The organism is Streptomyces sp. NPDC101166, from assembly GCF_044768125.1.
Taxonomy (GTDB): domain Bacteria; phylum Actinomycetota; class Actinomycetes; order Streptomycetales; family Streptomycetaceae; genus Streptomyces.
The window spans coordinates 1-55694 of the sequence record NZ_JBIWPF010000027.1; the positions used below are offsets into that span (position 1 = coordinate 1).

The window sequence follows — 55694 nt, forward strand, 5'->3', positions numbered from 1 at the left end:
CCCACGCTCGAACCGAACTCGCGCGGGAGGTGCCCCCATCGCCGCCGCGAGCCCCGCCCTCCGGGCGGACGACGCTACTTTCGAAACACGCCCTAACCCCTGAGAGCCCAGGTCGGCCGAGGCGAGGGCGGTGTCACTGCCCTGGGCCGACCTCGATGACAGGACTCTGCCGTCTGATGCGGCTCTCATGGTCGTCCGGCTCGGCGGGCAGGGTGGGCCGGGGGCCTTCGTCGGGCACAACCACCAGGCGTACAGCCATCTGCCGTGAGTCGGGTGGGTGGTCACCGGGCTCCGGCAGGTATTTACGCAGCAGCGCCTGGTACTCCTCGACGAACGTGGCGACCTGCTCCTTCGTCATCCGCAATCCGGCGCGGTGGATCTGGTTCCAGCCTGCGGAGGAGTCGTACCCGGCGTATGCGCTCACGACCAGGCTCAGGTCATGGGTCATCTTGAGCGCGCCGATCTTCACCGCGGCCTCGCGTTCATCGGCCGTCAACTCCAGGCCCGGTGGCGTGAAGATGTCCGTCATGAGCGACTTCCACCAGCGTTCCCGGCCTGCGGACCGCTCCTCGATCTCGGCGATCAACTTGAGGTCGGCGAGCTTGCGCAGGTGGTAGCTGGTGGTGCCGGTGCTTTCGCCGAGCGCTTTGGCGACGCTGGTGGAGTTCGCTTCACCGTGCTCTCCGAGGTAGCTCAGGATGTCGCGGCGCACCGGGTTGGACAGGGCCTTGTAGAAGGCTTTGAGGTCCGGGCCGGTGAGCACTCTCTTCTCAGTGCGCTCGACCATGCCGACCAGCGTACTGCAGAGACTCTCTGCAGTCATTGCAGAGGTTGTTTGCAGAACATCTCTGTAATCGCTACCTTGGTTCGGGAGGGTGCCAGCAGGTGCCCAGGCTGGGGGTTGGGATGCGAATAGACCTGTTCGGGAGGGTGTTACTGGCTGCGGGGGTGGCGTTGGTGCCGTGGCTCGCGGTGCTGTGGACGACGCTGCCGGACGCCTACCCGGCGCAGCACTGGCGGGTCGCCTGGGTCGGCTTCGATGCGTTGCAGATCGCCGGTCTGCTGACGTCGGCGGTGCTGGTGCGGCGCAGTGACCACCGGGCGCCGCTGGCGTCGATCGCGACGGCCGTGTTGTTACTGGTCGACGCATGGTTCGACGTCGTGACGGCCGGGCGAGACGTGGTCTTCTCATTGGCGCTGGCCTGCACGCTGGAGCTGCCCCTGGCGATATTGTGCGCTGTCGCCGCGCTGCGGCTGCCAGGGGTGGCTTCCGTTCAGCCAGCCGTGGTGCAACAGGCGGCCGTCCATGTCTGACTCGCTGGATGCCCGGATGCGGGACGAGATCGACGACCAGGTCGCGGAAGCCTTCGATGCCTACCTGGCCGACCGGCTGACTGAGCCGGGGCCGCTGCGCGCGTCAGTGGCGTCGGGACGCAGCGCCGGGGTGGTGCTGGGCACCGTCGGGTTGGGTGCCCTCGCCACGGCGCTGACGCCGACCGGAGGCGCCGTCGTGTGCTGGATCTGGGGGGCGATCGCAGTGATCGATCTCGTCTGGTTGCTGAGCGCGCGCCGTCGTTGAGGTTCCGTGGACCAAGCTCTCGCCGACGTGACCCTGCCCCGCCAACAGAACAGACCGAGCAGGCCGCCGACGCTGCCATCGACACCGTAGCGCGCTGCGTCACGTCACCGAGCGGCACCAGGACGCGGCCGTGCCGTACGCGGCCCGTGTACTGCGAGCAGACCGCCTCTACCGCTGACACCGCTCAGCATCCCGCCTAACCGCTCGTCGCACGGTCATCAGCAGCTCGGTGAGGAAGCCGCGGTAGGTCATCTGGTCCTTGGCAGCCGCTGTCGCGATGTCGGGGAACTCGGCCCGGATCGTCGGCAGCCGCACGAGACGCCATAGCGGCCGCACCGGTGGCATAGCGGCTACGGCCTGGGTCCAGGCTTCGTGCAGGCGCGCTGCGCGCTCAGCGGCCTGGATTCGGCGCGCCTGCCGGTCGAGAAGACCGACGGGGCCACCCGCATTGCGGGTTGGGGCACCCCGCTGGCGCGTATGAGTGGGGGAGGGGCGCGTCGGCCGCGCTTCGAAGCGGAAAGTGCTCGGCGTAGCGGTTCTCGGTGGTGGCAATCAGCACTCGTTCCCAGCCGCCGGGAAGATCCCAGAGGACGTCCTCGGCCTGGTCGACTAGGCAGTTTCGTTTGGATCACCGGGCGGACGAGAGGAAGACGCCCGCGATGTGGAGTCCGGCCAGGTAGATGGTGGCGGTCTTCTCGTAGCGGGTGGCGATACCTCGCCACTGCTTCAGGCGGTTGATGCACCGCTCGACGGTGTCGCGCTGCTTGTAGGTCTCGCGGTCGAAGGCTGGTGGCCTGCCACCGCGGCTGCCCCGACGGAGCCGGTGGCTGCGCTGGTCAGCGGGAACGGGGATGACTGCGCGGATGCCGCGCTTGCGCAGGTGCTCGCGGATCGCTCGGGAGGATTACGCCTTGTCGGCCAGGACCAGGTCCGGCCTGGTGCCCCCAGTGGGGACGTTCGAGCCGCCAGCCGACCTCGACCGTCGGCAGTACCTCCGGCAGGAAGTCGGGCACCGAAAGGCCGGTGAACCCGGCCAGCTCGCCAGTGGACCGGACCTCTCCAGCGAACAGGCCGAATTCCGGGGACTCCCACTCGCTCTCCCATACCTGGGTCCCGCTGCGAGTCTGCTGTTCGTCACGGACGCTGCCGTCACGGATCCACCGCATGACCTCGGGTCGGCGTTGATGGCAGCCATGGGCGCAACGTCTTCCTCGCGCCGGCGGCGCAGGATCAAACGGGGAGCCTCGAGCGTGACCATCCGATCACCCGAGCCGGGCCCCGATCGCGGGAGTCTTGCGTGTGCATCGGCTGGCCACGATCAGGTGGACCTGGGCACTTCCTGACCGCAACGACCCGGCCCGCGGCAACTCTAGGAGACGGCCAGTTCGGCCCAGATGGTCTTCCCGGAGGCGGTGTACCGCGTGCCCCAGCGCTGGGACACCTGGGCGACGAGGAACAGGCCGCGGCCCCCTTCGTCGTCCCGGCGCGCTCGGCGCAGGTGGGGTGCCGTGTGTGCCTTGTCGGAGACCTCGCACAGCAGGCAGCGATCCCTGATCAGCCGCAGCGTGACGGGGCCGCTGGCGTATCGCAGGCCGTTGGTGACCAGCTCGCTCACCACGAGTGAGGCGGTGAACGAGAGCTCGGACAGGTCCCAGGCCGCCAGCTGCCGCTCGGTGTGCGCGCGGGCCTGAGCCACCATCGCCGGATCGGGCGGCAGCTCCAGATCCGCCACGTCGTCCTCGTCGAGACGCCGGGTGCGGACGAGCAGCAGTGTGGCATCGTCCGCCTGAGGGCCGGGCGGCAGGGTCGCCAGAGCCCGGTCGCACAGCTCCTCCACCGGGCATCGCTGCCAGGTCAGCACCTGGGCCAGGCGGTCGACCCCGCTGTCGATGTCGGTGCGCCGGTCCTCCACGACACCGTCGGTGAAGAACGCCACCACGCTGTCGCCGGACAGGTTCAGTTCGACGTTCTCGTAGGGCAGGCCGCACAGCCCCAGGGGTGGCCCCGGCGGCAGCGCGGACCAGGCCACCGACCCGCTCGCGTCCGCCACGATCGGCGGGGGGTGGCCCGCGCTCGCCCAGACGCACCGGCCGCCGACCGGGTCGTAGATCGCGTACAGGCAGGTCACCCCGAGAGCCTCGTCGTGGCTCAGCCCATCGTCTTCGGAGGATTCCGAGTCCTGCGCGACCAGGTCGTCGAGCCGGGTGAGCAGCTCCGCCGGATCCAGGTCCAGCAGGGCCAGAGTCCGCACGGTGGCGCGCAACCGGCCCATGGTCGCGGCAGCGTGCACGCCGTGCCCGACGACGTCGCCGACGGTCAGGCCCACCCTTGCGCCGGACAGCGGGATCACGTCGAACCAGTCGCCGCCCACGCCCACGCGGCTGTCGGCCGGCAGGTATCGGTACGCCACGTCGACCCCGCTCAGCTCGGGAAGGCGCTGCGGCAGCAGGCTCCGCTGCAGCACCAGAGCCGCCTCGTGCTGGCTGGTGTAACGGCGGGCGTTGTCGATGCCGACAGCGGCTCGCTCGGCCAGTTCCACGGCGAGCGCCTGCTCCTCGGCTCCGAAGGGGTCGGGATTGCTGCTGCGCCGGAAGGTGGCGAGGCCCAGGACCGCGTCGCGCGTGAGCAGCGGCACGAAGAGGCAGGAATGCCAGGTGGCCGCTGCCGCCTCGACCGTCGTCTCGGGCGGGGAGGCGTCGACGACGGGGCGGCTGGTGGTCAGGCTCGTGGCCTGCGGTGACGACGGCGGGTAGGAGACGGGAGTGGTCCGGAACTCCTCCGGGGTCCGACCGTGCATCCGCAGCAGACTGTGCCCCGGCGCCGAGCCCGTCGGCGGCTGCCGCCCCTCGATGACCGCCGGCGGCAGGTCCACCAGCACCTCGTCGGCCAGTTGCGGCACCGCCACGTCGGCGAGCTCCGCGGCCGTACGGCGCACGTCCAGCGAGGCTCCGATGCGCTTGCCTGCCCGCACCAGCAGCGACAGCCGCTCCTGGGCACGGTAGCGCTCGGTGATGTCCAGGGACTCCTCGAACAATCCGAGCGGGTCTCCCCGGGCGTCCAGCAGCCGGTGGTAGGAGCAGGACCAGACGTGCTCGCGCACCGGATCGACGGGGGCCCGCCCGCGGTAGTGCATGCCGAGGATCGGTTCCCCCGTCGACAGCACGTGCTCCATCACCTGCTCTTCGTCCGGAGGATGGTGGCGGGAGACGAACTCGCCCTCGGGAAAAAGGTCCGAGGCCGGTCGTCCGACGTAGTGGGCGACCCCTGCGAGCTCCAGATCGGTGGAGACGTTGCCCCAGACGACGCGCAGGTCGGTGCCGAAGATGGTCAGGCCGACGGGAGACTCGGTCGCCAGTCCCTGGAGCATCGCCAGTTGCGCCTCCCAGGCACGTTGCGTCTCCAGGTCGGCCGCGACCACGACGGTCGCGGCGACGCCGTGGTGCGCGAGCGGGCTGAACGTCACGGCCGCGCGCACGGTGCCTCCGTCGCGGCGGCAGAGCTCCAGGACCGCGCTGCGGGGCTTGTGAGCCTTGCAGAGTCCGGACAGCCGCTGCTCCGGTTTCGCCGCGAGCAGCCTGGCGGCCGGCTGACCCAGCACGTCCTCGGCGGAATGTCCGAGGAGGCGCTGGGCCGAGGGACCCCACCCGGAAACCCGGCCTTCCTCGTCCAGCACAGCGGCAGCGGCCTTGGAGAGGTCCAGGGGACTGTGGAAGTCGACGTCGGCCGCCTTCGGAAAACGATCCATGACCACCGCTTCCCTTCGTGCCCCCTCAGCATCCCGTGCCGCACGTCCGACGACAACCGCACCCGGTCCGGCCACCGCCCGGCCGGAAGACACCTGGCGGTGGGCGTGACCGGATATACAACGACGGGCATGGCGATACGGACCTCATGGATACCCGTCCGCGCGCCGGCGAGCCTGGCTGATATGGCTCCTGGGTGTGATGGACGGAGCCTGGAGGGTACCTGCGGTTGAGTACAACGCACGCGCGATCGTGGGAGGTACCCATGGGCAAGCTGGGAGACATGGCGAACAAGGCCAAGGAGATGGCGAAGGGCCATCCGGACCAGGCCGACAAGGGTGTCGCGGGCGCCGAGCGGCTGGTCGACGAGCGGACGGGCGACAAGTACGACGTCCAGACCGACAAGGGCGCCGACGCTGTGCGCCGTACCTACCGCGACAGCGGTACGACAGAGCGCTGACCCTCGAAGTCGGACCCTGGCCCCTCGGCGCAACCCGCCGGGGGGCCAGTGCGTCGAGGTCGCCGTGCCCCGTCTGGAAAGTGATCTCTCATCGCCGGTCGGGGCTTACGGATGTGACAACGCCCGAGGCCATACGCGAGGCTCGCCGGCATGGAGATCAGAACGGGCGTGCGGGGCGACGTGGAGCAGATCGCGGCGCTTCACGCAGAGAGTTGGCGTACGGCCTACGCAGGGATCATGCCGAGTGATTTCTTGGGCGGCCCCCTGTTCGAGGACCGCCTGGCGCTGTGGCTGGGGCGGGTCGACGAGCCGCAGCCGGACGCAGGACTGTTCGTGGCCGTCAGCGGAGGCGAGATCGACGGTTTCGTGTACCTCGTTCCGCGTCCCGACGGCCGCGTCCTTCTGGACAATCTGCATGCCAGACCTGGCCGTACTGGCTCCGGCATCGGGGGCCGACTGCTCCGGCACGCCCTCGCTTGGGCTGCCGCCGCGCATCCGGGGCGGGATGTCTGTCTGGAGGTGTTGCGCGCCAATACGCGCGCCATCGCTTTCTACGAGCGACATGGCGCTCTCCGTACCGACGAGCGGGTCTGCGTGTTCGAGCAGGGCTTTGAGTTGCCCGAGTTCGAGTACACCTGGGCGGCCGAGTCCGTGCCGACGGCTTCGGGCTCGTCGGCACAGTGATCGAGTCCGGGTCGGGACGCCTCCCATATTGCTGAGGGAGCGGCAGGCGGGTACGTCGGAGGTGCCGCGTTCGGCGGTCGGGACTGAATGCGATCACCGGTGCCAAAGGGAGAGACCCGTGGAACTCTGCTATTTCGCCGCCCAGGCGAAAACCGGCTTCTGGCCCACCGGCATGGTGATGATCGTTGTCATCACCGTCATCACGGCGGGAATCGGCTTCTGGCGGAGCCGCAACGCGAAGAAGGGAAGGGGCGGGCCGGGCAAGTAGCGGAAACGAGCGTTATGCAGGCCGCTGTGCCGCGGTTGCTGACAGCTGGTCACCGGGCCCGGCGCCGGATACGGCGCCTGCTTTGGTCGGGACGGCGGGCTGCGCCGAGACGTTCCGTCAGAGGCGCTGCGGGCAGGTGACGCGCCGTCCGCCGTCCGACACGCGGCAGCGGAGAAGTGGTTGATGTGATTCCGTGCAAACCCCCTTCCGCGGGCGATCTTGCGAATGGCACGATCGGGGCGGCGTACGCGCCGTGAACCCATTTCCCGATCGAAAGTGTGACCGTCAGCAGATGCGCATATCCCTCGGCGTGACGCGCCGTACCGCCGGCGCGGCCGTGCTCTCCCTGGTCACCGCCCTGAGCGGACTCGCCTTCCCTGCCACCGCGCAGGCGGCTGTGACCTGCTCGGCCGGCGTGTGGAAGGCCCAGTACTACGCCAACACCACACTCACCGGCACCCCGAAGGCCACCGTCTGCGATGCCGCCATCGCCGAGAACTACGGCCTCGGCGACCCTGCCGGCGTCACCCTGCCGCGGGACAACTTCGGCGTCCGCTGGAGCACCACCCGCGACTTCGGCTCCGGCGGCCCCTTCGACCTCACCGTCGCCGTCCAGGACGGAGCCCGCGTCTACCTCGACGGCTACCGCAAGATCGATCTGTGGCGCAACGTCAACCAGACCCAGAAGAAGACCCTCCGCCTCACCGTCCCGCGCGGGATCCACACCCTGCGCGTGGACTTCGCCGCCTTCACCGGCACCGCCGACATCGCCTTCGCCTACAAGCCCGTCATCGGCGCGGCCTACGACAAGACCGCCCCCCTGGCCCCGTCCGGCCTGAAGGCCGGCTACGCGGCAGCCACCCTGAAGGCGACTCTCGCCTGGTCCCGCAACTCCGAGCTGGACCTGGCCGGCTACAGCGTCTACCGCCGCACGGGCAGCACCGGCGCCTGGAGCCTGCGCAACAGCACCCCGGTCACCGGCGTCGCCTTCACCGACACACCCCCGGCCACCGGCGCCGCCTACGAGTACGCCGTCCGCGCCGTCGACCGCTCCGGGAACCTCTCCCCGCTGTCCGCCCTGGCGCGCGTCGTCAGCGCCGACAAGACGGCCCCGGCCGCCCCCACCGGACTCACCGCCACGCACGACGACTTCGGCGCCCGGCTCTCCTGGTCCGCGGTGAGCGGGGCGAGTTCGTACGAGGTGCAGCGGTCCACCGCGCCCGAGGGTCCGTTCTCCCCCGTCTCCACTCCCACCCCGAGCACCGCCCTGACCGACGTCAGCGCCGCCGGGGGCATGACTTACCACTACCGTGTGCGAGCCCTGGACGCCGCTGGCAACGCCTCCCCGTACTCCGCGCCCGTCCGGCTGGACGCGATCGAGCTCAAGCCCCTGCCGCCGGCAGACGTCTCCGCCAACGGCTGGGTCGACCGCAACACCGTCGGCTGGCGGTACGACGGTGACGCGTCCCACCGGTTCCACGTCTACGCCGCCGAGTCGGCCACCGGCCCGTGGACCCGGCTGACCGAAACGCCCGTCACCGGCCCCGCCTACGACGACTTCACGGCGCCCATCGGCCAGGTGCGCCACTACCAGGTCAGGACGGTCACGACGCACGGCACGGAGTCCGACCCGTCGGCGACGGCCTCGGCCACCCGCACCGGCGACGTCACCCCGCCGCACATGCCGTACGGCCTGAACGCGTGGAACGGCACCGACGGCGTGCACCTCGCCTGGACGGCCAACACCGACGACACGGAGCACTACGTCGTCATGCGCAAGTCGATGTTCGGCGCGTGGGAGCAGATCGCCGTGGTGCGGGACGTCAAGTACCTGGACGCCAGCACCCCGGCCGACGCGCAGTTCGGCTACACCGTCCGCGCCGTCGACGCGGCAGGCAACGTCTCCACCATGCCCGAGCCCGGCTACGGCACCGTCTACGGCAAGCGCCTGCCGGTCTACGAGAAGCCGGTCGCACCCGCCTCGGTGACCGCGACGGCCGAGAACGGCAACGTCACGGTGACATGGACCGCCAGCACGTCGGCCGACGTGGCCGGCTACTACGTCTACCGCACGACCTCTTCGGACCCCGCGTCGGCCTCCTCGGTCTCCCCGCTGATCACCGGGACGACGTTCACGAACGAGAACGTGCCCGCCGGCCGGACGTGGCACTACGTGGTGCGCGCCGTCAGCACGCACAGCATGTGGTCCGACTTCTCACCGATGGCCGAAGTCACCGTGCCCTGCCCTGTGATGACCGGCCCGGCCACGCCCCGGATCACCGGGGGAGGCAGGGGCGCGGACTTCGTCCGGCTCAACTGGGAGGTCGGAGCATGCGATCAGGGTGCCACCGTCTCGTACAACGTCTACCGGTCCACGTCCGGCCAGGACGTCTTCACCCCTGAGCACCGCATCGCCTCGGGCGTGACGGAACCGACCTACACGGACCCCGGCCTGGCTCGGGCGTACTACTACTACGTCGTCACCGCGGTGGCCGCCGACGGCACCGAATCGGCCCCGCAGGCCCGGCCGTTCGAGATTTCGACGCAGGCGCCCTGACGCCCCGTCGACCCCACAGGCCCCCGCCGTCCGGACGCCTTCGCGCCTCCGGACGGCGGGGGCCTGTCTCGGGAGGGCCCCAGCACGATCACCGCACACTGGTCATACGACATCGCCCGGACCTGCTCCAGCCAGGACGCGAACGCCGCAGCCTATGAGAGCCCGTCAGCAGTGTTGCCGATCGGCCTGGCCCCCGGTGGAAACAGGGTTGTCACCACTGGCAGTGCACATGGGTGGAGTGGCCCGCGTCTCCTGGCCCGAGCACCAGCGTCGCTCCGTAGCTCTTGCAGGCCCTCATGAACGCTTTGGCCTTGGTGTAGCCCTGACCGCTGGTGCTCACCCTTGAGCCGTTGACGGTGCCGACGTCGAACGCCCTGCCCTTGTAGTGGGCCGAGCCGGCCGAGTGACTGCCGCCGGCGATCTCGGTGACCTTGAAGGTGAACCGGTTCTTGGTGTTCAGCTTGAGCATCGCGTTCAGCATCGTCTTGTTGAGCGCGACGACCCCGCCGGGGGCGGTGCCGTAGTGGCTGCGCCTGGCCTTGTGACCCGCAGCGGTGTCCTGGACGTTCTTCTTGGCGCCGGCCTTGTCCACGACGCCGCTGTCGTGGGTGGTGGCGAGGGTGATGCCGCGGGAGTGACTGAGGATCGCCTTCGCGACGTCGGCGCTGGTCGCGGCGTGCGCGGACGTCGCCGGGGCCAGCACGACCAGCGAGGAGGCCAGCGCCGTCGAGGCCAGGAACCGTATGCTCTTCATGAGGTGGATGTCCTTCCGGAAGTCGCTGAACACTGTTGTGGGCGCGCTGCGGCGCTCTGCTCGGCGCCGGTACACCAGCGCTGGGGGAGCGGCCCCGCCGCCTGGCGGGTCAGGCGGGACACGCGCTGCGGAGCGCCGCCCAGGTGCGGACGCCGACGATCCCGTCGACCACGACCAGCGGGTTGCACTCGGACTGGTACATGGCCTGGAAGCGGCGCACGGCGGACCGGGTGACCGAGCCGAAGGCCCCGTCCACGTCGCTCCGCTGGAGGTACCCGGAGCTGTACAGGAGGCACTGCACTTCCTTGACCCGGGCCCCGGTGTCGCCGTAACTGGTCGTGGCCGTGCCGGTGTACCAATAGCCCTGGTAGGAGCACCGGTAAGTGGTCGTCACGGACACAGCGTCCGTCGCCCCCGTGGCGCGTGCGGAGGGGGAGCCCTGCGTGGCCTGGGCGGTTGCGGTCATGGAGCCCAGCACGAGCAGGGCTCCCGTCGCCGAAACGGCGACGGCATGGCGAAGTCGCATGTCTTTCTCCCTCGGTTGAAGGCCGTAGATGCTCGGCCACCGGTGATCGCCCGACGACAGACCGCCTACCGGTGGTGCGTTGCTGCCGAGCCTCGGTGGTGAGAAAGAGCCTGCCTTCACCGCATTCCGGTCGCCATGCCTTTCATCCGTGGCCAAAAGGGTCAGACCGGGCCGAGGATCGGACTCATGCTGCGCATCCACTTCACCGAAGCCGACCTGCGCCAGATCACCGTCGCGCCCGTCCCGAACGCGCTGCTGGAAGCCGCACTCAGCGTCCGCTACTTACGCACGGGACCGACCGGAATGGTCCGGTCGCGTCCCGGCCTCACGCAGTGGCGTAGCAAGATCGTCCGGAGCCTGGCTCCCCGAGCCGGGGTCCTGCTGGACCTGGATCCCCGTCAGGGCGGCCTGCTCGACTTCTTCTTCCAACTGTCGACACCCACGCTGCACGACGGCGTCGAACGAGCCGCAGCCACACCGGCCCGGGAACTGGCGGACGAGATCGCCTTCCTCGACAGCCGTGCCCGCGAGAGCGAAAAGCTGCGGGAGCTCGCCGACGGCACGACCAGGGGCCGGCAGATCCTGGCAGGCGACACTCTGCGCTACTTCGACTCAACCCTCGCCCCCTTGTGGCCGCAGATGCAGGCCACCGCCGTCGCCGACCGGGCCCTGCGCGCCGAGACACTGCTGCGCGGCGGAGTCGACGCCATGCTCGCCACCCTCGTCCCCACCTGGCACTGGCAGTCACCGACCTGGCACATCCCCTCACACTGCGACCCCACCGACCTGTACCTGGGCGGCCACGGCCTGATCCTCATCCCCTCCTACTTCGCCCTGGGACCGATGTACGGCCACCGTCCCGGCGAACCCTGGACACTGACCTACCCCCTGCACACCGACGAGCAGCCCACGCATGCCGCCGACACTCTCGGCCCCCTGCTCGGACGCACCCGCGCTGCCGTCCTCGCCAGTCTCCGCCGCCCCGCCACCACCACCGAAACAGCCGACCACGTGGGCATCTCCCTGCCCTCCGCCAGCCAGCACACCACCGTCCTGCGCAAAGCCGGACTCATCACCACCACCCGCACCGGCACCGCGGTCCTCCACACCCTCACCCCCCTCGGTACAGCCCTCCTCCGCAACGACATCGCTCGACCGGGAAGTTGAAAGGGCCCGTGCACCGTTGACAGCAATTCGCTGGTATTCATGCGGACTTCACATCGACTCGGGTACAAAGGGGTCGCGAGATGTCGACCTTGAAAGAGTCGTTGCGGCTGACGGTGGCCGCGTTGACGCAGGTGTCGCGTCGGCGGTCAGGTGCCGTGTCATGGAGTCTGTGCGACATGGATGTCCGGGCCGAGCACGAGCATCATGGCATCGGCTCCCTGGACTTGCCGGCGGGTCCGACCGGCGCCGTTCCGTCCGGTCCGAGACGAAGGGGACGAGCCGGTGAGCGACTTCGACGCGATCGACTCGCTGCTCGACGCCGTCGGCCCGGAGGCGGAACTCCCGCCCTGCCAGGTACGCCGCGAGCTGCGGGAGCGGGCCCGGCTGTCCAAGGCGCGGGCGGCCCGTGCACTCGGGGTGAGCCCCTCCACCCTCAGCGGGTGGGAGGGCGGCCGGGACCCGTCCGGCGAGGTCCGCGCCAAGTACGCGTATCTGCTGGACGGGCTGAACGCCAAACTCGCCTCCGCCTCCGCCACCGAGACCGAGACCGTGGCGGTGCCGGCTGCGGAGCGGTCCGCGCCATCAGGCGCTGCTGCGGCGGCCGTCCCCTCCACGTCTTCGACCGAACCCGGCCACGACGAGGACGAGGTGGAGCTGCTCGCCGTGTCCGAGCCGTGTGTGCTGTGCGGTCGTCCGGCCAACCGGCGAGTGGCGGGTTTCGCTCAGCATCTGGACCCCTCCGGCTGCCAGGCGAACCCTGCGCACACCCCGCCTAGTCCGGCCGGCGGCCAAGGCGCGGCCCCGCGCGGGCGGGCGTTCCAGGAGCCCTCCGGGCCGGCCGACTTGATCCACGAAGCGGTGCACTCCGTGCTCGCCGAGTACCGGGGCGACGTCGAAGCCGCAAGCGCCGTGCTGCTGAAGCGGGCCATCCCGGACGCGATGCGCCTGCTGGACGAGACCCGCAAGGGCGCCCGCTACGACGTGATCGCCCACCCCTGGGTCCCCGACGTCCTCAAGAAGCAGACCTCCAGGGGCGCCGACCGGATCTGGGAGGCCCGCCCCAAATGGACCCGCACCGCGCTTCCGCCCGGCCGCCACGAGGTCACCGCACTCGACATCAACGGCGCCTACCTCTCGGCCCTCAAGACCCACCTCCCGCTCGGCCGGCTGGAACACGCCACGGGCTTCACGCACGACCGGCGCCGCGCCGGAGTCCACCTGATCACCCCGCCCGCCTGGGAGCACGACGCGGTGCTGCCCAACCCGATCGGCCGGCGCGACGAACCAGGACCCCTGTGGGTCACCGAACCGATCCTGCGCCTGCTGCTGCGCCTGTCCGGACCGAAGCACCGCCTGTGCGAGCCGCCCGAGATCCACGAGTCGTACACCTCGGGCGCCACCGAGAACCTCCTGGAGAAATTCCGGATCGCCCTCAAGGACGCCCGAGACACCGCGATCGCCGACGGCGACGGGCTGACGCTGGAGTACGTGAAGGCGATGTACTCCAAGTTCGTGTCCACGATGGGGGAGTCGAACTACAACCGGGCGCTCTACCGCCCGGACTGGATGCACATCATCCGCTCCCAGGCCTTCGCCAACCTCTGGATGAAGGCGCTCAAGGCCCACGACGCGGGACTGACGGTCGTGCGGGCGATGGGCACCGACGAACTCCACGTCATCGGAGACTGGCGCCGTGTCTTCCCCGAAGGCCGCGGTGTCACCGAGGTCAAGGTCAAGGACACGTACACCGCCGGAACCGGCACCGAAGCCGACACGGGGCAGGGGCAGTAGATGCCGGAGAAGAACATCGACTTCGGGAAGTTCGGCGCGAACGGGATCAAGGGCAGCGAAGCCGTCGCCCGCCAGCTCGACCGGCTCGCCGCTCACATCGCCACTCCGGTGACCGCCAGGCGCGGCCTGATGGCACGCCTGCATTACCTGACGACGTCGGACAGGGCCCGGAAGGCGGCCAAGGACGCCGGACTGACCGTCAGCGACCGGACGCTGAAGGCATGGCTGAAGGGCGAACGCCGTCCCTCGAAGGCCAACCTGGAACGCATCGAGGCCGCCTGCAAGGCGGTGCGGCGCCGCAACGTCGCCCGCCACCTCGCCGCCCGACTCAACCGAGAGGGCCGCGGAACTCGCGTGGAGATCCACCCCCTCGACCAGTCCGGCGTGGAGCGACGGTTCCAGCGAGTCGTGCCACACCGGACGATGAATGTACGCCGCTGGGACAGGATCGTCGGAACCTGGGCGGCCGGTGACCACCGGGGCCTGGACGACGCCTGGACCGTCGATGTCCTGCCCGACCTGGGCTCCCAGTGGGGCCAGTACGAGTACGTCGAGAACATCGGCTTCGCCGCGTAAGGGATGTCCCGCATGTGCCTCGTGGGGCTGTCGGCTGAGACAGAGCGTGGGAGAGGATCAAGGGCAACCTGGTCCATCGAGTGTTCAAGAGGCAGCAGCTGTGATCGACGAAGTGCAGGCGGTCGAACTCTTCCGGTTCGCAGACCCGGTCCAGAGCGTCACCGTTGAGGTGAGATGCAGCGATCCTCTGCGAATGGGGGAAGAGCGGTACTACGCCGGCGAAATCGTCGTGGAGAGCGTCTTCGTCAGCGGACGGGTCGGGCTGCAGGTGTCGCTGGAGGACCTGGACGATTGGGAGCGGTGCCTCGGCGCCCTTCAGGCCGAGGAGGGAGTCGAGTCTGCCTGATCACCCACCGCCACGTTCAACGGCTTTGTCAGGGGCTTTTAGGCTCAATGGACCGAAGCACCTGCTTCCAGCAGCTGCTGGCGAGCATCCACGGTCTGGCCGATACGTGGTCACCAGCGACGCGATGCACCCGCAGTACCAACGCGCCACCTACCTCCTGGGGCGGCGTGGCCGATGAAGTACTGGCGGTAGCCGTCGTCGACCCAGACCTTGCTGATGGCGGGACAGGCGGTGCGACCGCCTCGTCGGCCAAATGGGTGCCGGCGACGGAGTCCTGCACGCTTGTGGCCGTGACCAGCACCACCCCGAGCAGCAGGCCGGGGATGTCGGTGACGATGCTCCGGTTGAGCGCCGCGCTGTGCCGAAACCGACCGCACCGCCGCGGTGGTGGAGCAATGCCGGTACCGCGGCCATGGATGCCATCGGGCGCCGTACCGGGACCGGCACGCGTGCCACAAGGTTTCCGCAAGGTCCTGGCGGCACGATGCACGTATGCGCCGCACGACCTCTGAGAGCCCGCGCGGGCATGGCCGTCGTGGTGATCCCAGTAACCAGTGATTCCAGAAAGGGGACTCTCATGTCCGCTTCCTCGTCCGTATCCTCACCCCGCCTGTCACGGCCGAGGCTCGCGGCCGTCTCCGGTCTGGCGTTGACCGTGTCGTTGGTCGGTGCGGCCGTCGCGCCGACAACGGCCTCCGCCGACACCGGCGACCGCACCAGGACCGTCAACTGTGCATCGCTGTACGTCTCGGACAGCGGCGGCACGGTCCACGCCAGGACCAGGAACTGCACGGTCACCTGGGGCAAGAACATCCACGACAACGTCTACTGGCAGACCGTGAAGTTCCAGCTGCTCGACGACGACACCGACGGTGTGTGTGCCAAGGCGAACGCGATCGCATCCGACTCGGGGAAGAGCGCCTCGTTCAGCGAGTGCGACGGTGTCTGGACGACGAAGACCGCCACGCTGAACGGCCGCAGCTCCAACATCTTCATCAGGGTCGCCTACGGGTCGCACTCCCAGCACGGCAAGATCAGCACGAACATCGAGGCGCCTTCCGGGTTCTGACCGGCGGCTCGGGGCGGGGCCGGGGACACTCTGATGGATTCCGAACCAGGGCAGTGACGGCAACGGATGGTCCGATGGGACAAGGCGATCGCGATGTCCTGGTCAGCGGCTGCGCCTGGCGTCAGCTCCGCCCTGTTTCGGCATGTCGAAGTCAACGGCTCACCGCCGCTTCGTGATCTGGTCGAGAGCCGGTTGTCGGGCGGCTTTGAAGTTTTCAGTACCGCACAATTCATTTCAGTAGAGGCTTCAGTAGCGCATGAATGACTTCAGTGCGATCGCTGAAATTTGTCACGTCTGCTGAGCTTCAAAGCGTGGTGTCGGCAGGGGCTGACGGCTCGTGACCCCTGCGGTATGCCGACTGCATGAGGTATGCGCAAGGGGGCGGGCTGACCGACGAGCGGCGGGCCTTCCGCGAGAAGCTGAGGTTGGAGGCGTCCGAGCGGTTCGCCCTGGGCGACGAGAACACGGTCATCGCGCACGACCTGCGGGTCAGCGTCCGATCGGTGCAGCGCTGGCGCAGGGCCTGGGCCCAGGACGGGCCGAGAGCTTTGGTCTCCAAGGGACCGGCGTCCTTGCCGCTGCTCAGTGATGAGCGGTTTGCCGTGCTGGGGGTGCAACTGGCCAAGGGGCCGGTAGCGCACGGTTGGCCGGACCAGACGTGGACCCTGTCATGGATCAAGACCCTCATCGGGCACCGGTTCCACAAGAGCTGCACCGTGCAGGGTGTCGCCGCGCTCCTCAAACGGCACGGCTGGAGCTGCCAGGTGCCGGCCCGCCGGGCGGTGGAGCGCGACGAGGCGGCAGTGGCCGGCTGGGTGGCGGAGACCTGGCCCCAGGTGGAAGGACCGTGGCGGCGCTCGATGCCTGGCTCGTCTTCGAGGACGAGGCCGGCTTCTCGATGACGCCGCCCACCCGCCATACCTGGTCCCGCCGTGGCCGCACTCCCGTCGTGCGCGTGCGGGGCCGCTCCCGCCGCCGCTTGTCCGTCGCCGCCCTGGCCTGCTACAAACCCGGCGAACGCTCACGGCTGATCTACCGGCCCTGCCCGGACGCCCGGCCAGATGGACGCAAGAGCTTCTCCTGGGAGGACTACCGCGACCTGATCCAAACCGCACACCAGCAGCTCGGCGGCCCGATCGTGCTGGTCTGGGACAACTTGAACTCCCACCTAACCGCCGGGATGCGCCGCTACATCGCCGAACGCGACTGGCTCACCGTCTACCAACTCCCGCCCTACGCACCGGACCTCAACCCGGTAGAAGGCATCTGGTCGGTACTGCGACGCACCACCACGGCCAACCGCGCCTTCGCCAACCCTCACGACCTGATCACCGCCGTCCGGCGGGGCCTACGGCAACTCCAATATCGCCACGACGTCCTCGACGGCTGCCTCACCGGAACCGGACTGGTGCCCGCCTCCCCACGATGTGACTGAGCGCCTCGGTCGGCGAGCGGAGCAGTGGTGAAAGCGCTCCGACGAAGGGAAGCGGTCATGAGGCCGAATGCGGAGATGCCCAGCGTCGGACTGAGCTCGAGGTGAGCGGCGCGTCGGTCAGTAGTGGTGAACGTCGTACCGTAGCGCCGGTCGACGCAGGATCTCACCGAGCCAGTCGATGGTGAAGGCCGCCAGGTCCTCGACCGGTCCGGTACGCTCGCACGGCACGATGTCCGGGCGCTCCTGCGTCAATGAAGATTGATGGGTGCCCGAGGGGCCGGTTCGAGGATCAACGAAGTCATCGACGCGACCTGCGCCTGTGGCATGTCTGGATCGTCCTGCCCTTGGCCTTCGCCACTGCGGTACTCGGCCGCCACGGTGTTCTACACCTGATGGGACCTGCTCGAAGCCCGAGGACTCAACGCTGCAGGGCCAGCGCGTCCTCCTCCTGGACTGATCCATGCTTGCCAGGTCTGGCAGCTATCCTCCGCGCATGCGTGCACAGTTCACCGGCTGGCCGGAGCAGGCCATGGATGTGTTGTGGCAGCTCCAGGGTGAACCGAGCCACGCGACTCGGGAGCGCCACCGCGCGGACCGCGAACGCCTGGTCCGGCAGCCGATGATCGCCCTGCTCAACGCGGTCGCGGACACCGACCCCCGATACGAGGACTTCTCCGTCTGGCACTACCGCACCGACTCCTGGTGGTGGCAGCACCAGGGGGCGGTGATCCGGCTCGGCCGCAAGATCGAGATCGGTCTCCGGTTCGACCTGGACGGCCTGCGGATCCAGGGCGCCTGGTGGTACCCCGATCCCGGCCAGGTGGACATGTTCCGCAAAGCCGTGGCCTCCGAGGGGAGCGGCGGCGAACTGTCCGCCATCGTCGAAGACGTGCGGCACAAGGGCTACGACATCTCCGGGGACGTGATGAAACGCCCCCCGCGCGGCTATCCGACGGACCACTCCCGTATGGACCTGCTGCGCCACCGTTCGCTGATCGCCGCCCGCCCCCTCGGCTGCGAGGAGTGGCTGCACACTCCCGAGGCGGTCGAACGGGTCCTCTCGGCCGCCGCCGACCTGGATGCCCTGCTGATGTGGCTGGTCCGCCACGTGAAGCGCGCCGCCTGACATCACCTCGGCCAGAGGGGATGGCGCGGTCTAACGAGCTCGCCCGATGGGTGTAGCCAGCGCTGCGCGTGCGGTCGTTGTTCACCCAGGGCAGTGTTGCCGCTCCGTGCAGGTCCACCTTCAACACCAGCAGCGCCCCATTGCGCGGCCCGCCTCCTCGACGCCCAGGACGCCGACGCGAGTGAGCGCCGGCTGCGCGACATCGCCGCCGAAGGCCTGGGCGAGATCTACTTCCGCGACGGCGGCCGCCTGGTTCTCTCCACGAGCCTCACCAGCAGTTGTTCAACTCTTGGGAGGCGCCCCGTTGGCGCCGGGGCCGATGTTCACGAGAACTGACAGCACACCTCCGAAGGGGTGCTCTGGCGTCAGTGGCGTTCGTATGCTCGGGCGAGTACCTCTACGGTGGCGGCCATGGCCTGGCGCAGTTCGGCCGGTGCGACGACCTCGACGTCTGCACCGAGCCGCAGCAGCTCGCCGCATGCCTGCTCGGTGCCCTCGATCGGGATGACCGCCTCGACCCATCCGCCGTCCCGCGATCCGAACTCGTGCTGCGGACCTGCCCATCCGGTGTCTTCGGAGCTCTGGAGGTCCCGCTCGGTCACTCAAGCGGGAACTGTACCGTCCGGTACACTGTCGCGCACTTGTCACACACAGAATGCACACCGGATCGCCCCACGCCGGGGGCGACGACGTGGCGAGAACACAACTGCCGGGTGAGCCGTGAACGGCCATGCGCGGGGGACTTCGAAGCTGCGGCTACTTCGGCATGCCCAGACCAAGACAGGAAAGCCGCTTGAACGATCTGCGATTCGTTGTGCTCGGGCCGATGCGGGGGCGTCTGGGTTCGAGAGATCTCCACTTGGGCGGGCCGAGGCAGCAGGCCATGCTCGCCGTTCTGCTGCTCATGCGTCCCGGCCGGCCGGTCGGGGCCGCTGACCTGATCCACGGCATCTGGGGGGCAGAGGCGCCCAACGCCGCCATGACCACCCTGCGTACGTTCGCCTGGCGCTGGCGCAAAGTACTGGAGAGCGACCGGGCGGCGCCCAGCGTCCTGGTCTCCGACGGTGACGGCTACCGCTTGATCCTGCCGACGGACTCGGTGGACGCGCTCCGGGCCGAAAGCCTGGCGGCGCAGGCCGAGCGGGCCGGCGCCGCAGGCCGGCTGGAGGAATCACGCGACCTGCTGAACAGCGCGCTGGCGCTCTGGGAGGGAGAACCACTGGCCGGTATACCCGGCCCCTGTGCGGAGTACCACCGTCAGCGGTTCAGCGAGCTGCGCTTGGTCCTGCTCGAGGAACGGATATCCCTCGATCTGGAACTGGGCAAGGCCGCTCGTTGCGTGCCGGAGCTGAGGAGCATCACCGCACAGGACCCCTTCCGGGAGCGTCCCTACTGCCTGCTCATGCGCGCGTTCTACCAGACCGGGAGACAGGCGGAAGCGCTGGCCGTGTTCCGTGCCGCGCGGCAGACGTTCATCGACGAACTCGGCGTCGAGCCCACCGTCGAACTGCAGAACCTGCACCGACGCGTCCTCGACGGCGATCCCACCCTGGTGCCGAGTGCCCCCACGCGCGCGGCGTACGGCCTCTCACAGCCCACCGTGGGAGCGGCCCCGAGCGGGGCGGGCGCCGCCACCGGAGCGCACGGCGGTGAAGCGGGCCCGAGCCGCGCCCGGAAGCTGGAACCGAGCGCCCCGGCGCTGCCGCGGCCGGCGCAACTACCGGCCGACGCGGTCGATTTCACCGGGCGGACGCCCCTTGCCACCGCACTGTGCTTAGCACTGACCGCTCCTGACCGCCAGGCTCTGGCGATGGTGAGCATCGTCGGCATGGGCGGGGTGGGGAAGACAACGTTGGCACTCCACGTCGCACACCGGGCGCGAGCTTCCTTCCCGGACGGACAGCTCTACGCCGATCTGCGAGGCAGCGACACGGTGCCGGCGGACCCGGGGACGGTGCTGGCCGGCTTCCTCACCGCCTTGGGCATCGCCTCCGAGAGCCTGCCCGACGACCTGGCGGCCCGAGGCGCGCTGTTCCGGTCCGCTGTCGACGGACGCCGGTTGCTCATCGTCCTGGACGACGCGAAGGATGCCGCCCAGGTGCGGGCCCTGCTGCCGGGATCGGCCGGCTGCGTCGTCCTGGTGACCGCCCGGCGCCGGCTGCCCGGGCTGCCCGCCGCGCTGCAGTCCGACCTTGAGGGCTTCCACCCCCCCGAGGCCATCGAACTGCTCAGCCAGGTGATCGGTGAGCACCGAGTGGCAGCCGAGCCGGAAGCGGCCCTGGCCCTGGCCGAAGCATGCGGATTCCTGCCGCTGGCGGTGCGGATCGTCGCCTCCCGACTGGCCGCCCGGCCCAGATGGACCATCGGGAGTCTGAGCGACCGGCTGGTCGACGAGCAACGGCGCATCGATGAGCTGCGCGTCGGCGACCTCGCCGTCGAGGCGACCTTCGAGCTGGGCTACGAGCAGTTGACGGAGGAGCAGGCCCGCGCCTTCCGACTGGTCGCCGCTGTCGACGGCCCTGCGGCGCCCCTGACATGGGCCGCCGCTCTGCTGGGCATTCCCGTCTTCGAGGCCGAGGACCTGCTGGAGTCCTTGGTCGACGTGGCCATGCTGGAATCCCCCGGCGTGGGCCGATACGGCTACCACGACCTGCTGCGCGCCTTCGCCCGGCGGAAGGCCAAGGCCGATCCGGTCGCCACCGCCGACGCCGTCGACCGTCTCCTCGACCATCTGCTGGCCACTGCCTGCTCCGCGTTTCAGCAGGCGGTTCCGGGAGACCCCATGGGCGGCGCCCTGCGGTCGGCCCGGTCCAGCGGTCTGCCCCTGACGAGCGCGGCTGAGGCACGTGCCTGGGCGGCGAGCGAGGGCGAGAATGCCTACGCGCTGGTGGAGCAGATCACCCGGGCGGTTGTCGCCGACGGGCCGGAGGACGCCCACCGTGCAGGCCGTGTGCCCGTCGTCGGCCCCGTCATCGACCTGCTCATCGCGCTCAGCCCGTTCACCGCGGACATCCTGGTGAAGCTGTCGGTGAGCACGGTGGTGCCCCTGGCGGAGGCGGCCGCCAGGGCGGGAGACCGCAAGGCGGAGGGCCGGGCCCGGTTCCTCTGCGGCAACATCGCGTTGAGCCAGTCCCGGCTCGGCGAGGCCAGGAGCCAAGCGCTGCTCGCCGTGCAGGCCTGTCGCGAGGCCGGCGATGCCTTCATCCTGCGCCAGGCGCTCAACGACCTGGGCCTGGCCTGTGCGCTGATGTCCCGTCACGAGCAGTCAATCGGGTACTACGAAGAGGCCATAGCCATCGCACGGGACCTAGGACACCGTTCGGGAGAGGTCGTCAGCACGGTCAACGTCGCCCTCGCGCGCATCCGTGCCGGCCAGGCCGACGACGCGGTGCGCATCTGCCGGGACGTGCTGACCCTGCTGAAGACCTTCCGTGACGATGCCGGGGAGGCCTACGCCCGCTATGTTCTCGGCCTCGCGCACCATGAACTGGAACGGTACGAGGAGGCGGCTGCCGATCTGACAGCCTGCCTCGAACTCTGTGTGGCCATCGGTCTGCGTCGACGTGAGGCCCAGGCGCGGTACCGGCTTGCCGATGCCCTGCGGCTGCTCGGGAGCCCGGTGCGGGCGGCGGAGCAGGCCCGGCGGGCCCTGTCGGCCTGCGAGGAGTTCGGCGACCAGCGCGATCAGGCCAACGCACTGGTCGTGGCCGGTCGGGTGTACATGGATCAAGGGCGAACGGACGACGCCCGAGGCGCCCTGGAACGCGCACGGGAGCTGTACCGGAGACTCGGCCTGCCCGACGCCGACACGGTCGCGTCGCTGCTCGACGAGTTGACGGATCCGGTGGCCGGGCCCGTCCTCGGCTGCTGAGGGGAACGGGGTTTGCCGATCAACGGCGATGTCCCGGCGCTCGTCCGCCGGGCCCTCGATCACCACGGGATTCGCGCGCCGACGCCGGCCGCATCTTCTCGCGGTGCTCGTGTGGTGATCGGCCGTTGAACGACCTTTGCCACCATCGGACCGACGGCAGGCCGCAGGTGCCGGCTGATCGAAGGGGATTGACTGATGATCAAGTACATGCGCGGGCTCATCGGCCACCGTGGACTGCGTCTGGCCGCGGCTGGCCTCGCACTCCTGGTGGTGCCGGTACTGGCCGGGGCGGCGGGGGAGAGCCCTCGTGAGGTGTTCGCGAGGTCGACGCACCGGTGCGTCGACCTCGCGAACGAACTCCCGGAGGGGTGGAACAGCACCGGTTCGGCGGTGAAGCCTCCGCTCCCGAGGTGATGGCACGACCACGTGCGCGACGTCCCGGACCTCTGCCTCCCGGCCACCTCGCTTCCCGGGCGAGGACGGTGCGAGGCGTGGTCCGGCCGTCCGCGAGTCGGGCGCCGCGCGTTCACCGGCCGGCCCCGACCGCCACCGACGGCCGGACCCGGCACGGTGCCGGACCACGCGACCTCATCGGGCGCTCATGGTGAAAGGGCCCCTCAACCGCGGGCATCGACCCTAGGATCGGCGGATGCCCGTCTGGACCTACCCCGACAAGGCCCGCCCGGGAGACAGGGTTGCCGTGCTGTCGCCCTCCGCGGCCGTGCCCGCACGTCTGCCGCTTCCCTACGAGCTCGGAGTCAAGCGCCTGACCACCGACTTCGGGCTTGAGGTCGTCGAGTATCCGACGACCCGGAAGCTCGGCGCGACACCGGCCGAGAGGGCTGCGGACATCCATGCCGCATTCACGGACGACCGCGTGAAAGCGGTGATCGCCAGCATCGGCGGAGACGATCAGATCACCGTGCTCCCCCATCTCGACCGTGACCTGCTGAGGTCATGCCCGAAACCCTTCTTCGGCTACAGCGACAACACCAACCTGCTGGTCCTTTTGTGGAACCTCGGGATCGTCGGGTACCACGGAGGGACCGTGATGGTGGAGTTCGGACGGCCGGGCGCCATGCATCCGCTCACCGCGCAGTCCCTGCGCGCTGCCCTGTTCACGTCCGGTGACTACGAACTGTTCTTCGCCCGCGAGTGGGGTGACGTCACCGGCCGTTGGGACGATCCGGAAACCTTCACGCGTGAGCCCGAGATGGAGCCGGCCACCGGCTGGATCTGGCACAACGCCGACGCCGTCGTGGAGGGCACAGCCTGGGGCGGCAACCTGGAAGCGCTCTCGTGGCTCCTGATGGCGGACCGGGAGATCCAGCCGCCCGAGGCGTACGAGGGGTGCGTTCTGTTCCTGGAGACGTCCGAGGAGATGCCCCGGTCCGTGGAGGTTTACCGCGTACTGCGGAACATGGGGGAGCGCGGTTTGCTGGGACGGTTCCCGGCTCTGCTCATGGGCCGGGCCAGGAGTTGGTCGCGCAGGAAACCGCTCGACCCCTGCGGGCGGGCCGCCCACCGGGCCGAGCAGCGCGAGGCGGTGCTGGCGGCACTGGACCGTTACGCCCCGCGGACCCTGGCGGTCTTCGACGTGGATCTGGGACACACCGACCCGCAGGTGGTCGTCCCCTGTGGAGGACGCGTACGGGTGGACGGCCCCGCCAGACGCATCACCGTCCGGTACTGAACAACCCGTCCGGCAATCGGCAACAGCCCGCACGACAATGGGTACGGTATTCCTCCGCGATTCCCGGGGCAGTTGCTCCCGGCGTCTTTCTCCCGCCTAGGCTGGAACGGCCGGACCCGCATGAGGCCGGGTGATTCCGCGTACTTGGGAGTGCAATGAGCGGCCCGCTTGATCTGCCGTCAGTGGAGATGGACGTACTGGAATTCTGGCGGCAGGCCGACATTCCGGGGGCTTTCGCTCGGCGTAATCCCGAAGGCAAGCCGTGGGTCACCTACGAGGGGCCGCCGACCGTCAATGGCTCACCCGCCCTGCACCACGTGTGGACCAGCACCTACAAGGACGTCTACGGTCGCTTCCAGACCCTGCGCGGACGTCGGGTGGACCGCAGGGGCGGCTGGGACTGCCAGGGCCTTCCCGTGGAGATCGCGGTGGAGCGGTCGCTGGGTCTCAAGAACAAGCGGGACATCGAGCGATACGGTATCGGCGCCTTCGTGGAAAAGTGCCGCGAACTCGCCGAGGGAAACATCTCCACCTTCGCCGAAGTGCTCAGCCGAATCGGTTACTGGGTGGATTACGAGAACGCCTACCGGACCATGGACGACTCCTTCGTCGAATCCGTCTGGTGGCAGCTCAAGCAGATATGGGACCAGGACCTGGTCTACGAGGGCCACAAGGTCGTCCCCTATTGCGTCCGGTGCGCCACCGGTCTGTCCTCCCACGAACTGGGCCAACCGGGGGTGTACCGCGAGGTAACCCACCAGTCGGTTTTCGTCGGCTTCCCCCTGGAGGAGGGAGGCGATCAGTTGCTCGTGTGGACCACCACACCGTGGACCCTCCCGGCGAACGCCGCGGTGGCCGTCGACCCCGACGCCCTCTACGGACGCTACGAGGTCGACGGGCGAGCCCTGATCGTCGCGGTCGACCGGGCTGCCCAGGTGCTCCCGGAAGCGGTGGCCGACGACACCTTCCCCGGCAGTGATCTGGTCGGCCGTGGCTACCTGCGGCCGTACCCCGACGTGGAACCCGCCGACGGCCGGTGCGCGGTCGTCGTCGGCTGGGACGGAGTCGCCGAAGACACGGGAACCGGTCTCGTGCACATCGCGCCGGCCTTCGGCGAGGAGGACAACGCCCTGGGGCTGCGCGAAGGACTGGCCGTCCTCAATCCCATCGACGGCAACGGCGAGTACCTGGCCTCCCCCTTCCGCGGTCGCGGTGTCCACGAGGCGACTCCCGCCGTTCTCGACGACCTGCTCGCGCGAAACCTCGTCCTGCGGGTCCAGCCGTACCAGCACCAGTACCCCCACTGTTGGCGGTGCAACTGCGAGCTCATCCACTGGGCCAAGCCGAGCTGGTTCATCCGCACCTCCGCGCGCAGGGACGACCTGCTCGCGCAGAACGAGAGCGTTACCTGGCACCCCGCCCACCTCAAGGACGGCCGTTTCGGCAACTGGCTCAAGGAGAACGTGGACTGGGCAGTCTCCCGCGACCGGTTCTGGGGCACCCCCTTGCCGATCTGGCGGTGCCCGTCCAACCACACAGTCTGCGTGGGCTCCCGGGCCGAACTCAGCGAGCTCACCGGCCGCGACCAGTCCAGCCTCTCGCTGCACCGGCCGCACATCGACGACATCACCTTCCCCTGCGCGCAGTGCGGTGAGACCGCCACCCGGACACCGGCGGTCTGCGACGTCTGGCTGGACTCCGGTTGCGTACCTGCCGCCCAGTGGGGACACCCCCACAACCCGGAGAGCGGGTTCGCCGGGGCGTATCCGGCCGACTTCATCTGCGAGGCCGTCGACCAGACCCGCGGCTGGTTCTACTCCCTGCTGGCCGCCAACACCATGGCGTTCGGCCAAGGCCCCTACTCCACCGTCGTCTGCCTGGGGCACCTGGTCGACGACGACGGACGCAAGATGTCCAAGTCGATCGGCAACGTCATCGACCCGCAGGAACTCCTGCCCGAGTACGGGGCCGACGGCATCCGCTGGTACCTGCTGTCCGCGGGCGCCCCCTGGGGCTCCCGACGGATCTCCTTCGAGGCCATCGACCAGCGCGTGCGGCGGGACCTGCACACTCTGTGGAACGTCGTGGCCTTCCACGCCCGCTACGCCGAGATCGAGAAGTTCACTCCCACCCCGGGCCACCGCAGTGAGCACCTGATGGACCGGTGGATCAGCTCCCGTCTGCTGCGGCTCGTCCGTGACGTCACCGACGACATGGAGAGCTACGCGGCCCACCTAGCCGTCAAGCGGACAGGTGACTTCATCGACGAACTCTCCAACTGGTACGTCCGACGCAGCCGCCGCCGTTTCTGGGAAGGCGACCGGGACGCGCTCGGGACCCTGTCACACGTCCTGGAGACGCTCGCGGTACTCCTCGCCCCCTTCTGTCCCTTCCTCGCCGAGGCCGTCCACCAGCGGATCACGGGGCCCGGGGCCGGATCGGTCCACCTGTCCGACTGGCCCCTCGTCCCCGCCGCGGACACCGTCGACGAGGCTCTGGAAGCGCAGATGGCCGAGGCCCGGCGGGCCAGCACGCTGGGCCGCGCCGCCCGGCGCGACGCGGGACTGCCCGGACGTCAGCCGCTGCGCACGGCGGTGGTCGCCGGAGTGTCGGACTGGTCCCAGGCGATCCGGGACATCGCCCTCGAGGAACTCAACGTGCACCAGTTGCACATCGGCGCCGAGGCCAAACTGCCGCTCAGCCACCGGCTGCGCGCCAACTGGAAGATCCTCGGCCCCCGTCACCGCGACGCGGTCACCCAGGTCGCCGACGCGGTGGCAGCCGTCACGGACCCCGAGCGGATCGCCGCGCTCCATGCCGGACAGCCGATACGGCTGGCGGTCGGCGGGAGTGAGGTGACGGTGGCGCCGGACGAGGTCACCATCGAGGAGGTACTGCAGGGCGGCTGGCAGATCTCCGCGTCCGACGGCCTCACCGTGGCACTGGAGACCACCGTCGACGAGGCACTCGCCCTGGAAGGACGCCGGCGCACGGTGATCCGCCACATCCAGGTGGCTCGCAGGGACGCCGGGCTGGAGATCCTGGATCGCATTCGCCTTTGGGTGGACGAGGAACTGCTGCCCGAGGCCGCCACCATCGCCGGCGAAGTACTGGCGGAGTCCGTCGAAGGCCTGCGGAACCTGCCCGACGACGGCATCACCGCCCGCGGTGAGGGTTTCGCCTTCACCCCGGCACGCACGAGTTGACGGACGGCCGCGACCGAGCCGCGAAGTCCTTCGAGCCTTCGAACCGGCGCGAGCATCACAGCCACACCCAGAGCCCCCTGGGCCCTGTCGATCTCACGAACGACCGGATCCGAACCACGTCCAGAAAGGTAGGACCAGCATGGCCGACTCAGACGTGCGGCTCCCGCATCTCCTGCTCATTGTCGGGATCGGCGGGCCCAGCCCCAAGCTCCTGGCCCCCGGCCTGGCCGGCATCGCCCGGGTATCGTGGCTCTTCGACTCGCGGGACCTGACCAAGCCCGAACGGGACGTCCCGATCATGGCGGAGGCAGGGCAGGCGATCGCCGTCTCCTCCCAGGAGGGGATGGTCGCCGCCGCCGCGGCGCTGCACGGCGAGTGCCGCGTCGACGGTGTGCTCACCTTCTCCGAGAACGCCCTGCGGGCGGGCGCCGCCGTGGCCGAGAAACTGGGCCTCCCCTTCAACTCGCCCGCCACCGCGCGGCGGCTGACCGACAAGTACCTCCAGAGGGAGGCGCTCGCCGCTGCCGGTGTGCCCTGCCCGCGCTTCCACCCGGTCCGCACGGCCGACGACTTGACCCCGGCCGCCGAGACCGTGGGCTTTCCCGCTGTACTCAAACCGATGAGAGGCGGCGGAAGCGCCCTGACCCGCCGCGTCGACCTTCCGGCGGAGTTGCTCGCCGCCTGGGACGAGGCCGCCGCGTTCCTCGGGGCCCTCGACGGCCTGGACCGCGCCCACCGGCTGCTCGCCGACACCGAGAGCCCGCACATGATCCTCGAGGAGCTGCTGACGGGCGTGGAGCGCGGCGACGACCCCCGCTACGGCGACTACGTCAGCGTGGAGTCGCTCGTCAGCGACGGCACCGTGCGCCATCTCGCCGTAGGAGACAAGCTGCCGTTGTCTCCACGGTTCCGGGAGAACGGGCAGGTCCATCCGTCGGTGCTGCCCGCGGCCGAACAGGCGCGGATCACCGACATGGCCGCCGCCGCTCTCAAGGCCCTCGGTGTCACGGAGGGCGTCACCCACACCGAGTTGAAGCTCACGGCCGAGGGCCCCCGTGTGATCGAGGTCAACGGGCGTGCTGCCGGGGGCCTGTGGATGACGCTGCTGCACTCGGCCGGCTACGACCTGATCGGAGAAGCCGCCAGAGCGGCCCTGCGCGTGGAGCCGGTTCGGCTCCCGCACTTCACCGGGTACGCGGCCATGCTCACCCCCTGCCTCGACGCGTCGCTCGCCGACCGGTGCACCGAGGTGCGGCTCGACCCGTGCTTCGAGGAACGCGACGGCGTGCACAGTGTGCACGGGCTGCACTCCGGGACGTTCGATCTGTCCCTCGGCGGCGGCCACGCGCTGCTCGCCTATGTCAGCGCGGCCGACGCCGAGGGGATCCACGGACACGAGCGAGCCCTGCGCGACGCGATGCGGGTCGTGGCACAAGAGCAGTGACGCATGGGCGGCGGCGCAAGAGCGGTGACACAGGGTGCGGCCGGTGACCGGCCGCACCCCCGTCGGATCAGCGGCGCGGCGCGGGACCCTCGCGCCGCGCCCAGGCCGTGGCCTCGTGGAGCAGGCCCGGTGTCGCGGCCGCCACCAGATGGCGGCGCTGGAACACCCCGTCCCCGAACCGGCCGGGTGCCCGGTGGAGCGTGGCGACGGCGGCTCCCGCGGCGCCGGCGATCAGCAGGCCGGCACTGTGGTCCCAGGACTCGGTGCCGCTGCGGGAGAGGTCCATCGACACATGGAAGTCCCCACTCGCCACGGCGCACAGATCCAGGGCGCTGGACCCCAGGTTGCGCACCGTCGCGCAGGGCACCGGACGGGCCGGATAGCCCGAGTAGAGCACCCTCGCGGCGGCCAGCGATTCGACGGGCGCCACGGTGAGGCGTCGCCGGCCCCCTGCGTCGAGCGCCCACGCGCCGCCGTCCCGTATGCCGAGAACCGACTCGCCGGTGGCGAGGTTGCGCACCAGCCCGATCGCCGGCCGGCCGTCCGTGATCAGGCAGGCGCTGAAGGCGTACCAGGGCACGCCCAGCCGGAAGTTGCGTGATCCGTCGAGCGGATCCACGATCACGGCGTGCCGGCCCGCCCCCGGGGGAACGGTGCTGCCGCTCTCCTCGCTGTGGACGACCATGCCCCTGCCGGCCAGCAGGGGTACCACCGCCGCGTCGATGCCTTCGTCGGCCAGGACGTCGTCGCGCGGGCCGTGGACGGCGGGAGAGCGTATGACGTCCAGGGCCGCGTCCGCCGCCTCGATCAGGGTCTCGACGAGTTTCCGGGTCGTGTCCGAACTCATGGGTCTTCCTCACGGGTGTTCAGCAAGGCGTGCAGGCGGGAAAGCGGGCCGTGGGCAGGCCGGCCCGCGGCCCGGGCCCGGGTGACGTCACTCATGGCACGGACCAGGCGCTGCACGGTCACCGACTCCGCGTCGGCGTCGGCGCCGTATCCGCGCAGCAGGCCCGGGGTGTGGTCGACGTCGTCGAGGGTCAGCACGGCGATGTCCCACATGGGGTCGGCGACGCGCACGTCGGCCCAGTCGATGAAGCGTGTGCCGACGCGGTCGTGGAAGACGTGTTCACGCTTCAGATCGCCGTGCACGACCGCCCGGGTGCGGGGCAGCGCCTCGACGCGTTCTCGCAGCCGGGCGGCCGTGCGGGCCGACAACTCGCCCCAGGAGACGAGCAGCCGGGCCTGCGCGCAGCCGAAGTCGCCGATGCGCGGCGGGTCGCGGAGGGCCGGCGCGGTGCCGGGGTCGAGCGACACCAGGGACCGGTGCAGGGTCCGCACGTGCGCGCCCAGCACTTGGCGGCCGACGGCGTCGGGACCGCCCGGTGCGGCCGGGAGGCCGGTCGGGTCCGGTCCGACGGCTTCGGTCTGGAGGTACGCTGTGCCGTCGGGCAGCAGCCCGTGCCGTCCGACCGCCGGAACCAGAGAAGCGGCCGGTCCCCCGGCGAGGTGGGTGAGCACGGCTCGTTCGCGGGCACTGCGCTCGGGCCGTTCGTCGAACTTGATCACGGACGGGCTGCCGTCGCGGTCCGTGACGCGTACCACGAACCGACCCGGACGGTCCTGGAGCAGGTGGTACGCGCGCCGGCCGGTGATCCGGCGTACGGCCTCGGTCAGGTCGCGCATTCAGATCTCGTAACCGAACCGGGCGGCTGTTTCGCGTACCTGCCGCGGCTCGAAGGAGACCGCCAGCGAGGCCGTGTACCACTCCCGCCACTCGCCCACCTTCCCGCGCCGCATGATGCGTGCCGCCGAACCGTGCGCCCGGATGTTCTCGTGGGCCCGCATGGCCTGGAACGAACTGCGGCGGGCCGCGTCCGCGAGGCGCGCCGGGTCACTCGCGACGCCCAGGTCCGACAGCACCGTATGTACGGCCCGCACCGGGTCGCGTTTGACGTCCTCGAAGCGCAGCGTGGGCACCGGCCCACCGGGCAGGTCCGCCCAGCGGCGGTTGAACTCCGCCCAGTTCAGGGCGGGGACCAGGCCGTCGGCCGCGGGCCGGCGGAGGAACTCCGCGAAGCTGCCGTGCTCACCGCTCTCGGAGAAACCCTGCCGCCAGCGGAAGTACGAGTGCACGGCGTCGCGCGGGTCCCGGACCAGCAGGACGGCGGCGCGCAGGGGCACACCGCCGAACTCTTCCGGGTGGCGGTGCGTCTTGACGAAGACGGGCCCGGGCACGCCGTCGGGCTGCGCCGCGTCCCTCCCCTCGCCGCGACCCGCACGGTCCCGCAGGTCCGACGCCGCGAGCCGGCTGCGGTAGGCGACCCTCTGTTCGGCCGGTGTCACTCGCCCGTCCTCGTGTACCACCTCGGTGTAGGGGTCGAGGTAGTCGAACCCGGCCTCCAGCAGGATGTTGCCGACCAGCGCTGCTCCGGAGCCGGGGTAGCCGGCCACGACGACGGCGCCTTCCCCCAGCCGTGCCACGTTCGCGGCGTGCAGTGCCAGGGGGTCGAGAGCGGCGGTTTCGCGCATGACTCAGACCTCTTCCCGACGGGCGACCCACTTGGCCAGCCGCGCCATCGCCTCGTCGAGGACGGACTCGGGCAGGCAGGGGCTCAGCCGGACCAGACCGGGGCCGCCGGCCATGCAGAGCAGCCCCGGGTAGGTCGACACGCCCGTCTCGCTGATCAGGCGTCGGTAGGTGCGGTAGCTGGGCTCGTCGCCGAACCGGGCGAGCAGGTTGATGGAGTACGCGGGCACCAGCACGGGCACCCCCATGGAGTCGAGCGCGTCGACCGCGTGGCTTCGGCAGCGCAGCACCTGCTCGGACATCTCCTCGGTGGCCCGCAGGTAGTCCGCGAACCCCGCCTCGAGCGTCGCGGTGTTCAGCCCGTAGTCGTCCGAGAGGCGCCCCAGCACGGCCGGGACGTCCATGGCGCCGCCGAGCCGCGCGGCCTCGAAGAGTCCCAGCATCTCGATCAGCAGGTAGAACAGTGAGGGCGGACCGCCGTAGGTGGTGGACGCCTGGCTGTAGAACTCGTCGATGACGTCGGGAGAGGCGACCAGCCAGCCCGCCTTCAGGCCCGGGGCTCCCCAGCGTTTGGAGACGCTGCGGATGGATATGACGTTGTCGGCCATACGCGCGGGCGTCAGCGGCACTTCCGGGCCGAAGGCGTCGTGGCACTCGTCGAGGAGGATGTAGCAGTCCCGGGGCGTCGCCTCGATCAGCTCCGCGAGCCGGTCCTCCGGTACACGCAGTCCCGACGGATTCGTGATGGTTTGAAGGAGGATCATCCGGGCGCCGCCGCGGGCCCGCTCGATGAGCGCGGTGATGTCGGTGCCACCGTCGGCGATCGGGGTCTCGACGCAGTGCACCGGCATCCGGCGGGCCATCGCCGCCATCAGCGGCGGGTAGTTGGGGACGGCGCACACAGTCGGCCTGGTGTCGTACGGCCGGGCCCCGGCCAGGAGGTCGACGATCGAGGCCAGCGCGGCGGTACCGCCCAGGGTCACCGCGATCCGGTCCGCGCCGATGGCCAGCCGGCCGCCGGAGCGTGCGGTCTCCAGGACGGCCAGCGCCTCACGTGCCGAGGTCCGGCCCAACGAGTCCGAGTAGCCGTACCAGTTGCGGTCCAGGGCGAACCGGATGCAGTCCTTGAGGGAGGCGGGCAGACCGAAGACGGTCTCGTCGTAGGAGCCGCTGGACAGGACGATGGGCTCCTGGCCGGCCCAGTGGCCGTAGAGGTCGTCGCGGAAGTAGAAGTCGAACACCGACTTCACCAGGCGCGGCAGTGCGGGCTGTTCCAGAAGCTCGCGCGAGGACAGGGAGCGCCGCCGCGGTGACGACGACCAGGCGTCCCGTGCCGCGTCACGTCCGATGGGCGGCGCGGTCGCCTCCTGCTGACCCACGAAGAGTTCCAGCAGCCGGCCGGCGTCGGTTGGGTCGGGAGCGTGCTCGAACACGGAGCGCAGCTCGTCCGCCGCGTCGTGACCGCCTGCCCCGGCGGGCAGCAGGGCGGTGGCGGGCGCGGTCCGCGGCAGGCGTGCCCGTGGTGGCGTGCTCCGGGGGGCAGGCAGGTGGGCGAACAAGCCGCGCTCCTGTCCCGCGGCTTGCCAGGGTCGCGTTCTCACCGGATGGGCCTCGTTTCTCGGTCGGTCTGCGGGTCGGGATGCCTGGTCGCGTGGGTGACGATGCGCAGGCGCTGGAGGTGCCGACCGGTGGCCTGGGTGCTGCTGCGCGTACGTCCGTGGAACGCGCGGTGGTTGTCGAGCAGGACCAGCAGCCCCGGCTGCCACGGCACCGCCGACACCGTCTCGGTGTGGTGGGCGGCGGCGCACAGGGCCGTCACGGCCGCCCGCACGTCCTGGGCGGTGACGCCCGGGTCCGCGTCCAGGACGAGGGGGTGCGGCCCGGGGTCGCGGAAGGAGAACACCGTGCGGCCCTCCTCGACACGGGCCAGCGCGTGCCGGGCACCGCGGTAGCGCAGCCGTGTGAGCAGGGTGATGACCACTGGATCGAGCCGGTCGGCCACGCGGTCGAAGGGGATGACGATGGTCTGGCCGTCGATCGGCGAGGCCGCGGCGGACAGGCACTGGAAGAGGAGATACCGGGGCTGGCGGGCGAGCGGGCGGGCGCTGCTCTCGCTGTGGACGAGCAGCCGGCCCGCGGCGAAGGGCTGTTGGTCGATGTCCGCCGTTTCCGGCGTGTCCGTCACCAGATCGAGGATGCGGCCGGCGGTGACCCGATGCCGAACCGCCGGTGCGGTCTCGGGCACCGGGTGGCCCAGCGCCTCACCCAGGGTGAGGAACTCCTCGGGCGGCAGCGGTCTTTCCAGCAGCACCGCTGCCACACCGTCCGCCGAGGCCGCGGGGACCAGCTCCGCGAGTGCGTGTCCAGGGCCGGTGCGGCGCGGCACCGCGGGGAACGGATAGCGGTGCCCGGGGTCCAGGACCCGGGAGCGGGCCGCTGCCAGCTCCGGTCCGTCCAGGATGACGACGTGCTCGGTCATGCCGTCCCTCCCGGGACGAGGTCCTCGGTCTCCAGGGCATCGAGGGCGGCGACCACGGGGCGGCCGAGCGCGAGGTCGCAGACATGGTCGAATTCGAACCACGGGTGGCTCAGGGGAACCGCGGACACGGGCAGTCGTCCGGCGCGCACGACACGGGCCAGCAGGTCCGTCATGTGGGCCACCGCGGGCCCCGCCGCGAGGACGCGGCGCACCTCCCGCCAGCCCTGAGGTGTGAAGCGCAGCAGCCCGACGTACTGGCCGGTGACGTCCTCCAGCCGGGAGGGCCGGCCGCCGATCTCGGCCAGTCGGCCGGTGGCGTCCAGCGCGAAGGTCTCGGCGTCCGCCAGGGGATCGGTGAACCGCCTCTCCCACAGCGTGCGCCACCTCGGGTCGTACGCCACCGCGATCGGGGCGTCCAGTGCGGCCAGGGCCGCGGCGTCCGCTGATGCGTAGACGATGTCGCCGTAGCTGACGAGCGTCGTGTCACTGGTCAGCCACGCCTCCGCCCGCACCAGGGTGTCGACCATGGTCGTGCTCGCCCACCGGGAGTTGTGCCAGCGAGTCAGGGGCAGACGCGCGAACCCTTCCGGCCGCCAGCCGGTGATCACCCCGACGGACCGCGCACCCGCCCCGCGCAGCGCGGTGACCTGCCGGTCCAGCAGCGTGCGACCGCCCACCTCGATCAGGCACTTGGGGCGGTCGTCGGTGAACGGGGCCAGCCGGGAGCCGCGGCCCGCGGCCAGTACCACGGCCTTCACCCGGCACCCCCGAACACCGAGCGGAACAGGGCGACATCCGCCTCATCGGGCTGCTGTTCGCGTTCGGGGTGCCACATGACGCCGTGCACCGGGGCGGTTAGCGCGCGCAGCCCCTCCACCACCTCGCCGCGTCGGGCGGTCACGGCGAGGGTCTCGGGCAGCTCCACGGCCGCCCACCGGTGATAGCAGGTGACCGTGCGGACGCCGTGGCCCACGCATACCTCGTGCCGGGCGGCGACGTGTCCGTCCACCTGGCGCAGTGCGGCACCGAAGTGGTCCGCGACGACCTGCATGCCCCGGCACACGCCGAGCAGCGGCCGCCCGGTTTCCAGGCACCGGGCGAGCAGGGCGCGTTCCGTGGCGTCCCGCTCGGGCGCGTCACCGCCGTAGTGGGCCAGGTCCTCGCCGCCCGACAGCACGATTCCGGCCAGCGGCACGGACTCCACGACTGCCACGGCCAGGCCCGGTTCGGCGGGCAGCGGGACCGCGACCAGACCGCAGCGCGCCAGGAAGGCCGGCCAGCGGACGTCCAGCGCGGTCCGGCGCTCGCCGAACCGGTCCGGCCCGGTCAGACGCTGGGTGATGCCGACGTGGATCACGGCCGTACCTCCGCTCGTGTGCCGACGGCGCTCACGACAGCACCTCCACCATCCGGTTGGCGCAGTCGAGATCGAGGACCTCGGCTCGACGCCACAGGGCGAACTTCCGCTCCCCGACGCCCATGACCGCCGGGATGCCCAGTTCCTGAGCACGGATCGCCATGTGCGAGTTCATGCCGCCGTAGGCGGTCACCAGTGCTCGGATACCGCGTGCGAAAAGCCAGTCGTAGCCGGGGTCGGCGCCGGCGACGAACGCGATGGCACCCTCCGGCGCGTCACCGCGTTCGATGTCCGCGACCGGCGCCCGGACCCGCAACTGCGTCACGAAGTTCGGCACCAGGTCGGGGAGTTCAAAACCCCACGCGTCCTCGGGGGAGAGCAGCAGCGGAGGCAGGAGCACCGAGCGGGTGCCGGCGTGGCGCCCGCGGCCGGATTCCACGGCGCGTCCCAGGGCCGCCCGGTCCGAGGCGTCACCGCGCAGCGCGGTGAGCGTGTCGATCTCCACGTAGGAGATGTCCTCGGCGTCGAAACCATGGCTGCGCCCGGTGCGGCGCGCCGTCACCAGCACGTCGCTCAGCACCCGGGTGAACTCGAACTTCGCCCGCTCACGCTCCTTGATGGACTCGCCGATGAAATACAGGAGTTCGTCGGCCGTGCAGGTGAAGCCCGCTTCGCGGAGCAGTTCGCGGATGGCGCGGCGCTGCGCCGCGGAAGGACGGAAGACCTCCGCCCCGGCCGGGGGCGACATCCCCCTGGCCCAGTCGAAGTAGAGGTCGGGGGCCTCGTCGTACCGGGGCGAGAGTATGTCGTACGTGCCGGGACGCAGATGACCGTAGCGTTCGAGGAAGGCGGCCCGGTCCAGCGTGGCGAAGTCCTCGGTGATGGCGCTCGCGACCGTGCGCAGACCGCCCAGCAGCGCTGCCCGGTCGGCCTGGGACAGCACTCCGGAGGCGACCAGGCCGTCCAGTAGCTGCACTCCCACGAAGCCCGCGCGGGCCAGGCCCGCGAACGGCAGCGCGCCGTACTCCACGCAGGCTGTCAGGGCGGCCCCGGCGTCGTCGTCGTCGGTCGGCAGCCGCTCCAGCAGGCGCACGTCCCGCCGCCAGGCCCCGTCGGGGGCCAGCAGCCGGTTGGTCAGCGCCACGAGGCTTCGCCGGACCAGGGCGCGGTCGGCGGCCCCGAATCCGTGATCCGCCAGTTCCGCCACCTGCCGGCGCAGGTCGAAGCTGTTGCAGGACAGGACGATCGTGAACTCGACCTTGTCGTGCAGGTGGAGGTTGTCGGCCAGCCGGGTGGTGTAGTGGTCCACCAGGCGCCCGGCGAGCCCGTCGGGCAGGGCCGCGGGCACGAACGAGGAGAAGCTGGCGCGGACGTCGACGTAGGGGATGCCGGCGAAATCGACGAGCAGCGGGACGCCGGTCAGGTCCCGGTAGCCGTACGCCGCCCGCGAGCGCGCCCAGGTACGGTCGGTGATCAGCCTGCGGTACAGGGACAGGGCGAGCGGCCGTGGACGAACCCCGATGATCTCCGCCGGGTTCCAGTCCGGCATCACGCCGTACAGGGGCCGGCTGCCCAGTACCTTCCCGGTGTTCGCGGCGCTGTCCGCCCAGCGGTCCGCCACGGCACCGAGCAGCGCACTGTGGGCTCGCGCCCCGACCTCGCTCGGCTGGACCACCAAGGGCCGCGCCTGGAGGAGCACCACGTCGCCGTCGGTCGTGACGGCGAACTCCACCTCGACACGGTCGTGCCCGGTCAGGGCCACCACTTCGGTCACCAACGCCAGTACCCCGGCGAGGTGCGCCACCGGCGGCCGGGTGGTGCCGGCCCGAACGGCCTCGACGGCCCCGTACCAGGTGCGTACGCCTTCGCCGCGACCGCTGGTCACCGCGTCGGTTCCACCACCGTCGAGCCATGTGAGGACCCGGTAGGGGGCGCCGCTGCTGGGGTCGCAGGAGCAGGCCACCCCGCTGGCCGACACGTTCGTCAACTGCGGTTGGACGAGGACCTGATGGTCGCCGTCCGGTCCGTCGTACGAGGCGATGACCCTCTCCACCGCGCGTTCCAGCGCATCCCTGCCCACGACCCCGAGGGAGGTGTGGAACCGTCCGGCCTGGGAGGCCAGCAGGGAGTCCTCGCCCTGGGCGCTGCTGCGCACCGCGAGTGGCCCGGCGGCCCAGGGCGACCGCAGGATGCGGCCGATCACCTCGGCGCGGTCCTCGGACCAGTCACGGACCGTGAAGTGGACGGCGGGCAGCACCTTGCCGCTCGCCAGCAGCGGTTCGAGCGCCTTCAACGTTTCGGCCTTGGTACCGAAGCGCACGAGGGTGGCGGTCACGGCCGGTCCGCCTTCGACAGCACCTGCGCCGTCCAGCCGCGCGTCACGTACGGGATCTCCAGCCGGACCGCGCCACGGGCGCGCACCAGACGGCCGATGGCCTCCACCACGGCGTCGAAGTCCTCACCCGCCTGCCGGGCGAGGGTCGCGTGCGAACGCCACGCCGCGCACCAGGTCTCGGCGTCCACCTCGTGTACCACCTCGTGCTCCAGGGCGTGGACCTGGCCGAACAGCCCGCTGGCGTCGATGACGGTGCTCTGGTCGGCCCGTCGGCTGCCGTAGGAGTAGCCCGGCACCCGCTCGGCAATCAGGTCCTCGATCTCCGACTGCAGCGGGTCCGTCAGGTCCCGGTGATTCCACAGGCACGCGAACCAGCCGCCGTCCGTGAGGACGCGTGCCGTCTCCGGCAGGGTGAGCGCGGGGTCGGCGACGTTGAACGAGGAGCCGAAGGTGACCAGCCGGTAGCGGCCGGAGGCTTGCCCCGTGCGCTCGGCGGTTCCCTCGAACCACCGCACCGAGGGGTGCGCGGCGGTGCGGCCGGCGCCGAGCGCACGCATCTCGGCGTTGGGTTCGACCGCGTCGACGCGCAGTTTCCGCTCCAGCAGCGGCACGGTGAGGTGGCCGGAGCCCGCGCCTATGTCACAGGCGAGGTCCTCCGGGGCGGCGCCGGCCAGGCTCAGGATGGCGTCCACGGCCTCCGGCGCGTAGTCCGGACGGTCCGCGTAGGCCGGAGCCAGTCTCGTGTAGTCCCAGTTCGTCGTGGTCACAGCAGTTTCCTCCGCTGGAGTGTGTGCAGGACGGTGGCTGCCGCCCGGTCGGGTGTGGTGCCCACCGAGTTGTCGATGACGAGGTCGGGCGAGCTGGGGAACTCGACGGCTTGGCCGACCCCCGCGAGGTCGCCCGATGCCCGTAGGTAGAGGCCCTTGGGGTCCCGGCGTCGCAACTCGTCCTCGGGAACCCGCAGCCACACCTCGACGTAGCCGGGCAGGTGCGCGCGGTTCCAGCGGTGCACGTCGTGGAAGAGGGAGATCGTCGAGCACAGGACGGTGTGTCCCTGCTCCGCGAACTCCCGGGCGAGGCGCCCGTATCCGGCGGCGAGTGCTCGCCGTTCCGGCGGGGTGTGGCCGAACTCCCCCGGGAGCGCGGCCCGTATCCGGTCGCCGTCCAGGACGACCGGACGCACGCCGCGTTGCAGCAGCAGGTCGCGCAGCCGGGCGCCGACGGTGGATTTGCCGGCCCCTGAAAGGCCCGTCAGCCAGACGACGGCTCCGTGTCGATCCATGAGTGCTCCGTGGTGTGCCAGAGGGACGTTCCCGCCACCGGGGGGCCGGTGCCCCGGAGGGCGGTGGCCGGGGTGTGTGACGCGTCAGCCGCCCGGCGGTGTGGTCACCGGGGCCCACTGGGCGTGGCGGTCGGGTCAGGTGAGGTAGAGGGCTCCGGTGCGCCGCCCGCGGGTCTCCTGGCGCCGGAAGGCCAGGTAGGCCGCGACGAACCAGCTCACCGAGACCAGCAGGGCCAGCCCGGCTTCGGCCAGGACGGCCGCCGTGCGGCCGGCACCGGCCAGCTCGCGCACGGCGGACAGCGTGTGCGTGAGCGGCAGCGGCCATGCCAGCACGCCCACCCACCCCGGCCAGAAGGACGTCGGTACCTGGACGCCGCAGACCGCCATCATCAGCAGGTACGCGCTGTTGGAGACGATGTTGCGCAGTCCCGGCAGATTGATCACCAGCCCGGCCAGGAAGAGCCCGAAGCAGTAGGTGCCCAGCGCGGTCAGCAGTACGAGCAGCACGACCCCCGGCACCTGGCCGGCCCGCCAGTCGACGCCGAACGCCGGTCCCAGCGCGAAGAGAGCCACGAGGGAGGTGCCCGCGCCGCTGAACGGCCACTGAAGGCTTCGGCCGAAGAACACCCAGACCAGTCGCGCCGGAGACGCGGACAGCAGGGGCAGGGTGCCCAGGAACCGCTCCCAGCTGGAGGAGGCAACGACCATCATCGACTCCACCACGCACGTCATCAGGGCGTTGCCGAGCACCAGGTACGTCAGGGCGCCGGGCCGGTCGAGCATGGTGCCCACCAGCGCGAAGAAGGTGACCTGGGCGAGCATCCGGCCGAGCCAGCCGAAGGTCCAGGTCTTCCAGGTGTAGACGGCGCGCAGATCGGCGAGCGCGTTGTGCGCGCTGTGCAGGACGATGTGCGCCGGGCCGGGCGGCGGCAAGGACGTCCGGGCGGTGGTCCGGCCGCTCATGTCCCGGCCAGCGTTCCGAGCAGGCGGACACGTCGCAGGACGCGCCCCAGCAGGATCGCTCCGACCGCCGCGCCGGCCGCCCCGAGGACGGTCAGCGCCAGCAGCCGCAGGGCGACGTGGTGCACGGGCGGGTCGAGCAGGCTGTCGCGCAGCAGGTCGGCCGCCCAGGACAGGAAGACCACGGCGGACGCGGGCCGCAGCCAGGCCGGAAGGTGGGACACCGGTACCATCACGCCGCCCAGCAGGTAGAAGGGGTATGTCAGGGTGTTCTGCACGGTCCGCGCGTTGGGCACGAGCACGAACAGCGGCGACAGCACGCTCGCCGTACCGGCCGTGGCCAGGCCGGCCGCCAGCAGGGTGATCACGAAGACGGTCCCGTGTGCCGGGACCATCCATCGCCCGAAGACCGCCCCGGCCACCAGCCAGGCCTCCACGAAGGCCACGAGTCCCACGGCGATGACCGCGGACATGCGGCTGATCACCAGTACCCACAGCGAGGCGGGTGCGGCGACCAGGCCCTCCAGCGTGCCCAGGATGCGTTCCTCGGTGATGATCTGGCCAGCGAGGTTGAGCGCCATGGTCCACAGGGCCATCAGCGTGGGCGCCACGACGCCGTACGCCGCCAGGTCTCCACGTCCGCCGTGCTCGGTTATGGCCAGCAGGATCAGGGTGTAGAGAGGGGCGGTCACGCAGACCAGCGCGGTGTCGGGGGAACGCCGGACCAGCCGTAGCTGGAAGGCGAACCCCACCCAGGCGAGTCTCACCGGCTCACCGACATTCCCCGGTCCCCCATCACGTGCAGGTAGACCTCTTCGAGACTCGGACGCCCGGTGCTGATCCGCGTGACCCCGGCCGCGACCAGCCGTTGAAGGACACGCGCCGTGGCGAGGGTGCCGTCCGTCTCGATGCGCTGCGTGGCGTCGTCCAGCCGCACGGCGGAGATCACGCCCGGCGTCGCCGGCAGCTCCGCCCACAGGACGTCGGGCACGCCGACGGCGTCGATCCGCTCGTGCCGGGAGACCAGTGACCCGATGGCGTCGGGGGTGTCGGTGACCAGCAGACCGCCCCGGTCGATCAGGCTCACCCGGTCGCAGACCGCGGTGGCCTCGGCCATGTCGTGGGTGGTGATCAGCAGGGTACGGCGCTCGGTGCGGAGTTCGGCCACCAGGACCCGGAAGTCCCGGGCGGCGACCGGGTCCATGCCCGCGGTCGGTTCGTCCAGGATCAGCACCGGCGACTCGGCGACCATCCCCCGGGTCAGGTGCAGGCGCTGCTTCATGCCCCGGGAAAACGTGTCGACGCGTTCCTCGGCGCGGTCGGCGAGACCGGTCCGCTCCAGCAGGGCGTCCACCCGCAGGCGCAGCGCCTTTCCGCGCAGACCGTACAGGGCCGCCCAGAAGGCCAGGTTCTGGCGGGCCGTCAACTTGCCGTAGAGACCCTTCTCCCCGCCGAAGACGATGCCCACCGAATGCTTCACCGCCAGGGGATCGGCGACCACGTCGTGTCCGAGCACCGTGGCGGTCCCTGAGGTGGGCAGCAGCACCGTGGACAGGATCCGGCACAGGGTGGTCTTGCCCGCGCCGTTGGGACCGAGCAGACCGCGGACCTCACCGGGTTCGACGGTCAGGTCCAGGGCGTCCAGGGCGTGCACGGTGCGGGCGGTGTCGCCCTTGCCGGTCCGGTAGGACCGCGTCAGTCCCCGTGTGACGACCGCGGCGGTCACGACCGCTCACCGTCCCATGCCGCCAGTGCGGCGGTCGCGTTGTCGTACGCGGTCCGCGCGACGACCCCGGCGCCCGTCAGCAGGTAGTCCGCGACCGGGGTGAGCAGCAGTTCACCGGCGTCGCACGGCACGATCCTCGCCGAGTCCCAGTCCCGCCGGGTCGGCACCCGGCGCAGCAGGAGACCGTGCCTCGGCACGACCGGGACCGCCCCCGCCTCGCGCCGCTCCAGCTCGCGGGCGGCCTCCGGGCCGAGGGCACGGCGTACGGCGTCCAGCGGGCCGAGCGGGACGTACCGGGCGGCGAAGTCCAGCAGTCCGGCAGCCTCCGGGGCGAGCCGGTACTCCGCGACCGTCGCGGCTGTCACCTCGACGTCGAAGTCCGCCCCCGAGAGCATCAGGACGTCCACGGCGTCCCGGTGGCGGAAGTCGCGCTGCAGGCCCTCCTCGGCCAGGGCGATCAGACTCTCCACCTCGTCCGGGGCGCGGAGCACCGGGCGCACCGGGACGGCCGCGAGGTCGCCCACGAGGGCGGCGGTGCACACCTCCACCTTGTACCAGGGGTCCACCAGCCGGTCCTCGGCCGGCCAGAACAGGGTGACCAGCGTGTGCCGCGGTTCCCCGAACACCGTGACGTCGATGTTCTCCACCGGGTTCCCGGCCACCAGACGGGCGACGGTCCGCCACAGCGCGGCCTCGGTGGGGGCGATCAGGTCGAGGTCTCCCATCGGGCGCAGCAGGTCGCGCGGGTAGCGCTCGGCGAGCTGGATGCCCTTGATCGTGCGCACCCCGGTCGCGGCCTTCAGCTCGGCGGCCAGTTCGGCGTACCGGCGCGCCCGGGCCTCGGCGCGGGCCAGTTCGGCGCGGGCGTGCTCCCCCATCGCGGCGCCCTCCCGGGCGAGGGAGGACAGGACGAGGTAGGGCAGCTGGTAGTGGGTTCCCCTGGCGCGGAACAACAGCTCGGCGGGGCCGGAGTCGGGGTCCACGTCCAGGAGGTCGTACAACAGGTCGGTCTTCACGGCGTGAGCCTCCAGAAGGTGTGGTCGACAGCCCAGCCGGAGGTGAGCAGGCCGCGCAGGATGCGCTCACCGTGACCCGGGGCGAGACTTTCGTCGGGGTGGTGCACCTGGCCGAGCAGCGGCTCACGCGGGTCCGACCGGCCGATCGCGGTGGCGAGCAGGGCGGCCGAGGCGGCCTTGCGGAGTTCGGCAGGCTCCACCAGCACGTCGTACAACTCGACGTACTCCTCCCCGGTGACCTCGTCGCGCTGGTGCCGGCGCAGCGTCAGATGGCCGACCGGGCGGCCGTCGTACAGGGCTACGTAGGAGAGCCGTCCGGGGGTGTCCAGCACGTCCCCGGCGACGCGCCGCACCACAGCGGGATCGGCCGGCCGCCCGCGCTCGCCGGCCGCCCTGACGAGGGCTTCGAAGATCCAGCCGAGCAGGACGTCGTGGTGTTCCGGACCCGCCGGTACGACGGTGACGACTCCGTCGCTCACGGCCGGCGGCGGGCCGGTGCGCCGGACGTACGTCTGATGCCGCTGCCAGGGCGCGGGCAGTTCGGCTCCGTCCCGGGCGCGGACCACGATCAGGTCGGTGCCGGGATGTTCCGCCCGCACCCGTGCGGTCAGCCATTCCAGCGCGGCCCCGGCGGCCAGCAGCGCCGGGTCGCAGTACTCGACGTAGTACTGGAGCTCGCCGGTCGCCGGGTCGGTGCCGCAGCCGGCCACGTAGGGAAGGCCCGCATGGCGGTGGAGCAGTCCGCACGCGTCGGCCTCGGCGAGGTACGCGTCCGGGACCAGGGGGATCGCCGGCATCGTCAGACCTCCGGAGAGACGGCGACGGTCAGTCGGCCGAGCACGCGGGCCGCGGCCCGGCCCACGGCGTCGGTGGTGACCGCGTCGAGGGCGGCCAGTTCACCGTCGAGCGACCAGGGAAGTGTTCCGGCGCAGGTGCGTTGCGCCATGCCGCGGACGAACTCGAGGGGTTCCTCGTGCCCGACGATCAGTGACATACGGGCCTGCCTGCGCGCGGCGTCGAAGTCTTGCGGGGCGATCTTCTCGGCGGCCTGCTCCAGCACGGTGCGCACGGTGTCGACCACGGCGTCGCCGTTCCCGGGTTCCACGCCCACCAGGACGCGCCAGGCGCCGGTCTCGCGGTAACTGCGGTTCCACGCCTGGAACATGTAGGCGAGACCGCGCTCGTTGCGCAGGCTGCGGTAGAGCAGGGACGAAGGGCTGCCGCCGAGCAGGTGCGCCAGCAGCTCGAAGCTGTGCCGGTCCGGGTCGGTGAGGCCGGCGGAACGGGACCCGATCGCCGCCCAGGCGTATTCGCCGGGCCAGGTGACCGGAGCCGGCCGGCCGGCGGGCGGGAGCTCGCAGCGCGAGAACGCATGGGTGCCGTGTGCCGGTGCGGGGAGCCCCGCGAAGGCCGCCGGGACGCGGGGGCCGGTGACGAAGACCGTCATCGGGGACGACATGAAGAGTTCGCGGTGACCGGACGTCACGGCGTCCAGGTCCAGCGCTTCCACCTCGGCGCGGCTGCCGCCCACCGGCCGCCCCAGCGGATGGCCGGCGAAGAGCAGGGAGAGGAAGCGGTCCTGCACCACGTCGCTGTCATCCGCCTCCGCGGCTGCCAGCTCGCTGAGCACCACGCTCCGCTCCGACCGCAGCAGGTCGCCGTCCCAGGCCGGGGAGAGCACCGCCCGCAGCAGTGAGCGGCTGGTCTCGTCGGCGTCGTCGGCGTGCACACGTGCGTAGAAGAGCATCTGTTCGAGACCGGTTTCGGCGTTCGCGTGCCCGCCGAGCCGTTCCACGTACTCCGCGAAGGAGGCCGCACCGTCCGGCGCAGCCGCCATGAGCAGGTGTTCCAGCAGATGGGCCAGGCCACCTCGGCCCGCCGGGTCGTGACGGGCGCCGTAGCCGACGGCCAGGCAGATGCTGGTGGTCGTCAACCGCTCGTCGACGCAGGCGACGACCGGCGGTGTGCCTTGGAGAATCATGAGGGTCCCCTCGTGTCCAGGGGCGCGCCGGGACCGGTCGTCGTACGGACGATGCGCCGGCCCCGGCTGCCCTCATGCACTACTTCACTTCTTCTTGGCCGACACCTTCTCGAGGCGCGGGCGCATACCGACGGCGTGCTGACGCATGAAAAACACCTCCACTCAAATTCGTTGTTTTTCCGGCCGGACCTTTCGGGTGCCTGCCGAGATCAATTCAACGGAGCTGTCGTACGGGAGTCAAGAAGAGTTCCGGAGAACTGCCATCCGGCCCGGGAAATATGCAGAGCCAGCCCCTGCGGTAATCCAATTGCCCCGGAAGCGATGGAGGTTGCATCTGGGCTGCGAAGGGTCCAACTGTGCCGGAAAAACTGGAGAATCCGGTTGACGGAGTCACGCGCGGCGATCGGGGTCGAAATATTCCGCGATGCGGGGTGGGCGTGCATTTCCGCCGACGTCAGGTCGCTGTGCATCAGCATTGGAATGGCCGCCGGATGTCGTTCACGAAAAACAGCGGTAGTTCTTTCCCCGGAGAGTACGACCACTGTGCTCCATGCGCCGGCCGATGCTCACAGGCCATGCTCATGATCCGGGCGACCGACCGCGTAGAACGGTCAGCCGCCCGGCGTCACCGACACCAGCAGACCGCGTCTCGTCAGCCGGTCCGCCAGCGCCTGCACCTGCGGGCGGGCACCGGCGAAGACTGCCGCCGAGCCTGCCTGATCCACCCTCAGCACGGCCTCCAGCGTGCGTTCCGGCGTCAGCCGTGGATGCTCCTCGTACAGTGCCGAGGCCGCGTAGTCGAGGGAATGCGCGTCGTCCGACACCAGCCGGACCTCCCACTCGCCACACCGCGTCGGCCAGGACCACAACCCGTTCCAGCCCACCTCCTCCAGCCTGGCCCACACGGCGCTCCCCAGGGCGTCGAAGTCGGCCTCCGCCAGGTCGCCCTCGACACCGGGGACCAGGTCGACGGGGGCCGAAGCCGGGACGCTGCCGGTGTCCCGCGACCACTGAGCGGGAACTTCGTGCTCCTCGGCCAGCCAGGCCAGTTGGGCCGTGGCCTCGGCGGAGTCGGCCGCGACGTGCAGGCAGTTCGCCAGGCCCGCGACGGCGTGCCGCTTACGCACCACACGTCGGATCCGCCGTCCCGCGTCGAGGGCGTCCGCGCCGCACAGCACCATGAATCGCACCGGCCCGCTGGTCAGGTACGACAGCAACAGCGCCCTGGTCAGGGGATAGCGAACCTCGTCGAACGAGGGGAACAGCACCCTCGCGCGTTCCCGGGTGAGCCGCGTGTCCACCGTCCGGCACACCGTCAGAGCGGAGAGCCTCAGCCGGTCTTCGATGTCGGCGAGGACCTCGGGCCGCCGCATACCGTCGGGTTTGACCATCAGGAGGGTGTAGGGCACGGGACGGTGTCCTTTCGGGAGGATGAGCCCTGCCGGGTGTCGTCGTCCAGCAGTCGGCGCAGGGAACGTGAGACGTCGACGGGGTCGTCGCAGTCGAGAACGGATGCAGTACCTCCCCGAAGCCGGCCCGACACCTGGCCGTCGCAGGACACTTCGAGGCGGACGGCGGCACCGACGTAGTCGGCGAAACGGTGGCGCGCCACGACCGACCGGTTCACGCGGTCGTCGAGCGCCGCGCGCACACCGGCGGCCACGAGCACGTCGTAGAGGCGTTCGGCCGTCGGCAGCGCCGCGCCACCCGAGGGGACCACGACCACGTCGAACGGACGCAACTCGGCGGGCAGGGCGAAGCCCAGCGAGTCCCTGTGCTGGTCGAAGACGGCGTACAGCACCCGGTTCGTGCACAGCGCATAGGTCGCCACGGAGGCCCCGGCGAGTGTGTTGTCCGACGAGCGGTAACTGACCGTGGGCGGCAGGCCGGCACCGTAGTGGTACCCGATCGCGAGACTCAACGCCTTCGTCCGACCGGTCAGGGAAGCGGGGTCGGGGACGTTGGTGCTGCCTTCCGTCGAGGCGCAGAACAACTCGACGTGCAGTGGGTCCGAGCGCCATGTGGCCGTGGTACGCAGCCCGAACCGGTCGAGCGTGCCCACGGTGGCCCGCACCAGGTCCTGCAGGGCGCCACCCACCCCGGCCGGTTCGGCGGTGAGGGCGAGACCGCCGAGCACACGGAACTGGCGCAGGCGCAGGATCGACCGGGTGTTCTTCATCTGACGGAAGATGTCCGTCAGATAGCTCGCCCGGACGGGCAGATCACGATGGGACAGCGGCGCGTCGACGAGAGCGCCGGTCAGCAGCATCTCCGGACTGGTCATCAGGTGGTAGCCGCTCATCATGTCGGACAGGAAGAGGATCTTGCCCAGGAACTGCTCTCCGACCTCCTGGCCCGCCTCCAGGTCGCTGTCCTTCATGATCGACGGTATGTGGATCCGGGAGAATCCGGATCGCTCCGCCGCGCCCGCGAGGGCGTACTCGATCCGGTCGAGGACGTCCCTGCCCATCGCTGTGTAGGTCGGCAGTCCCGGGTAGCCGAGGTGAGCGAGCAGACCTCCACTGAGCAGAGCGGAGGTTCGCACGTGCCGGAAGCCCGACGGCACGTGAAGACCTGATTTGTGCAACTGCGTCGAGAATCTCATCGAATCGCTTCTGTTCTCTGGGAGGGGCGGAGCTCGGATCGGAACGTTTCCCGGTCGGCGAGCGTCCGGCGCAGGTTCGGCGAGCCGCTCGCGCCGGACATTCCCGCCTGCCGCATCAGCCGCTCGACGGTGCAGCGGGCGACGTCGACGCCCTGCTCGCGGAGCACCGTCCACACCCGTCGAGCACCGAACGTCCGGCCGCTCTCGTCATGGACCCGCCTGATCACCACCAGCAGCTCGGCATCACGCCGGCCGCGGGCCGACAGCGGCCTGGACCGGGCCGCGTAGTAGGTCGACGGAGAGATGTTCAGCGTCCGGCAGATGCGCTCGACTCCGTACAGCTCCTTGTGGTCCTCGATGAAACGGATCATCTGCGCAGTGGGCGGTCGAGCTCCCGGGCGAAAAAAGGCGAGGCCGCCTTGAGGATGTCGTTCTCCCGCTGCAAGGCGTCGAGACGACGGGTCAGCACGGCAACCTCATCGCCGCCGGCCGGCGCGGGCGCGCCCGTTTCGGCTTGTGCCACCCAGGAGGACAGAACGTGCGGGTCGAGTCCCAGACGGTCGGCCACCGCGGCGACTGCGCCTGTGCTCCGCCCGGTCCGCTCTCGTACCTCGGACACCATCCGGACCGCGCGCTCACGCAGCGGTGTGGAGTACTTGCCTTCTCTCACCATGATCGTCCTCCTGCTGGGGTGGCCGACGCCCGCTGCCTCGCCGGCCGGACGCCTCCCCGGACGCTAGGGGGACTGATTCAACGCGCGATCACCACACGTTCACCGGCGATCACCGAGCCCCGCCCTGGGGCGCAACTGCAACCAGCTCCCGCGCGGCGGCACCGTGGAGCGTTCGCAGGACAGGATCACCGCGTTCAACCTCATCAACGCGTTGGGTTCCCTGCGCAACGCCCCCCCCGCTACCTCGCCACCTCCAACGGCCGTGACACCTTCGCGCAGAACCTCGTGCGGATCATCCAGGCCATCCTCCATGGCCGATACTGCTGCTGCCAGCACGAGCAGCCGGAAGAGTGCGAATTCCGGCTGGTCGTGCACGATCTGCGGGGCGAGCATCAAGTACGTGACGGCCATGGCCCCTCGCAACAGGTGGTGTGGGATCCCGTCGACAAAACCAGCCGGCCACTCCACCGCAGCGAGTCCACTCGGTGCGCGCACCACCGCACCAGTGCACACCGGGTGGGTGCGGTGGTGCGGTCAGCGGTGCAGAGCCACCACGTTCTCCACCACCGCGCAGGTTCGCGGCACCTGTTCATCGCGCAGCTCCTGCAGAGCCGGGACAACATCGGTCGGTGCGTCGGCGAGGACCTGGCCGACGAAGTGCGCGATGGTGCGGGCGATCCCCGGCGCGGCAGCCGCGGGGCGTGCGTGGCCCACTCCCTGATCGCCATCAGGTAGATGACGCCGACCTCGTCCAGGACGAAGGAGTCGGCGCAGGTGCCGGTGTCGTCGGACAGCGCGGTCACGGGGAAGACGACCAGTTTCGCGATGGCCGGCAGCAGCAGCCCCGGCACCTGCTCCACCATGGGCGCGAGCCGCGCCGTGGTGGCGTCGTTGCCGGTCTCCTCGGCCAGGACGTAGTCGAAGCCGAGCTGGACCAGGTACGAGGGCAGTGAGGGAACGATCGCCGTGAATTAAATTTCAAGCACTATCGTCTGGCTGTGCACATACTCTTGGTGGAAGACGACGAGCCGGTCGCCGAGTCGCTCCGGCGCGGATTGAAACGCTACGGCTTCGAGGTCGACCGGGTCGCCACGGGCGCCGCCGCCCTCACCCACTCCGGCCCCTACGACGTCGTCCTGCTGGACCTCGGCCTGCCCGACACCGACGGCTTGGACGTCTGCAGGGCGCTGCGCGAACGCGGCGATGTGCCGATCATCGTGATCAGCGCGCGCAGCGACGAGACGGACCGGGTGGTCGGGCTGGAGCTGGGCGCCGACGACTATGTCTCCAAGCCGTTCGGGGTGCGGGAGGTCATAGCCCGCATACGGGCGGTGATGCGGCGCGTGCAGCCCCGTACGGCCGAGACGGGCGAGGGCGGCGCGGCCGGGGCCGACCGGTACGGACCCCGGCTGACCGTCGACCGCAAGGCGGCTCGCGTGCACGTGGACGGCGAGGAGGTCGCCCTCGCGCCCAAGGAGTACGACCTGCTGGTTTTCCTCACCGAGGAACCGGGCGCGCTGATGTCGCGCGAGCAGATCATGGAAGCGGTCTGGGACGCGAACTGGTTCGGCCCGACGAAGACACTGGACGTGCATGTGGCGGCGTTGCGACGGAAGTTCGCCGGTGTCCTCACCATCGACGCGGTGCGCGGGGTTGGCTTCCGGCTGGAGATCGTCGAGGACGCCGCGGTCTCATGAACCGCCAGCTCATCCGCAGCTACATCCTGCTCGTCGCGGTCGCCGTCCTGCTGTTCACGGTGCCGGTGGCCTTCACGCTCACCAAGCAGCTGCGGGACGACACAGAGCTGTCCGTCCTGCGTGAGGCCGACACCATGGCGCTGCTGCTGGGCAACGGCGACACCATCTCGTGCGAGGCCCTAACCGAGGTGGCCAAAGCCTATGGTGAGGAGACCCCCGGCGACGTCCAGGTGACCCCCACCAGCAGCTGCGCCCCGGGCTTGCCGGAGCCCGCCGTGGACGCGGCGCTGGCCTGGGCCGTGGAGCACAACGGGGCGACGACCGACTGGGGCTCAGACTTCATCTGGGGCCGGCATCTGACCGTCACCGTCCCCGCCCAGGGGCGGGCGGCCGTCCGGATCGTCTACTCCACCTCGGACATGACCAGGCGGCTGTGGCAGATCTGGGGGTTCCGGGCCGGGCTCGCCGTGATCGTCCTGGCGGCGGCGGCCGCGATCGGCGCGTTCGCCGCCCGCCGGATCACCGCGCCGCTGCGCGCGCTGAACTCCATGGCGAGCAGATTCAGCGACGGTGACCTGACCGCGCGCTCCCCGGTGACGGGCCCGCCGGAGACCCGGACACTGGCACTCACCCTCAACCAGGGCGCGGAACGCCTGGACACGCTGGTCGCCGCTCAGCGAATCTTCGTGGCAGACGCCTCGCACCAGCTCCGTACGCCGCTCACGGCGTTGCGTCTTTCGCTGGACAACATCGCCGACGGGGTGGACGACGAGTTCGTGCGGGAGGACGTGGAGCTGGCGACGGCGGAGGTGGTCCGCATGAGCCGACTGGTGAACGGCCTGCTGGTGCTGGCGCGGGCCGAGGCGAAGGTGACGGCCGCGGAGCCGCTGCCTCTCAAGGACATCGTCGAGGAACGGCTGACGGTGTGGAGACCGGCCGCCGACGAGCGCGGAGTCACCATCGCGCTCGGGGGAAGTGGTGTCGGCGACCGGCCGTCTGTGTTGGCCGGCCCGGGCCATCTGGACCAGGTGCTGGACAACGTGCTCTCGAACGCCCTGGAGGTCTCACCGGACGGCGGGACGATCACCGTGCGGATGGAGTCCGGGGTCGGCGAGGTGGTCCTGTCCGTCGCGGACGAGGGGCCGGGCATGTCGGAAGCGGAGAAGTCGCGCGCGTTCGACCGCTTCTGGCGCGGTCAGGGCCTGACCGGGCGCTCCGGCTCCGGGCTCGGCCTCGCCGTCGTCAAACAGCTGGTGACGGACGACGGCGGCATGGTGACCCTCACGGACGCCCTCGGGGGCGGGCTGTGCGTGCGCCTCACCCTGCGGGCGGCGCCGCGCACGGGGTGAGGCGCGCTGCCGCGGCTCAGCCCTCGGGCATCGCGGACGAGTGGTGGTTGACGATCAGCCACGTGCCGCCGCGCTTCTCGTACGCGTACGTGTAGCGGGCCTTCACGACGCGCTTGTCGCCGGTCTCGTGGTCGGTGAGGGTGAACTCATAGACGCCGGAGTCGAGGGCGGAGTTGTGGTCCAGGACGTTGATGTGCGTCTCGATCTTTTTGCTGGCCGGCTTGTTCTCCAGGAAGTGCCCCATGTAGGCGACGATGGCGGCGCGGTCGGTGCGGACCTGGTTCGACAGGGTGGGCAGCAGGACCGCGTCCTTGGCGTAACGGTTCGCGACCTGGTGCGGGTCACCGCTGCGCAGCGCGGCGTTCCAGCCGTCGAAGAGGGCGGCGATCTGCTTCTTGCTGGGCTTTTCCGGCTCCTCGTTGCCGGCCGCGCTGACCCCGGCCGTCACCGTTGCGGTGGTGACGAGGGCAGTGGCGGTGACGAGAGCGGCGCGTATGCGGGTCTTGCGGGTCATCGCAACTCCTGTGCGGCTGGTGCCTGTTGGGTTGCCTCAAGACTCGCGTCCGGCCGGTTAGGGCCCGTGCAGCGCTTGTACAGGGCACATCTAAGACCCTGCCAATTTCTCCGACCTGCGCTGAAACGGCGTGACGCCGAGCCGGCCAAAAGAAGATCGTCGGCATACGAAACCTTGCCCACCCGCTCCGAAGCCGTGATCCACATCGCCATGACCGACCTCATGGCCCGCCGCCTCACCGGCGAGAACACCATTTCCTGGCGCGACCCGACACCGCAGACCAACCACTAGATTCCGGGATGAAACGACGGGATAAAACGACCTCTCACGAGATGAGCTGACTCCGGTTCACAGCGAAGGTGTCCCGTCCATCCGGCGTCGTGACCCCGTCCGGCGAAATAGAGATAGTCACGACTCCGTCGCCGCCCATCGCCTCGATGTCGCCCTGGACCTCGCACGCCACCGTGACCTTCACCGGGTAGACCGACACGGGGGACAGCTCAGCGAACTGCGCGAAGATCGAGCTCTTGTCGATCAAAGACCATCGTTGGCCCGCAGCGTCAACGAACTGAACCTCGACGATGCCGGGAAACGGCTCGTCATCCACCCAACGAACCGCTTCACACCGCAACCCAGGCACTCAGGCTCCCCTCCCGGGTCCGGACCCCAGCGACAACGAGCGCCTATGCCTGAGACCCCGGACCTCGATACGGGACAACCTTTAGCCGGCGCCCCGCAGGAAAATGGTCTGCAGCACCTGCCGCCATGACGTAGTGTGGTGTTCACCGACGCGGGGTGGAGCAGCTCGGTAGCTCGCTGGGCTCATAACCCAGAGGTCGCAGGTTCAAATCCTGTCCCCGCTACTTCAGGATGGAGGGCTCCGAACCGTACGGTTCGGAGCCCTCCACTCGTATGCGGCCCACATCTCGGCAGCCGTCATGCCCAACTGACAATTCACGCATGAGCCTTGGCGAACAAGGCACCCTGTAAATAACGTGACCTTGCCGCCGGCAGGTGGAGCGCGGCCGTCGAGGCGAAAACGGGGGTACGGGGTGAAGGAGTACAGGGCTGTGCCGGTCCGGCAGCTCGCCGACGCGGTCGAGCGTGTGGCCCCGCGGGACAGGCGCGTGTGGGAGGGGCGGTTGCCGGTCGCCGGAGCGGGCGGGATTGCGGTGAAGGTGTCGCCGGTGCGGGCCCGTCAGCTGTGGATGGTGGTGGGCATGTGGGACCGTGCCGTGCGGTCCGAGCGCCTGCGGGGCAGGAGGATCCGGTCGGCGGCCGCGCTGTTCGGCCGATCGGTCCTGGAGGTTTTCTGGGACCTTGCCCAGGCCGGCGAGTTGCGCGCGCTGGAGCCGGGCCCGGGCCGGGAACGTGCGCTGCCGACGGCGACGCTGCGGATCGTGCGGGACTGTCTGGGGATCATGGCGGGACTGGTGAAGCCGGCCGACGGGGCCGTGCGGCTGCCGTCGGTGGAGCAGCCCGAACCCAAGGCGACGGTGCGGGCCGAAGTGCTGGGGGAGGTCTACCGCGGACTCGTGGATCTGGCGGGGGCAGGTCCTCTGGAGCGCGACGGAACGGCTCTGTCCTACGAGGACCGGACACGGCTGCTCGCCATGGTGTGCGTAGTACTCGATGCCGCACCGCGCTCGGGTGAGCTCGCGGCGCTGAGGCTGGGCGATCTGACCGCGGGGGAGCGGGCGGTGGGGCTGCGGCGCCGGCAGCAGAAGGCGCCGCCGAACCGGGCCGAGGAGATCGCGGCGCTGGCAGAGGTCCGGCCCTCCAGCGTGCGTGCGGTCCTGTGGGGCCGCCGTCATCAGGTCTCCGAGGCCGTGTACCAGCGGATCGCGGCGGCCCGGGCCGAGCTGGAGCCGCTGCCCGAGGTCGAGTGGTACGCACTGCGGCCCGGGACGCAGGTGGCCCTGCGGCGCTGGCTCGCGGTACGTGAGCGGCTGGTGGAGCCGATCCAGGGTGGGCGCTCGGCGCTGTGGGTGACGCTGGTGCCGACCAAGGCGGGGCCGCCCGGCGTCACGCTGCGCCCACAGGGCCTGACCCAGGCCTTCGCCCGCGGAATGACCGCCCTGAACTGGGTGATGGCAGGCCAGTACGGGTGGGAGCCGATGCCGACCAGGATGGAACAACTGCGCCGGGCCATCACGGTGTCACCGGTCCCCGCCGAAGTCGTCGGTAAATAACGTGACCCATGCGCGCGGTCTGCTCCGCAGACGCGACGCGCCGTCGCTACGCGACGGTCGAAAGGCGCTTGTTCGCCGCTCCGCGGCGCAGCCTCGGGGGGGGGGGGGGGGGGCCCCCCCCCCCGCCCCCCGGGGGCCCCCCCCCCCCCCCCCGGGGGGGGCCGGGGGGGGGCCCCGCCCCCCGCGGGGGCCCCGCCCCCCCCCCAACCCCCCGCCCCCCCCCCCCGGCGCGCGCGCCCCGCCCCCCCGCCCGGCGCGCCCCCGCGGCCCCCGGGGCGCCGCGGCCCCCCCCCCCCCCCCGCTCCGCGCCCCCGATGAGTTCGGGAGCGCTCCGCGCTCCCAACTGAGTGACAGGGGAGCGCTCCGCGCCCCGGATGTCCTCCTGCCCGACGCCTTCTCCCCGGCACGGGCGGGGCCCGAGCCCTGTCAGCGCTGCCGCACCCCTCCCACCAACCCCTTCTCGTACGCCAGGATCACCAGTTGCACCCGGTCACGGGCGTCGAGTTTGGCCAGCAGGCGCGTGACGTAGGTCTTCGCCGTGGCGACGCTGATGGTCAGCCGCTCGGCGATCTCCGTGTTGGTCAGCCCGGTGCCGATGAGGGTGAGCACCTCCTTCTCACGGTCGGTGATGCCCTCGATCTCCTCGGGGGGCGCGGAAGCCGACCGGCCGGCGAAGTCCTTGATCAGACGGCGGGTGATCCCCGGAGCGATCAGTGCGTCTCCGGCGGCGACCACCCGGACCGCCCCGAGGATCTCCTCCAGGGCCATGTCCTTGACGAGGAACCCGGCTGCCCCGGCGCTCAGCGCCCCGTACACGTACTCGTCGTCTTCGAAGGTCGTCAACACGATGACCTGGGCCTGCGACGGACCGGCGACGATCCTTCGGGTCGCCTCGATGCCGTCCATGCCGGGCATCCGGATGTCCATCACGATGACGTCCGGCGCGGCGTCCACCGCGAGTCGGACCGCCTCGGCGCCGTCGCCGGCCTCGCCGACCACCTCCAGATCGTCGGCCTGGGCCATGACCATCTGCAGCGCGGTGCGCACCAGCGGCTGGTCGTCGACGAGCGCGACCCGGATCACCGGGCACCTGCCGGAACGCGCAGCGCGGCCGCGAGACGGAAGCCGCCTCCCGGGCGGCCGTCCGCACCGGACTCGCTGGGCGGCAGCGCGGCCCGCTCACGCATCCCTGGGAGCCGGAAGCCGTGCGCGCCGTGCCGCGCCGGGCCGCGGCCGCGATCGCTCGTCTCGTCGACGCCCGGCGGCAGCGGCCGCCGCTCGCCCGTCCCGGCCACGCCCAGCTCCATGTCGGCCGCCGACGTGGGCTCGGCGAGGCGTTCGACGGCGTACACGCCCTGCCGCGGGGCGGGTTCGGCCTTCAGCGGCGCACCCGGCGTCCGCCGCAGGCCCGCGAGGGTGTCGCGGCCCGCCTGCTGCACCCTACGCATCGCCTCGCTCGCCGGGACCGGCTCCTCGTGCCTGCCCCGGGCCTCCGCGCCCGTCTGCGGCGCGTCGATGCCGTGGGCGACCGTGCCGCGCATCTCCCGGGCGGCCAACGGGCGTTCGGCGACCGCCGCCTCGTCGGCCGCCCTTGTGCGGTGTGCGTCGGCGAGCGCGCCGCGGTACGGAGCGAAGGCCGTGTCCAGACAGGGCACGAGCTCGTACAAGGGGCTGAGGCCGTCGCTCGGCCTCAGCAGCGCGGCGGCGGCGTCGCCGGACGGCCGGAAGGACTCGGGGAGAGGCGTGAACGGCGTCGTCGTGCACCGCACGGCGACAGCCCAGCTCTCCGGGCCAAGGCGCCTGAGCGAGGGCGCGGGCGTGACAGCGGACATGCGGCGATCGTAGTGCGGCGACCGCGTCCCGCGCCTCGGACTGTGGATGTGCCGTACGGCAGGACCTCACGGCCCGTCAACCGCTCGCGGCCCCGCGCAGGTCACCGATGGCGAAACTCGCAGATCCCGGGCGCCGGCCACGGCCGTGACCACTTCGTCAGCACCACCCGCCCGGCAGCCGGCGCCACCCTCAGTCGTTCGGGGGCAGGTTGACGGCGCCGCAGTTCCAGCAGTCCACCTCCAGCGGCAGGAGGTACTGCTCGGCCCACATACCGGTAGGCCTCTCCCAGGTGGCGTTGGTCTCGCCGCAGGTCTCGCACCGGAACTCGTACTCCATGGCCGCTCCTCTCCACGCAGGCGAACGAGCGTGGCAAGTCGTGCCACCGTCCGCCAGGCGGGGACGTTGCAGTCGGACAGCTGTGGAGATCCTCTTTCTGCGCCTGGACGGCCGTCCGGCGTCGGGGAGCGACCGAAGCGACGAGTGCCCGAAGAGGATTCGGTCGCTGATCGGAGCTCCGGCGTTTGTGCACGTCACAGGTTCGGGCGGCAGAAGAGAGCGACCGAAGCGACCGGTGGTCCCCATATGAGGAGAGCACCGACGATGTGAGGTCGGGTCATAGATAGTGAACCTTGGTCGCTTCGGTCGCTGATGCGACCAAGAGGGCCAGCCTGAACTGGAGTTTTGCCGTGGGGAGTGGGCGGCGACTCACGAAGATCCGGTCGCTGGGAATGGTTCAGGCCACTGGTCCACTCTGTGTGCCCTAGATCGACAAGCTGTTTTAGTCTGTGGCCATCGAAGAGTCGCTTCGGTCGCTCTGGGGGATGCGGATGCTTGATGACCTGCGACGTCATCACAGTGACGCATGGCGTGACG

At 70.6% G+C, this 55694-nt stretch carries 55 protein-coding genes, 1 tRNA gene, 4 pseudogenes and 1 other annotated feature; of the genes and pseudogenes, 26 read left to right on the forward strand and 34 right to left on the reverse strand.

Going from position 1 to position 55694, the window contains the following annotated elements; translation table 11 throughout:
• Positions 1–133 precede the first annotated feature (133 nt).
• Positions 134–787 carry an ArsR/SmtB family transcription factor gene (locus ACIRS4_RS32450; protein ID WP_404202846.1) on the reverse strand — a complete coding sequence of 218 codons (654 nt, stop codon included), beginning with the start codon at positions 785–787 and terminating at the stop codon, positions 134–136.
• 119 nt (positions 788–906) lie between these two features.
• Here ACIRS4_RS32450 and ACIRS4_RS32455 point away from each other — a divergent pair, with 119 nt between their 5' ends.
• Positions 907–1314 carry a hypothetical protein gene (locus tag ACIRS4_RS32455; RefSeq protein WP_404202849.1) on the forward strand — a complete coding sequence of 136 codons (408 nt, stop codon included), beginning with the start codon at positions 907–909 and terminating at the stop codon, positions 1312–1314.
• Positions 1307–1579: a hypothetical protein gene (locus ACIRS4_RS32460; protein WP_404202851.1), complete on the forward strand. Its 273-nt coding sequence runs from the start codon at positions 1307–1309 to the stop codon at positions 1577–1579. The genes ACIRS4_RS32455 and ACIRS4_RS32460 overlap by 8 nt, the downstream gene beginning before the upstream one ends.
• A 628-nt stretch (positions 1580–2207) precedes the next feature.
• Here the strand turns inward: ACIRS4_RS32460 and ACIRS4_RS32465 are convergent.
• The 3 genes and pseudogenes from ACIRS4_RS32465 to ACIRS4_RS32475 all read right to left on the reverse strand — a co-directional run.
• Positions 2208–2519: pseudogene (locus ACIRS4_RS32465) on the reverse strand (transposase); the annotation flags it as partial.
• 58 nt (positions 2520–2577) lie between these two features.
• Positions 2578–2745 (reverse strand): annotated as a pseudogene (locus ACIRS4_RS32470) (GNAT family N-acetyltransferase); the annotation flags it as partial.
• A gap of 203 nt (positions 2746–2948) precedes the next feature.
• Positions 2949–5324 carry a SpoIIE family protein phosphatase gene (locus tag ACIRS4_RS32475; protein WP_404202853.1) on the reverse strand — a complete coding sequence of 792 codons (2376 nt, stop codon included), beginning with the start codon at positions 5322–5324 and terminating at the stop codon, positions 2949–2951.
• A 263-nt stretch (positions 5325–5587) separates the two neighbouring features.
• Here ACIRS4_RS32475 and ACIRS4_RS32480 point away from each other — a divergent pair, with 263 nt between their 5' ends.
• The 4 genes from ACIRS4_RS32480 (at position 5588) to ACIRS4_RS32495 (ending at position 9291) form a co-directional block, all read left to right on the forward strand.
• Positions 5588–5782: an antitoxin gene (locus tag ACIRS4_RS32480; protein WP_404202855.1), complete on the forward strand. Its 195-nt coding sequence runs from the start codon at positions 5588–5590 to the stop codon at positions 5780–5782.
• Between the two features lie 150 nt (positions 5783–5932).
• Positions 5933–6466, forward strand: a complete 534-nt coding sequence (locus ACIRS4_RS32485; protein ID WP_404202857.1) for a GNAT family N-acetyltransferase — start codon at positions 5933–5935, stop codon at positions 6464–6466.
• 118 nt (positions 6467–6584) lie between these two features.
• Entirely contained in the window at positions 6585–6734 is a 150-nt protein-coding gene (locus ACIRS4_RS32490; protein ID WP_404202859.1) for a hypothetical protein, read from the forward strand.
• A 292-nt stretch (positions 6735–7026) separates the two neighbouring features.
• A complete protein-coding gene (locus ACIRS4_RS32495; protein ID WP_404202861.1) occupies positions 7027–9291 on the forward strand; it encodes a fibronectin type III domain-containing protein in 2265 nt (754 codons plus the stop codon).
• Between the two features lie 211 nt (positions 9292–9502).
• On the opposite strand, the gene ACIRS4_RS32500 is transcribed toward ACIRS4_RS32495, so the two are convergent.
• Positions 9503–10045 carry a hypothetical protein gene (locus ACIRS4_RS32500; RefSeq protein WP_404202863.1) on the reverse strand — a complete coding sequence of 181 codons (543 nt, stop codon included), beginning with the start codon at positions 10043–10045 and terminating at the stop codon, positions 9503–9505.
• A gap of 109 nt (positions 10046–10154) precedes the next feature.
• A complete protein-coding gene (locus ACIRS4_RS32505; protein ID WP_404202865.1) occupies positions 10155–10571 on the reverse strand; it encodes a peptidoglycan-binding protein in 417 nt (138 codons plus the stop codon).
• 186 nt (positions 10572–10757) lie between these two features.
• On the opposite strand from ACIRS4_RS32505, the gene ACIRS4_RS32510 reads away from it, so the two are divergent.
• The 9 genes and pseudogenes from ACIRS4_RS32510 (at position 10758) to ACIRS4_RS32550 (ending at position 18081) form a co-directional block, all read left to right on the forward strand.
• Positions 10758–11738, forward strand: a complete 981-nt coding sequence (locus ACIRS4_RS32510; RefSeq protein WP_404202867.1) for an ArsR/SmtB family transcription factor — start codon at positions 10758–10760, stop codon at positions 11736–11738.
• A gap of 282 nt (positions 11739–12020) precedes the next feature.
• Positions 12021–13529, forward strand: coding sequence for a helix-turn-helix domain-containing protein (locus ACIRS4_RS32515; RefSeq protein WP_404202870.1), 1509 nt, complete (start codon positions 12021–12023; stop codon positions 13527–13529).
• Positions 13530–14105 (forward strand): transcriptional regulator, encoded by a 576-nt coding sequence (locus tag ACIRS4_RS32520; RefSeq protein ID WP_404202872.1) that lies wholly within the window; start codon positions 13530–13532, stop codon positions 14103–14105.
• Positions 14106–14205: 100 nt separating this feature from the next.
• Entirely contained in the window at positions 14206–14451 is a 246-nt protein-coding gene (locus ACIRS4_RS32525; RefSeq protein ID WP_404202874.1) for a DUF5959 family protein, read from the forward strand.
• Positions 14452–15028: 577 nt separating this feature from the next.
• Complete coding sequence (locus ACIRS4_RS32530; protein WP_404202876.1) at positions 15029–15520, forward strand: hypothetical protein; 492 nt, start codon at positions 15029–15031, stop codon at positions 15518–15520.
• Positions 15521–15615: 95 nt separating this feature from the next.
• Positions 15616–15746, forward strand: a pseudogene (locus tag ACIRS4_RS32535) (transposase); the annotation flags it as partial.
• A gap of 136 nt (positions 15747–15882) precedes the next feature.
• On the forward strand, positions 15883–16422 hold the full coding sequence (locus ACIRS4_RS32540) for a winged helix-turn-helix domain-containing protein (RefSeq protein WP_404202878.1): 540 nt from the start codon (positions 15883–15885) through the stop codon (positions 16420–16422).
• Positions 16419–16955, forward strand: coding sequence for a transposase (locus ACIRS4_RS32545; RefSeq protein WP_404202983.1), 537 nt, complete (start codon positions 16419–16421; stop codon positions 16953–16955). The genes ACIRS4_RS32540 and ACIRS4_RS32545 overlap by 4 nt, the downstream gene beginning before the upstream one ends.
• A 493-nt stretch (positions 16956–17448) precedes the next feature.
• Positions 17449–18081: a DUF2461 family protein gene (locus ACIRS4_RS32550; protein ID WP_404202880.1), complete on the forward strand. Its 633-nt coding sequence runs from the start codon at positions 17449–17451 to the stop codon at positions 18079–18081.
• 365 nt (positions 18082–18446) lie between these two features.
• Here ACIRS4_RS32550 and ACIRS4_RS32555 read toward each other — a convergent pair whose 3' ends face one another.
• Positions 18447–18683: a WYL domain-containing protein gene (locus ACIRS4_RS32555; protein ID WP_404202882.1), complete on the reverse strand. Its 237-nt coding sequence runs from the start codon at positions 18681–18683 to the stop codon at positions 18447–18449.
• A 281-nt stretch (positions 18684–18964) separates the two neighbouring features.
• Here ACIRS4_RS32555 and ACIRS4_RS32560 point away from each other — a divergent pair, with 281 nt between their 5' ends.
• From ACIRS4_RS32560 to ACIRS4_RS32580, 5 genes are all read left to right on the forward strand, one after another.
• Positions 18965–21952 (forward strand): AfsR/SARP family transcriptional regulator, encoded by a 2988-nt coding sequence (locus ACIRS4_RS32560; protein ID WP_404202884.1) that lies wholly within the window; start codon positions 18965–18967, stop codon positions 21950–21952.
• A gap of 195 nt (positions 21953–22147) precedes the next feature.
• A complete protein-coding gene (locus ACIRS4_RS32565) occupies positions 22148–22366 on the forward strand; it encodes a hypothetical protein (protein ID WP_404202886.1) in 219 nt (72 codons plus the stop codon).
• Between the two features lie 235 nt (positions 22367–22601).
• Entirely contained in the window at positions 22602–23645 is a 1044-nt protein-coding gene (locus ACIRS4_RS32570) for a S66 peptidase family protein (RefSeq protein WP_404202888.1), read from the forward strand.
• Between the two features lie 155 nt (positions 23646–23800).
• Positions 23801–26851, forward strand: coding sequence for an isoleucine--tRNA ligase (gene ileS / locus ACIRS4_RS32575; protein WP_404202890.1), 3051 nt, complete (start codon positions 23801–23803; stop codon positions 26849–26851).
• Positions 26852–26990: 139 nt separating this feature from the next.
• The gene (locus ACIRS4_RS32580) at positions 26991–28295 is read left to right on the forward strand and encodes an acetyl-CoA carboxylase biotin carboxylase subunit family protein (RefSeq protein WP_404202892.1); all 1305 of its coding nucleotides are present in this window, start codon (positions 26991–26993) and stop codon (positions 28293–28295) included.
• A 67-nt stretch (positions 28296–28362) separates the two neighbouring features.
• On the opposite strand, the gene ACIRS4_RS32585 is transcribed toward ACIRS4_RS32580, so the two are convergent.
• From ACIRS4_RS32585 to ACIRS4_RS32690, 22 genes are all read right to left on the reverse strand, one after another.
• Positions 28363–29142 (reverse strand): inositol monophosphatase family protein, encoded by a 780-nt coding sequence (locus ACIRS4_RS32585; RefSeq protein WP_404202894.1) that lies wholly within the window; start codon positions 29140–29142, stop codon positions 28363–28365.
• Positions 29139–29978, reverse strand: a complete 840-nt coding sequence (locus ACIRS4_RS32590) for a phosphotransferase family protein (RefSeq protein ID WP_404202896.1) — start codon at positions 29976–29978, stop codon at positions 29139–29141. Before ACIRS4_RS32590 ends, ACIRS4_RS32585 begins: the two co-directional genes overlap by 4 nt.
• Positions 29979–30824 carry a sulfotransferase domain-containing protein gene (locus ACIRS4_RS32595; protein ID WP_404202898.1) on the reverse strand — a complete coding sequence of 282 codons (846 nt, stop codon included), beginning with the start codon at positions 30822–30824 and terminating at the stop codon, positions 29979–29981.
• 3 nt (positions 30825–30827) lie between these two features.
• Positions 30828–32381, reverse strand: coding sequence for a pyridoxal phosphate-dependent aminotransferase (locus ACIRS4_RS32600; protein ID WP_404202900.1), 1554 nt, complete (start codon positions 32379–32381; stop codon positions 30828–30830).
• A gap of 38 nt (positions 32382–32419) precedes the next feature.
• Positions 32420–33301: a TauD/TfdA family dioxygenase gene (locus ACIRS4_RS32605; RefSeq protein WP_404202902.1), complete on the reverse strand. Its 882-nt coding sequence runs from the start codon at positions 33299–33301 to the stop codon at positions 32420–32422.
• Positions 33298–34059 carry an NTP transferase domain-containing protein gene (locus tag ACIRS4_RS32610; protein ID WP_404202904.1) on the reverse strand — a complete coding sequence of 254 codons (762 nt, stop codon included), beginning with the start codon at positions 34057–34059 and terminating at the stop codon, positions 33298–33300. Before ACIRS4_RS32610 ends, ACIRS4_RS32605 begins: the two co-directional genes overlap by 4 nt.
• On the reverse strand, positions 34056–34658 hold the full coding sequence (locus tag ACIRS4_RS32615) for a gamma-glutamyl-gamma-aminobutyrate hydrolase family protein (RefSeq protein ID WP_404202906.1): 603 nt from the start codon (positions 34656–34658) through the stop codon (positions 34056–34058). The genes ACIRS4_RS32610 and ACIRS4_RS32615 overlap by 4 nt, the downstream gene beginning before the upstream one ends.
• 31 nt (positions 34659–34689) lie before the next feature.
• Complete coding sequence (locus tag ACIRS4_RS32620) at positions 34690–36993, reverse strand: PEP/pyruvate-binding domain-containing protein (protein WP_404202908.1); 2304 nt, start codon at positions 36991–36993, stop codon at positions 34690–34692.
• Positions 36990–37760, reverse strand: a complete 771-nt coding sequence (locus tag ACIRS4_RS32625) for a class I SAM-dependent methyltransferase (RefSeq protein WP_404202910.1) — start codon at positions 37758–37760, stop codon at positions 36990–36992. The genes ACIRS4_RS32620 and ACIRS4_RS32625 overlap by 4 nt, the downstream gene beginning before the upstream one ends.
• Positions 37757–38275 carry an adenylyl-sulfate kinase gene (locus tag ACIRS4_RS32630; protein ID WP_404202912.1) on the reverse strand — a complete coding sequence of 173 codons (519 nt, stop codon included), beginning with the start codon at positions 38273–38275 and terminating at the stop codon, positions 37757–37759. Before ACIRS4_RS32630 ends, ACIRS4_RS32625 begins: the two co-directional genes overlap by 4 nt.
• 135 nt (positions 38276–38410) lie before the next feature.
• Positions 38411–39238 carry an ABC transporter permease gene (locus ACIRS4_RS32635; RefSeq protein ID WP_404202914.1) on the reverse strand — a complete coding sequence of 276 codons (828 nt, stop codon included), beginning with the start codon at positions 39236–39238 and terminating at the stop codon, positions 38411–38413.
• On the reverse strand, positions 39235–40002 hold the full coding sequence (locus tag ACIRS4_RS32640; protein WP_404202916.1) for an ABC transporter permease: 768 nt from the start codon (positions 40000–40002) through the stop codon (positions 39235–39237). Before ACIRS4_RS32640 ends, ACIRS4_RS32635 begins: the two co-directional genes overlap by 4 nt.
• The gene (locus ACIRS4_RS32645; RefSeq protein WP_404202918.1) at positions 39999–40961 is read right to left on the reverse strand and encodes an ATP-binding cassette domain-containing protein; all 963 of its coding nucleotides are present in this window, start codon (positions 40959–40961) and stop codon (positions 39999–40001) included. The genes ACIRS4_RS32640 and ACIRS4_RS32645 overlap by 4 nt, the downstream gene beginning before the upstream one ends.
• Positions 40958–41977 carry a hypothetical protein gene (locus tag ACIRS4_RS32650; RefSeq protein WP_404202920.1) on the reverse strand — a complete coding sequence of 340 codons (1020 nt, stop codon included), beginning with the start codon at positions 41975–41977 and terminating at the stop codon, positions 40958–40960. Before ACIRS4_RS32650 ends, ACIRS4_RS32645 begins: the two co-directional genes overlap by 4 nt.
• Positions 41974–42774 carry a GNAT family N-acetyltransferase gene (locus ACIRS4_RS32655; protein ID WP_404202922.1) on the reverse strand — a complete coding sequence of 267 codons (801 nt, stop codon included), beginning with the start codon at positions 42772–42774 and terminating at the stop codon, positions 41974–41976. The genes ACIRS4_RS32650 and ACIRS4_RS32655 overlap by 4 nt, the downstream gene beginning before the upstream one ends.
• Before the next feature lie 2 nt (positions 42775–42776).
• Complete coding sequence (locus ACIRS4_RS32660; protein ID WP_404202924.1) at positions 42777–43958, reverse strand: M16 family metallopeptidase; 1182 nt, start codon at positions 43956–43958, stop codon at positions 42777–42779.
• 611 nt (positions 43959–44569) lie between these two features.
• Positions 44570–45367, reverse strand: a complete 798-nt coding sequence (locus tag ACIRS4_RS32665) for a nucleoside-diphosphate kinase (RefSeq protein ID WP_404202926.1) — start codon at positions 45365–45367, stop codon at positions 44570–44572.
• Positions 45349–46503, reverse strand: coding sequence for a His/Gly/Thr/Pro-type tRNA ligase C-terminal domain-containing protein (locus tag ACIRS4_RS32670; RefSeq protein WP_404202928.1), 1155 nt, complete (start codon positions 46501–46503; stop codon positions 45349–45351). The genes ACIRS4_RS32665 and ACIRS4_RS32670 overlap by 19 nt, the downstream gene beginning before the upstream one ends.
• Positions 46504–46559: 56 nt before the next feature.
• On the reverse strand, positions 46560–46934 hold the full coding sequence (locus tag ACIRS4_RS32675; RefSeq protein WP_404202930.1) for an IS3 family transposase: 375 nt from the start codon (positions 46932–46934) through the stop codon (positions 46560–46562).
• Positions 46860–46974 (reverse strand) — a sequence feature (AL1L pseudoknot). Its footprint overlaps the gene before it by 75 nt.
• Positions 46931–47236: a transposase gene (locus tag ACIRS4_RS32680; RefSeq protein ID WP_404202932.1), complete on the reverse strand. Its 306-nt coding sequence runs from the start codon at positions 47234–47236 to the stop codon at positions 46931–46933. (Overlaps the previous feature by 44 nt.) Before ACIRS4_RS32680 ends, ACIRS4_RS32675 begins: the two co-directional genes overlap by 4 nt.
• Before the next feature lie 99 nt (positions 47237–47335).
• Positions 47336–47647: a hypothetical protein gene (locus tag ACIRS4_RS32685; RefSeq protein ID WP_404202934.1), complete on the reverse strand. Its 312-nt coding sequence runs from the start codon at positions 47645–47647 to the stop codon at positions 47336–47338.
• A 123-nt stretch (positions 47648–47770) separates the two neighbouring features.
• On the reverse strand, positions 47771–47950 hold the full coding sequence (locus ACIRS4_RS32690; protein ID WP_404202936.1) for a hypothetical protein: 180 nt from the start codon (positions 47948–47950) through the stop codon (positions 47771–47773).
• Between the two features lie 21 nt (positions 47951–47971).
• Here ACIRS4_RS32690 and ACIRS4_RS32695 point away from each other — a divergent pair, with 21 nt between their 5' ends.
• The 3 genes from ACIRS4_RS32695 (at position 47972) to ACIRS4_RS32705 (ending at position 50282) form a co-directional block, all read left to right on the forward strand.
• Positions 47972–48154 (forward strand): hypothetical protein, encoded by a 183-nt coding sequence (locus ACIRS4_RS32695; RefSeq protein ID WP_404202938.1) that lies wholly within the window; start codon positions 47972–47974, stop codon positions 48152–48154.
• 80 nt (positions 48155–48234) lie between these two features.
• Positions 48235–48933, forward strand: a complete 699-nt coding sequence (locus ACIRS4_RS32700; RefSeq protein ID WP_404202940.1) for a response regulator transcription factor — start codon at positions 48235–48237, stop codon at positions 48931–48933.
• Positions 48930–50282, forward strand: a complete 1353-nt coding sequence (locus tag ACIRS4_RS32705; protein ID WP_404202942.1) for a sensor histidine kinase — start codon at positions 48930–48932, stop codon at positions 50280–50282. The genes ACIRS4_RS32700 and ACIRS4_RS32705 overlap by 4 nt, the downstream gene beginning before the upstream one ends.
• A gap of 16 nt (positions 50283–50298) precedes the next feature.
• Here ACIRS4_RS32705 and ACIRS4_RS32710 read toward each other — a convergent pair whose 3' ends face one another.
• The gene (locus ACIRS4_RS32710) at positions 50299–50796 is read right to left on the reverse strand and encodes an SgcJ/EcaC family oxidoreductase (protein ID WP_404202944.1); all 498 of its coding nucleotides are present in this window, start codon (positions 50794–50796) and stop codon (positions 50299–50301) included.
• A 159-nt stretch (positions 50797–50955) separates the two neighbouring features.
• On the opposite strand from ACIRS4_RS32710, the pseudogene ACIRS4_RS32715 reads away from it, so the two are divergent.
• Positions 50956–51087: pseudogene (locus tag ACIRS4_RS32715) on the forward strand (IS5/IS1182 family transposase); the annotation flags it as partial.
• A 34-nt stretch (positions 51088–51121) separates the two neighbouring features.
• Here ACIRS4_RS32715 and ACIRS4_RS32720 read toward each other — a convergent pair.
• A complete protein-coding gene (locus tag ACIRS4_RS32720; RefSeq protein WP_404202946.1) occupies positions 51122–51403 on the reverse strand; it encodes a hypothetical protein in 282 nt (93 codons plus the stop codon).
• Between the two features lie 182 nt (positions 51404–51585).
• On the opposite strand from ACIRS4_RS32720, the gene ACIRS4_RS32725 reads away from it, so the two are divergent.
• Positions 51586–51659 (forward strand) — tRNA-Met (locus tag ACIRS4_RS32725).
• A gap of 207 nt (positions 51660–51866) precedes the next feature.
• On the forward strand, positions 51867–52988 hold the full coding sequence (locus ACIRS4_RS32730; protein ID WP_404202948.1) for a hypothetical protein: 1122 nt from the start codon (positions 51867–51869) through the stop codon (positions 52986–52988).
• Between the two features lie 426 nt (positions 52989–53414).
• On the opposite strand, the gene ACIRS4_RS32735 is transcribed toward ACIRS4_RS32730, so the two are convergent.
• The 3 genes from ACIRS4_RS32735 to ACIRS4_RS32745 all read right to left on the reverse strand — a co-directional run bounded on the left by ACIRS4_RS32735 (position 53415) and on the right by ACIRS4_RS32745 (position 55157).
• Positions 53415–54071 carry a response regulator gene (locus ACIRS4_RS32735; protein WP_404202950.1) on the reverse strand — a complete coding sequence of 219 codons (657 nt, stop codon included), beginning with the start codon at positions 54069–54071 and terminating at the stop codon, positions 53415–53417.
• Positions 54068–54820 (reverse strand): hypothetical protein, encoded by a 753-nt coding sequence (locus ACIRS4_RS32740; RefSeq protein ID WP_404202952.1) that lies wholly within the window; start codon positions 54818–54820, stop codon positions 54068–54070. Before ACIRS4_RS32740 ends, ACIRS4_RS32735 begins: the two co-directional genes overlap by 4 nt.
• Before the next feature lie 190 nt (positions 54821–55010).
• Positions 55011–55157, reverse strand: coding sequence for a hypothetical protein (locus ACIRS4_RS32745; RefSeq protein ID WP_404202954.1), 147 nt, complete (start codon positions 55155–55157; stop codon positions 55011–55013).
• Between the last annotated feature and the right edge of the window lie 537 nt (positions 55158–55694).

Coding starts and splice junctions, on each gene's coding strand:
- ACIRS4_RS32450 (WP_404202846.1), bottom strand. CDS start 787: ATGGTCGAGCGCACTGAGAAGAGAGTGCTCACCGGCCCGGACCTCAAA.
- ACIRS4_RS32455 (WP_404202849.1), top strand. CDS start 907: ATGCGAATAGACCTGTTCGGGAGGGTGTTACTGGCTGCGGGGGTGGCG.
- ACIRS4_RS32460 (WP_404202851.1), top strand. CDS start 1,307: ATGTCTGACTCGCTGGATGCCCGGATGCGGGACGAGATCGACGACCAG.
- ACIRS4_RS32475 (WP_404202853.1), bottom strand. CDS start 5,324: ATGGATCGTTTTCCGAAGGCGGCCGACGTCGACTTCCACAGTCCCCTG.
- ACIRS4_RS32480 (WP_404202855.1), top strand. CDS start 5,588: ATGGGCAAGCTGGGAGACATGGCGAACAAGGCCAAGGAGATGGCGAAG.
- ACIRS4_RS32485 (WP_404202857.1), top strand. CDS start 5,933: ATGGAGATCAGAACGGGCGTGCGGGGCGACGTGGAGCAGATCGCGGCG.
- ACIRS4_RS32495 (WP_404202861.1), top strand. CDS start 7,027: ATGCGCATATCCCTCGGCGTGACGCGCCGTACCGCCGGCGCGGCCGTG.
- ACIRS4_RS32500 (WP_404202863.1), bottom strand. CDS start 10,045: ATGAAGAGCATACGGTTCCTGGCCTCGACGGCGCTGGCCTCCTCGCTG.
- ACIRS4_RS32505 (WP_404202865.1), bottom strand. CDS start 10,571: ATGCGACTTCGCCATGCCGTCGCCGTTTCGGCGACGGGAGCCCTGCTC.
- ACIRS4_RS32510 (WP_404202867.1), top strand. CDS start 10,758: ATGCTGCGCATCCACTTCACCGAAGCCGACCTGCGCCAGATCACCGTC.
- ACIRS4_RS32520 (WP_404202872.1), top strand. CDS start 13,530: ATGCCGGAGAAGAACATCGACTTCGGGAAGTTCGGCGCGAACGGGATC.
- ACIRS4_RS32530 (WP_404202876.1), top strand. CDS start 15,029: ATGTCCGCTTCCTCGTCCGTATCCTCACCCCGCCTGTCACGGCCGAGG.
- ACIRS4_RS32540 (WP_404202878.1), top strand. CDS start 15,883: ATGAGGTATGCGCAAGGGGGCGGGCTGACCGACGAGCGGCGGGCCTTC.
- ACIRS4_RS32545 (WP_404202983.1), top strand. CDS start 16,419: ATGACGCCGCCCACCCGCCATACCTGGTCCCGCCGTGGCCGCACTCCC.
- ACIRS4_RS32550 (WP_404202880.1), top strand. CDS start 17,449: ATGCGTGCACAGTTCACCGGCTGGCCGGAGCAGGCCATGGATGTGTTG.
- ACIRS4_RS32560 (WP_404202884.1), top strand. CDS start 18,965: ATGCTCGCCGTTCTGCTGCTCATGCGTCCCGGCCGGCCGGTCGGGGCC.
- ACIRS4_RS32565 (WP_404202886.1), top strand. CDS start 22,148: ATGATCAAGTACATGCGCGGGCTCATCGGCCACCGTGGACTGCGTCTG.
- ACIRS4_RS32570 (WP_404202888.1), top strand. CDS start 22,602: ATGCCCGTCTGGACCTACCCCGACAAGGCCCGCCCGGGAGACAGGGTT.
- ileS (WP_404202890.1), top strand. CDS start 23,801: ATGAGCGGCCCGCTTGATCTGCCGTCAGTGGAGATGGACGTACTGGAA.
- ACIRS4_RS32580 (WP_404202892.1), top strand. CDS start 26,991: ATGGCCGACTCAGACGTGCGGCTCCCGCATCTCCTGCTCATTGTCGGG.
- ACIRS4_RS32585 (WP_404202894.1), bottom strand. CDS start 29,142: ATGAGTTCGGACACGACCCGGAAACTCGTCGAGACCCTGATCGAGGCG.
- ACIRS4_RS32590 (WP_404202896.1), bottom strand. CDS start 29,978: ATGCGCGACCTGACCGAGGCCGTACGCCGGATCACCGGCCGGCGCGCG.
- ACIRS4_RS32595 (WP_404202898.1), bottom strand. CDS start 30,824: ATGCGCGAAACCGCCGCTCTCGACCCCCTGGCACTGCACGCCGCGAAC.
- ACIRS4_RS32605 (WP_404202902.1), bottom strand. CDS start 33,301: ATGACCGAGCACGTCGTCATCCTGGACGGACCGGAGCTGGCAGCGGCC.
- ACIRS4_RS32630 (WP_404202912.1), bottom strand. CDS start 38,275: ATGGATCGACACGGAGCCGTCGTCTGGCTGACGGGCCTTTCAGGGGCC.
- ACIRS4_RS32635 (WP_404202914.1), bottom strand. CDS start 39,238: ATGAGCGGCCGGACCACCGCCCGGACGTCCTTGCCGCCGCCCGGCCCG.
- ACIRS4_RS32655 (WP_404202922.1), bottom strand. CDS start 42,774: ATGCCGGCGATCCCCCTGGTCCCGGACGCGTACCTCGCCGAGGCCGAC.
- ACIRS4_RS32660 (WP_404202924.1), bottom strand. CDS start 43,958: ATGATTCTCCAAGGCACACCGCCGGTCGTCGCCTGCGTCGACGAGCGG.
- ACIRS4_RS32675 (WP_404202930.1), bottom strand. CDS start 46,934: ATGATCCGTTTCATCGAGGACCACAAGGAGCTGTACGGAGTCGAGCGC.
- ACIRS4_RS32680 (WP_404202932.1), bottom strand. CDS start 47,236: ATGGTGAGAGAAGGCAAGTACTCCACACCGCTGCGTGAGCGCGCGGTC.
- ACIRS4_RS32685 (WP_404202934.1), bottom strand. CDS start 47,647: ATGGCCGTCACGTACTTGATGCTCGCCCCGCAGATCGTGCACGACCAG.
- ACIRS4_RS32695 (WP_404202938.1), top strand. CDS start 47,972: ATGACGCCGACCTCGTCCAGGACGAAGGAGTCGGCGCAGGTGCCGGTG.
- ACIRS4_RS32705 (WP_404202942.1), top strand. CDS start 48,930: ATGAACCGCCAGCTCATCCGCAGCTACATCCTGCTCGTCGCGGTCGCC.
- ACIRS4_RS32710 (WP_404202944.1), bottom strand. CDS start 50,796: ATGACCCGCAAGACCCGCATACGCGCCGCTCTCGTCACCGCCACTGCC.
- ACIRS4_RS32740 (WP_404202952.1), bottom strand. CDS start 54,820: ATGTCCGCTGTCACGCCCGCGCCCTCGCTCAGGCGCCTTGGCCCGGAG.
- ACIRS4_RS32745 (WP_404202954.1), bottom strand. CDS start 55,157: ATGGAGTACGAGTTCCGGTGCGAGACCTGCGGCGAGACCAACGCCACC.